This is a genomic window from Halobacillus salinus (genome assembly GCF_004684905.1).
Taxonomy (GTDB): domain Bacteria; phylum Bacillota; class Bacilli; order Bacillales; family Halobacillaceae; genus Halobacillus; species Halobacillus salinus.
In genome coordinates this window covers 1,377,395-1,434,317 of the sequence record NZ_SRJC01000001.1, presented here as the reverse complement: position 1 = coordinate 1,434,317, position 56,923 = coordinate 1,377,395, and the positions used below count along the sequence as shown (strand labels likewise).

The 56,923-nt window shown below is 43.5% G+C and carries 61 protein-coding genes (2 of these 61 cut by a window edge); 49 read left to right on the top strand and 12 right to left on the bottom strand.

Annotated features, from left to right (window positions below; translation table 11 throughout):
* From rsmB to spoVM, 7 genes are all read left to right on the top strand, one after another.
* A protein-coding gene (gene rsmB / locus E4663_RS07815; protein WP_135327173.1) for a 16S rRNA (cytosine(967)-C(5))-methyltransferase RsmB crosses the window boundary here: on the top strand, positions 1-818 show its 3' portion. It extends 532 nt beyond the left edge of the window; the window shows 818 of its 1,350 coding nt (coding positions 533-1,350); the start codon falls outside the window, past its left edge; the stop codon is at positions 816-818.
* Between the two features lie 16 nt (positions 819-834).
* A complete protein-coding gene (locus tag E4663_RS07810; RefSeq protein WP_079480273.1) occupies positions 835-1,596 on the top strand; it encodes a Stp1/IreP family PP2C-type Ser/Thr phosphatase in 762 nt (253 codons plus the stop codon).
* Positions 1,596-3,641: a Stk1 family PASTA domain-containing Ser/Thr kinase gene (gene pknB / locus E4663_RS07805; RefSeq protein WP_135327172.1), complete on the top strand. Its 2,046-nt coding sequence runs from the start codon at positions 1,596-1,598 to the stop codon at positions 3,639-3,641. The genes E4663_RS07810 and pknB overlap by 1 nt, the downstream gene beginning before the upstream one ends.
* Positions 3,638-4,519 (top strand): ribosome small subunit-dependent GTPase A, encoded by an 882-nt coding sequence (gene rsgA, locus E4663_RS07800; protein WP_079480271.1) that lies wholly within the window; start codon positions 3,638-3,640, stop codon positions 4,517-4,519. Before pknB ends, rsgA begins: the two co-directional genes overlap by 4 nt.
* A gap of 1 nt (position 4,520) precedes the next feature.
* Complete coding sequence (gene rpe, locus E4663_RS07795) at positions 4,521-5,171, top strand: ribulose-phosphate 3-epimerase (protein WP_135327171.1); 651 nt, start codon at positions 4,521-4,523, stop codon at positions 5,169-5,171.
* Between the two features lie 193 nt (positions 5,172-5,364).
* Positions 5,365-6,021: a thiamine diphosphokinase gene (locus E4663_RS07790; protein WP_135327170.1), complete on the top strand. Its 657-nt coding sequence runs from the start codon at positions 5,365-5,367 to the stop codon at positions 6,019-6,021.
* Positions 6,022-6,064: 43 nt separating this feature from the next.
* Positions 6,065-6,145, top strand: coding sequence for a stage V sporulation protein SpoVM (gene spoVM / locus E4663_RS07785; protein ID WP_135327589.1), 81 nt, complete (start codon positions 6,065-6,067; stop codon positions 6,143-6,145).
* A 196-nt stretch (positions 6,146-6,341) separates the two neighbouring features.
* On the opposite strand, the gene rpmB is transcribed toward spoVM, so the two are convergent.
* A complete protein-coding gene (gene rpmB / locus E4663_RS07780; protein WP_079480267.1) occupies positions 6,342-6,530 on the bottom strand; it encodes a 50S ribosomal protein L28 in 189 nt (62 codons plus the stop codon).
* A 242-nt stretch (positions 6,531-6,772) separates the two neighbouring features.
* On the opposite strand from rpmB, the gene E4663_RS07775 reads away from it, so the two are divergent.
* From E4663_RS07775 to E4663_RS07715, 15 genes are all read left to right on the top strand, one after another.
* On the top strand, positions 6,773-7,135 hold the full coding sequence (locus tag E4663_RS07775) for an Asp23/Gls24 family envelope stress response protein (RefSeq protein ID WP_079480266.1): 363 nt from the start codon (positions 6,773-6,775) through the stop codon (positions 7,133-7,135).
* Positions 7,136-7,166: 31 nt separating this feature from the next.
* Entirely contained in the window at positions 7,167-8,834 is a 1,668-nt protein-coding gene (locus E4663_RS07770) for a DAK2 domain-containing protein (protein ID WP_135327169.1), read from the top strand.
* A 158-nt stretch (positions 8,835-8,992) separates the two neighbouring features.
* A complete protein-coding gene (locus tag E4663_RS07765) occupies positions 8,993-9,181 on the top strand; it encodes a hypothetical protein (protein ID WP_135327168.1) in 189 nt (62 codons plus the stop codon).
* A gap of 357 nt (positions 9,182-9,538) precedes the next feature.
* Positions 9,539-9,661, top strand: coding sequence for a hypothetical protein (locus tag E4663_RS20245; RefSeq protein ID WP_277752103.1), 123 nt, complete (start codon positions 9,539-9,541; stop codon positions 9,659-9,661).
* Between the two features lie 11 nt (positions 9,662-9,672).
* Entirely contained in the window at positions 9,673-9,855 is a 183-nt protein-coding gene (locus E4663_RS07760; protein WP_079480263.1) for a PspC domain-containing protein, read from the top strand.
* Positions 9,856-9,880: 25 nt separating this feature from the next.
* Positions 9,881-10,036, top strand: coding sequence for a hypothetical protein (locus tag E4663_RS19755; RefSeq protein WP_158290449.1), 156 nt, complete (start codon positions 9,881-9,883; stop codon positions 10,034-10,036).
* Positions 10,033-10,830, top strand: a complete 798-nt coding sequence (locus E4663_RS07755) for an MBL fold metallo-hydrolase (protein WP_135327167.1) — start codon at positions 10,033-10,035, stop codon at positions 10,828-10,830. Before E4663_RS19755 ends, E4663_RS07755 begins: the two co-directional genes overlap by 4 nt.
* Before the next feature lie 36 nt (positions 10,831-10,866).
* Positions 10,867-11,364, top strand: a complete 498-nt coding sequence (locus E4663_RS07750) for a GNAT family N-acetyltransferase (protein ID WP_135327166.1) — start codon at positions 10,867-10,869, stop codon at positions 11,362-11,364.
* Positions 11,365-11,391: 27 nt separating this feature from the next.
* On the top strand, positions 11,392-12,195 hold the full coding sequence (locus E4663_RS07745; RefSeq protein ID WP_135327165.1) for a phosphotransferase: 804 nt from the start codon (positions 11,392-11,394) through the stop codon (positions 12,193-12,195).
* Positions 12,196-12,225: 30 nt separating this feature from the next.
* On the top strand, positions 12,226-12,897 hold the full coding sequence (locus E4663_RS07740; RefSeq protein WP_135327164.1) for an HAD family hydrolase: 672 nt from the start codon (positions 12,226-12,228) through the stop codon (positions 12,895-12,897).
* Positions 12,898-12,945: 48 nt separating this feature from the next.
* On the top strand, positions 12,946-13,332 hold the full coding sequence (locus tag E4663_RS07735; RefSeq protein WP_135327588.1) for an NUDIX hydrolase: 387 nt from the start codon (positions 12,946-12,948) through the stop codon (positions 13,330-13,332).
* A 27-nt stretch (positions 13,333-13,359) separates the two neighbouring features.
* Positions 13,360-13,863: an NUDIX hydrolase gene (locus tag E4663_RS07730; protein WP_135327163.1), complete on the top strand. Its 504-nt coding sequence runs from the start codon at positions 13,360-13,362 to the stop codon at positions 13,861-13,863.
* Entirely contained in the window at positions 13,863-14,423 is a 561-nt protein-coding gene (locus E4663_RS07725) for a DEAD/DEAH box helicase family protein (protein ID WP_135327162.1), read from the top strand. The genes E4663_RS07730 and E4663_RS07725 overlap by 1 nt, the downstream gene beginning before the upstream one ends.
* Positions 14,424-14,722: 299 nt before the next feature.
* Positions 14,723-15,163, top strand: coding sequence for a MarR family winged helix-turn-helix transcriptional regulator (locus E4663_RS07720; protein ID WP_135327161.1), 441 nt, complete (start codon positions 14,723-14,725; stop codon positions 15,161-15,163).
* Positions 15,164-15,186: 23 nt separating this feature from the next.
* Positions 15,187-18,360 carry a bifunctional cytochrome P450/NADPH--P450 reductase gene (locus tag E4663_RS07715; protein WP_135327160.1) on the top strand — a complete coding sequence of 1,058 codons (3,174 nt, stop codon included), beginning with the start codon at positions 15,187-15,189 and terminating at the stop codon, positions 18,358-18,360.
* Between the two features lie 82 nt (positions 18,361-18,442).
* Here the strand turns inward: E4663_RS07715 and E4663_RS07710 are convergent, their stop codons facing one another.
* From E4663_RS07710 to E4663_RS07700, 3 genes are all read right to left on the bottom strand, one after another.
* Positions 18,443-20,611 carry an FUSC family protein gene (locus E4663_RS07710; protein ID WP_135327159.1) on the bottom strand — a complete coding sequence of 723 codons (2,169 nt, stop codon included), beginning with the start codon at positions 20,609-20,611 and terminating at the stop codon, positions 18,443-18,445.
* Positions 20,612-20,728: 117 nt separating this feature from the next.
* A complete protein-coding gene (locus E4663_RS07705; RefSeq protein ID WP_135327158.1) occupies positions 20,729-21,610 on the bottom strand; it encodes a phosphotransferase in 882 nt (293 codons plus the stop codon).
* A gap of 333 nt (positions 21,611-21,943) precedes the next feature.
* A complete protein-coding gene (locus E4663_RS07700; RefSeq protein WP_079480254.1) occupies positions 21,944-22,600 on the bottom strand; it encodes a DUF4396 domain-containing protein in 657 nt (218 codons plus the stop codon).
* A gap of 132 nt (positions 22,601-22,732) precedes the next feature.
* On the opposite strand from E4663_RS07700, the gene E4663_RS07695 reads away from it, so the two are divergent.
* The 4 genes from E4663_RS07695 (at position 22,733) to E4663_RS07680 (ending at position 28,249) form a co-directional block, all read left to right on the top strand.
* Positions 22,733-23,050 carry a metal-sensing transcriptional repressor gene (locus E4663_RS07695; RefSeq protein WP_135327157.1) on the top strand — a complete coding sequence of 106 codons (318 nt, stop codon included), beginning with the start codon at positions 22,733-22,735 and terminating at the stop codon, positions 23,048-23,050.
* Positions 23,051-23,062: 12 nt separating this feature from the next.
* Positions 23,063-25,435: a heavy metal translocating P-type ATPase gene (locus E4663_RS07690; RefSeq protein ID WP_135327156.1), complete on the top strand. Its 2,373-nt coding sequence runs from the start codon at positions 23,063-23,065 to the stop codon at positions 25,433-25,435.
* A 14-nt stretch (positions 25,436-25,449) separates the two neighbouring features.
* Positions 25,450-25,653 (top strand): copper chaperone CopZ, encoded by a 204-nt coding sequence (gene copZ / locus E4663_RS07685; RefSeq protein WP_135327155.1) that lies wholly within the window; start codon positions 25,450-25,452, stop codon positions 25,651-25,653.
* A gap of 202 nt (positions 25,654-25,855) precedes the next feature.
* On the top strand, positions 25,856-28,249 hold the full coding sequence (locus tag E4663_RS07680) for a DEAD/DEAH box helicase (RefSeq protein WP_135327154.1): 2,394 nt from the start codon (positions 25,856-25,858) through the stop codon (positions 28,247-28,249).
* Positions 28,250-28,293: 44 nt separating this feature from the next.
* Here E4663_RS07680 and E4663_RS07675 read toward each other — a convergent pair whose 3' ends face one another.
* From E4663_RS07675 to E4663_RS07665, 3 genes are all read right to left on the bottom strand, one after another.
* Entirely contained in the window at positions 28,294-28,482 is a 189-nt protein-coding gene (locus E4663_RS07675) for a CsbD family protein (protein ID WP_135327153.1), read from the bottom strand.
* Between the two features lie 147 nt (positions 28,483-28,629).
* Positions 28,630-30,276 (bottom strand): peptide ABC transporter substrate-binding protein, encoded by a 1,647-nt coding sequence (locus E4663_RS07670; RefSeq protein WP_135327152.1) that lies wholly within the window; start codon positions 30,274-30,276, stop codon positions 28,630-28,632.
* A 244-nt stretch (positions 30,277-30,520) separates the two neighbouring features.
* On the bottom strand, positions 30,521-31,051 hold the full coding sequence (locus E4663_RS07665; RefSeq protein ID WP_135327151.1) for a 2'-5' RNA ligase family protein: 531 nt from the start codon (positions 31,049-31,051) through the stop codon (positions 30,521-30,523).
* A 99-nt stretch (positions 31,052-31,150) separates the two neighbouring features.
* Here E4663_RS07665 and fosB point away from each other — a divergent pair, with 99 nt between their 5' ends.
* The 9 genes from fosB to E4663_RS07620 all read left to right on the top strand — a co-directional run bounded on the left by fosB (position 31,151) and on the right by E4663_RS07620 (position 38,293).
* Entirely contained in the window at positions 31,151-31,564 is a 414-nt protein-coding gene (fosB, locus tag E4663_RS07660) for a metallothiol transferase FosB (RefSeq protein WP_135327150.1), read from the top strand.
* A gap of 14 nt (positions 31,565-31,578) precedes the next feature.
* Positions 31,579-32,328: a GNAT family N-acetyltransferase gene (locus E4663_RS07655; RefSeq protein ID WP_158290448.1), complete on the top strand. Its 750-nt coding sequence runs from the start codon at positions 31,579-31,581 to the stop codon at positions 32,326-32,328.
* 341 nt (positions 32,329-32,669) lie between these two features.
* The gene (locus E4663_RS07650; RefSeq protein WP_135327148.1) at positions 32,670-32,855 is read left to right on the top strand and encodes a hypothetical protein; all 186 of its coding nucleotides are present in this window, start codon (positions 32,670-32,672) and stop codon (positions 32,853-32,855) included.
* Between the two features lie 68 nt (positions 32,856-32,923).
* Positions 32,924-33,661: a phosphotransferase family protein gene (locus E4663_RS07645; protein WP_135327147.1), complete on the top strand. Its 738-nt coding sequence runs from the start codon at positions 32,924-32,926 to the stop codon at positions 33,659-33,661.
* 529 nt (positions 33,662-34,190) lie between these two features.
* The gene (gene qoxA / locus E4663_RS07640; RefSeq protein WP_079480243.1) at positions 34,191-35,129 is read left to right on the top strand and encodes a cytochrome aa3 quinol oxidase subunit II; all 939 of its coding nucleotides are present in this window, start codon (positions 34,191-34,193) and stop codon (positions 35,127-35,129) included.
* A gap of 17 nt (positions 35,130-35,146) precedes the next feature.
* A complete protein-coding gene (gene qoxB, locus E4663_RS07635) occupies positions 35,147-37,087 on the top strand; it encodes a cytochrome aa3 quinol oxidase subunit I (protein ID WP_135327146.1) in 1,941 nt (646 codons plus the stop codon).
* Position 37,088: 1 nt separating this feature from the next.
* Complete coding sequence (qoxC, locus tag E4663_RS07630; RefSeq protein WP_135327145.1) at positions 37,089-37,694, top strand: cytochrome aa3 quinol oxidase subunit III; 606 nt, start codon at positions 37,089-37,091, stop codon at positions 37,692-37,694.
* Between the two features lies 1 nt (position 37,695).
* Positions 37,696-38,058, top strand: coding sequence for a cytochrome aa3 quinol oxidase subunit IV (gene qoxD, locus E4663_RS07625; protein ID WP_079480240.1), 363 nt, complete (start codon positions 37,696-37,698; stop codon positions 38,056-38,058).
* 25 nt (positions 38,059-38,083) lie between these two features.
* A complete protein-coding gene (locus E4663_RS07620; RefSeq protein ID WP_079480239.1) occupies positions 38,084-38,293 on the top strand; it encodes a hypothetical protein in 210 nt (69 codons plus the stop codon).
* 46 nt (positions 38,294-38,339) lie between these two features.
* Here the strand turns inward: E4663_RS07620 and E4663_RS07615 are convergent, their stop codons facing one another.
* On the bottom strand, positions 38,340-38,624 hold the full coding sequence (locus E4663_RS07615) for a hypothetical protein (protein ID WP_079480238.1): 285 nt from the start codon (positions 38,622-38,624) through the stop codon (positions 38,340-38,342).
* A gap of 270 nt (positions 38,625-38,894) precedes the next feature.
* Positions 38,895-40,430, bottom strand: a complete 1,536-nt coding sequence (locus tag E4663_RS07610) for a histidine kinase N-terminal 7TM domain-containing diguanylate cyclase (protein WP_158290447.1) — start codon at positions 40,428-40,430, stop codon at positions 38,895-38,897.
* A 160-nt stretch (positions 40,431-40,590) separates the two neighbouring features.
* Between E4663_RS07610 and E4663_RS07605 the strand changes: the two genes are divergently transcribed.
* Positions 40,591-40,896: a hypothetical protein gene (locus E4663_RS07605; protein ID WP_079480236.1), complete on the top strand. Its 306-nt coding sequence runs from the start codon at positions 40,591-40,593 to the stop codon at positions 40,894-40,896.
* Positions 40,897-40,974: 78 nt separating this feature from the next.
* Here the strand turns inward: E4663_RS07605 and E4663_RS07600 are convergent, their stop codons facing one another.
* Positions 40,975-41,355, bottom strand: a complete 381-nt coding sequence (locus E4663_RS07600) for an SET domain-containing protein (RefSeq protein ID WP_079480235.1) — start codon at positions 41,353-41,355, stop codon at positions 40,975-40,977.
* A 146-nt stretch (positions 41,356-41,501) separates the two neighbouring features.
* Between E4663_RS07600 and E4663_RS07595 the strand changes: the two genes are divergently transcribed.
* Together E4663_RS07595 and E4663_RS07590 are read left to right on the top strand one after the other, a co-directional pair.
* Complete coding sequence (locus E4663_RS07595; RefSeq protein ID WP_158290446.1) at positions 41,502-41,933, top strand: Hsp20/alpha crystallin family protein; 432 nt, start codon at positions 41,502-41,504, stop codon at positions 41,931-41,933.
* Between the two features lie 45 nt (positions 41,934-41,978).
* The gene (locus E4663_RS07590) at positions 41,979-42,275 is read left to right on the top strand and encodes a YuzC family spore coat inner layer protein (RefSeq protein WP_079480233.1); all 297 of its coding nucleotides are present in this window, start codon (positions 41,979-41,981) and stop codon (positions 42,273-42,275) included.
* A gap of 101 nt (positions 42,276-42,376) precedes the next feature.
* Here the strand turns inward: E4663_RS07590 and E4663_RS07585 are convergent, their stop codons facing one another.
* Positions 42,377-43,645 carry an NCS2 family permease gene (locus tag E4663_RS07585; protein WP_079480232.1) on the bottom strand — a complete coding sequence of 423 codons (1,269 nt, stop codon included), beginning with the start codon at positions 43,643-43,645 and terminating at the stop codon, positions 42,377-42,379.
* A gap of 334 nt (positions 43,646-43,979) precedes the next feature.
* On the opposite strand from E4663_RS07585, the gene sdaAB reads away from it, so the two are divergent.
* From sdaAB to rnc, 10 genes are all read left to right on the top strand, one after another.
* Positions 43,980-44,642, top strand: a complete 663-nt coding sequence (gene sdaAB, locus E4663_RS07580; protein WP_135327143.1) for an L-serine ammonia-lyase, iron-sulfur-dependent subunit beta — start codon at positions 43,980-43,982, stop codon at positions 44,640-44,642.
* 12 nt (positions 44,643-44,654) lie between these two features.
* Positions 44,655-45,539 carry an L-serine ammonia-lyase, iron-sulfur-dependent, subunit alpha gene (gene sdaAA / locus E4663_RS07575; protein WP_135327142.1) on the top strand — a complete coding sequence of 295 codons (885 nt, stop codon included), beginning with the start codon at positions 44,655-44,657 and terminating at the stop codon, positions 45,537-45,539.
* Positions 45,540-45,544: 5 nt separating this feature from the next.
* Positions 45,545-47,581 (top strand): ATP-dependent DNA helicase RecG, encoded by a 2,037-nt coding sequence (gene recG, locus E4663_RS07570; protein WP_135327587.1) that lies wholly within the window; start codon positions 45,545-45,547, stop codon positions 47,579-47,581.
* A 210-nt stretch (positions 47,582-47,791) separates the two neighbouring features.
* A complete protein-coding gene (locus E4663_RS07565; RefSeq protein ID WP_241657125.1) occupies positions 47,792-48,682 on the top strand; it encodes a S66 peptidase family protein in 891 nt (296 codons plus the stop codon).
* A 90-nt stretch (positions 48,683-48,772) separates the two neighbouring features.
* A complete protein-coding gene (gene fapR, locus E4663_RS07560; protein ID WP_079480227.1) occupies positions 48,773-49,333 on the top strand; it encodes a transcription factor FapR in 561 nt (186 codons plus the stop codon).
* Between the two features lie 15 nt (positions 49,334-49,348).
* A complete protein-coding gene (gene plsX, locus E4663_RS07555; RefSeq protein WP_135327140.1) occupies positions 49,349-50,350 on the top strand; it encodes a phosphate acyltransferase PlsX in 1,002 nt (333 codons plus the stop codon).
* Positions 50,351-51,292 carry an ACP S-malonyltransferase gene (fabD, locus tag E4663_RS07550; RefSeq protein ID WP_079480225.1) on the top strand — a complete coding sequence of 314 codons (942 nt, stop codon included), beginning with the start codon at positions 50,351-50,353 and terminating at the stop codon, positions 51,290-51,292.
* Entirely contained in the window at positions 51,292-52,032 is a 741-nt protein-coding gene (gene fabG / locus E4663_RS07545) for a 3-oxoacyl-[acyl-carrier-protein] reductase (RefSeq protein ID WP_079480224.1), read from the top strand. Before fabD ends, fabG begins: the two co-directional genes overlap by 1 nt.
* Before the next feature lie 82 nt (positions 52,033-52,114).
* On the top strand, positions 52,115-52,348 hold the full coding sequence (gene acpP, locus E4663_RS07540; protein ID WP_079480223.1) for an acyl carrier protein: 234 nt from the start codon (positions 52,115-52,117) through the stop codon (positions 52,346-52,348).
* A gap of 80 nt (positions 52,349-52,428) precedes the next feature.
* Positions 52,429-53,115, top strand: coding sequence for a ribonuclease III (gene rnc / locus E4663_RS07535; protein WP_079480222.1), 687 nt, complete (start codon positions 52,429-52,431; stop codon positions 53,113-53,115).
* Between the two features lie 90 nt (positions 53,116-53,205).
* Here rnc and E4663_RS07530 read toward each other — a convergent pair whose 3' ends face one another.
* Positions 53,206-53,430 (bottom strand): DUF1128 domain-containing protein, encoded by a 225-nt coding sequence (locus E4663_RS07530; protein ID WP_079480221.1) that lies wholly within the window; start codon positions 53,428-53,430, stop codon positions 53,206-53,208.
* A 158-nt stretch (positions 53,431-53,588) separates the two neighbouring features.
* Between E4663_RS07530 and smc the strand changes: the two genes are divergently transcribed.
* Positions 53,589-56,923: the 5' portion of a chromosome segregation protein SMC gene (gene smc, locus E4663_RS07525; RefSeq protein WP_135327139.1), read on the top strand. 232 nt of this gene lie beyond the right edge of the window; only the first 3,335 of its 3,567 coding nucleotides appear in the window; its start codon is at positions 53,589-53,591; its stop codon lies beyond the right edge, outside the window.

Genomic DNA, 56,923 nt, shown 5'->3' with positions numbered 1-56,923 from the left:
TTCCAATGAGTGTTCGTGTTCAACCTTTGCAGATTTCGAGAGAAGAAGCGATGAATACGCTAATGGAAGATGGTTTCAGAGTAGAGGAGAGTATCTTTTCCACTCAAGGCTTCATCGTCCTAGAAGGCCAAATCTTGAAACACCCGCTTTTTACACAAGGAAAGCTTACCGTTCAGGATCAAAGCTCGATGCTTGTTGCTGAGATGATGGACCTAGAACCAGGCCAAAGGGTTTTAGACGCCTGCAGTGCTCCAGGAGGAAAGACGACTCACATTGCGGAGAAAATGCAGGACCAAGGTGAAGTGACGGCGTATGATTTGCACGAAAAAAAGGCTAAACTAGTGACGAAGAAGGCAGAACAGCTGCAATTGACTTCCATCACGGCAACGAAGGCCGACTCGAGAAAGCTTCAAGACATCCATGAGCAGGAAACCTTTGATCGAATTCTATTGGATGCACCATGCTCAGGGCTTGGAGTGCTTCGGGGGAAACCCGATATTAAATACCATAAGAGCGAAGAAGACATCTTTTCCCTTCGAAAGATCCAAGATGAATTGCTGGAGCATGTAGCGCCGCTTTTGAAAACAGGCGGCAAGATGGTGTACAGCACTTGTACGGTGGATCGACATGAAAACGAAGAAGCTGTTCAACTATTCTTAACGAACCACCCTGAGTTTGAAATTGATCCTACTTTTGAAGAGGGATTACCTAAAGAGTTACAAGGTTCTATAGGAAAAAGTGAGTATGGTCTGCAATTGTTCCCTCAAGAATGGGATACAGACGGTTTCTTCCTAGTGCGAATGGTGAAAAAAGGATAAAGAATGAGGTGAGTCCATGAGTAATTATTTTCTTACCGATCAAGGAAAAGTAAGAAACCATAATGAAGATGCAGGCGGCGTATTTACAAACAGCGCTGGACAAGTGCTGGCTGTCGTTGCAGATGGTATGGGCGGACACCGAGCAGGGGATGTAGCCAGTAATATGGCAGTATCCCACCTACATAAAGAGTGGCAAAAGGCAGATGTTCTGCAACAGCCAGAACAAGCTGAAGAGTGGCTCGGGAATATCATCAAGTCCGTAAATGAAGAGATTAGAACATATGCAAGTGAGCATGAGGAATGTTTTGGAATGGGAACAACGGTCGTGGCAGCGGTATGTACGGAATCATTCGTAACGGTTGGGCACATAGGCGACAGCCGTTGTTATTTCGCCAATGCATTCGGATTCAAACAGCTTACGGAGGATCATTCACTTGTTAATGAACTGGTTCGCTCCGGCCAAATAAGTCACGAAGAAGCGGAGAACCATCCGAGAAAAAATGTACTACTGAAAGCATTAGGGACGGAATATGATGTACTTGCTGATATAAAAACGATTGCATTCGAACCGGACAATCGCCTTCTGCTTTGTACAGATGGTTTAACTAACAAGGTGAATGACGACGAGCTTGAGTCCCTTTCAACTTTTGAAGGAAATTGGGAAGACTTTTGCCAAGATATGGTCGATACCGCCAATGAACGTGGTGGAGAGGACAATATTACATTAGCGATTGTGCATTACCCGAAGGAATCCGATGAGAAAGAGGGTGCACAGTAATGTTGCAAAACCGTTTGCTTAACGATCGCTATCGCATCAAGGATTTAATCGGTGGCGGTGGAATGGCTAACGTGTACCTCGGTCATGATATCATTCTAGAACGTGATGTAGCGGTTAAAGTCTTGCGATTGGAACACGGCAATGACGAAGAGTTCATTGCCCGTTTTCACCGTGAAGCCCAGTCCGCAACCAGCCTCTCGCACCCGAATATTGTTAATATTTTCGACGTCGGGGAAGAAGAAGAAATTTACTACATGGTCATGGAATATGTAGATGGGATGACGTTGAAGCAGTACATTCAACAGTACAGTCCTATACCTATTACGGATACTGTTGACATTATGAAACAAGTGACATCCGCTATCAGCCATGCTCATGAGAATGGAATCGTTCACCGAGATATTAAGCCACAGAATATTTTGATCGACCATTACGGTCATGTGAAAGTGACTGACTTCGGGATAGCAATGGCGCTCAGTGCTACGTCTTTGACGCAGACCAATTCAGTGCTTGGTTCCGTTCATTACTTATCTCCAGAACAAGCTAGAGGAGGTATGGCTACGCGGAAGTCCGATGTCTATGCGCTAGGCATTGTTTTCTTCGAACTGCTAACAGGAAGACTCCCTTTTTCAGGGGAATCCGCTGTATCTATTGCGCTGAAACATTTACAACATGATACACCATCTTTAAGAAGATGGATCAACGACCTGCCACAGAGTGTCGAAAATATCGTGTTGAAATCAACTGCAAAAGATCCATTCCACCGGTATGCTTCTGTTACAGCAATGGAAGAGGATCTTGAGACTTGTCTGGATGTGGAGCGGATGAATGAACCCGCGTTTGTCATTCCCGAAGAGGATGATGAGGAGAAGACAAAGGCGATTCCGGTCATTCCGAACAATGCTTATGATGAGCAAACGGGTGAACAAACCATCATCCATAATCAAACGAGACCGATGCAACCCGTTCAAGAACGTAAGACAGAAGAAAATGAATCGGAGCCAAAGCCTAAAAAGAAGCGAAAGAAGTGGCCTTGGGTGGTATCGATTCTAGCTCTGCTTATAATGGCTGGCATAGCGGCGGCTATCTTTTTGCCGGCAATGCTGCAACCTGATGATGTAGAGATTATCGATGTAACAGGTCTTGAATATGAAGAAGCCTATACCCAGCTCAGGGAATTGAATTTGGAAGTCAACCGCGAAGCGGCCTATTCCGATGACGTTGAAGAAGGACTTGTAATCAGGACCGACCCAGCTGCTGGAACGACAGTAAAGGAAGAAACATCTGTCACTGTTTATTACAGCCAGGGGAAAGAACGGGTGGAATTTGAAGATTTCACCGGTCGGGACTTTGAACTTGTAGCTACTGAGTTGCGGGAACAAGGATTCGTCAATGTCTCACCTGATTATGTGAATGATGACAGTCCGGAAGGGGAGATCCTTGAGCATGTATATCCAATGCCGGGGGAGAATGTGATACCTGAAGATGAACCTGTCTTATTTAAAGTCAGTCTTGGCCCTCCAACAGTGGAATTGTCACGTTTGACGAACATGACCAAAGAAGAGGCGATCCAAGAAATTGAGAGCGATGGCCTTCAAGCTGAAGTAGAGGAAGAATATTCAGACGACCGTTCGAAAGGACTTGTTATAAAACAAGATCCTGAGGCTGGTACGGAGCTGGAAGAGGGAGCTGTGGTTACCATTACCGTTTCTCTCGGAGCAGAACCTGAGCCAGAACCTGATCCGGAAGAGGAGATCCCTCCCCCAGAACCAGACCCTGAGCCGCGTAGTATAGAGGTAGAAGAAACCATCCCATTCAATCAAGATGGTGATAAAGAGGAACAGCGTGTGATGATCTATATCGGAGATGCGAACAACAAATTAGAGGAACTGTATGAAGAGATCACTATCACAGAGGATACGCCATACACAATTCCGCTAACGATAACACCAGACTCTGAAGCAACTTATCGTATTCAACGCGAAGGGGAAAATATAATTAACGAAACAATCCCATACGAAGAGGCAGGTGAAAGCAGTCCATGACAACAGGAAAGATCATTAAGGCGCTGAGCGGTTTCTACTACGTCCTAGCTGAAGGGGAAGTGTATCAGTGCCGTGGCAGAGGGAATTTCAGAAAGAAGAAGGTTACCCCTCTCGTCGGAGACATAGTGGAATTCAAAGCGGACAATAAAGAAGAGGGGTATATTCTCTCTATAGAAGATCGGAAGAATGAATTTGTCCGCCCTCCCATTTCGAACGTAGACCAGGCAATGATTGTGACTTCCGCTATCAAGCCGGATTTCAACGCCCTTCTTCTCGATCGTTTTCTCGTTTTAGTAGAGGCGAAGCGAATTGAACCATTCATTGTTATTTCCAAGATGGATCAGCTGAGTGATGGAGAAATAGAGGAAATGGAGCGTTATCGAGACTTGTACGAGGGGATTGGATATGGAGTCGTTCTCTCATCTGTCAGCGATGAAAGTTCCATTGACCAAATCCAGTCGCATTTGGCAGAACGTACGACAGTTATTGCCGGTCAGTCGGGAGTCGGAAAATCGTCCATACTGAATTCGATCGATCCACGCTTAGCTATCGATACAGACGATATTTCGGAAAGTTTAGGTCGAGGGAAGCACACGACAAGGCACGTAGAACTCTATGAGATTTCTGGAGGACTTGTTGCAGATACTCCAGGTTTCAGTTCTCTAGAGTTCGGCGACTTGGAATTGGAACAATTGCCGGAATGCTTTCCAGAATTTGTAGAGGTCCAAAATGACTGCAAGTTCCGAGGTTGCCTGCACAACAAAGAACCTAAATGTGCCGTCAAGACGTGCGTTGAAGAAGGAAGCATTTCCAAGCAACGCTATGATCATTACTTACAATTCTTAGATGAAATACAAAATAGAAAGCCGAGGTACTGACATGACTAAAATAGCCCCATCCATTCTTGCATCTAATTTTGCTAAACTCGGAGAGGAGATCCAGGACGTAGAACGCGGGGGAGCGGATTACATCCACGTAGACGTTATGGACGGTCACTATGTTCCGAATATCTCGATCGGGCCGATGATCGTAGAAGCAATCCGTCCCGTAACAGACTTGACACTGGATGTACATTTGATGATCGACAATCCGGATGATTACATCGAAGCATTCGCCAAAGCTGGTAGTGACATCATTACGGTTCACCAAGAGGCTTGTACCCACTTGCACCGCACGATTCAACTGATCAAAAGCCATGGTGTGAAGCCAGGTGTCGTCATCAACCCGGCGACCCCCGCAGAAATGATCAAGCCGATCCTAGCGGAAGTTGACCTTGTTTTACTGATGACGGTGAACCCTGGGTTTGGTGGACAATCGTTTATTTCATCAGTCGTTCCGAAAATCCGCCAGATTTCTGAGTGGCGCGAGGAAATGGGTCTTGATTTTGAAATCGAAATTGATGGTGGAGTAACAGCTGAAACCGCGAAGACTTGTACAGATGCAGGAGCAGATGTACTCGTGGCCGGAAGTGCCGTTTTCAAGAAAGAAGACCGCAAACAGGCTATAGAAGAAATTCGTAACTCCTTGTAAGGAGGATGAAAGCCTAGAGGCTAGTTGGCCTTTAGGCTTTTTTTGCATAGGAGGGCTTTGGTACACTAATAAAGATGTTTGGTACAACTTATGAGTATTTTAGTACAAGATTGGCGGGACTTGGTACATACCTTTGCATTTTTGGTACACAAATTCAAATTAATGGTACATATCTATTTTAGGAGGTTACGCTATGGCAAAGAAAATCGCCATCGTCGGTGGAAGTCCGAAAGCCTACATCCCTGACCTTGCTTCGTTTCAAGAGGAAGAGTTGCTTTGGATCGGCGCAGATCAAGGGGCGGAAGTACTGCTTGAACACGGGATTACACCGGACGTTGCCATCGGGGATTTCGATTCCGTTACAAAGGATTCTAAACGAAAAATCCGGGAGCATGCGAAAGTGTTTGATGAGTATCCCAATGAAAAAGATGAAACGGACCTTGAACTTGCTATTCGAGGTGCACTAAAACAGAATCCTTCGCATATTCTGTTATTCGGAGTCACTGGTGGACGTATGGATCACACGTTGGCTAACGTCCAAATCCTTTATCCCCTTTTGAAAGAAGGGATTAAAGCAACCGTGATCGACAAACAAAATCGGGTGTCATTAGTTGAGGCAGGCAAGCATACACTGAAAACGAATCGCGCTTATCCTTATGTTTCCTTTTTGCCTGTCACATTCGACGTCACTGGAATCACGCTTGAAGGATTTTATTACCCTCTAAATGAGGCAGATCTTCCTTATGGATCGACGTTATGTATCTCGAATCAATTGATTGAAGATCTAGGTACTTTTTCGTTCCGGTCAGGCATACTCTTAGTAATAAGGAGCAAGGATTTGACTCAATAGAGTATGATTCCGCATTAGCTTGATTATAGGAGGAGGGGGCTCTTTGAAGTTTTATACGATCAAACTCCCACGGTTTCTTGGGGGTATAGTGCGCGCAGTCATTAGTACTTTTAAAAAAGAGTAGCACCGGTTTCCTCGCCCAGCAAGCGGACGCCGGACTTGTTGTCTATTTCCGGTTAGACAAGCGGCAGACGCTTGGACTCCCCGCTAATAGAGGACCATTGAAAAAGCACCTGATCGAGGTGCTTTTTTCAATGGTTTTCTTTAATAGAAACAAAAAAAGCACCCGATGAAGGGTGCTTTTTTTGACGTCTATGGAATTAGACGCGCTCTACTTTACCAGATTTCAATTCACGAGCAGTTACGTAAGCTTTTTGTGGCTTACCATCTACCATGATGCGTACTTTTTGTACGTTGGCTTTGAATTTACGTTTATTAGCGTTCATTGCGTGTGAACGGTGGTTACCTGAACGGGTACCTTTGCCCGAAATTACACTACGACGTGCCATGTAAAAATCCCTCCTGTTACATACATAAATCATCAGATACTACGTTACTATATCATATCCAAAAACCCCTTGCAATAACTGCAACAGAATTATATCAAGAATTTTCTCTTGACAGACCGAAAGAATTGTTACAAAGTATATAAGGGGAATTATGCGTATGCCGAGCTCTGTATTCATAGGCTCGTATGAACTATTATGTGTTATAATGTAAGCAGTATGGAGTTATAAAAGGAGGATTCCCCATGTCCGTTGATTTGCATAACCAAAATGGTCATATCACCATTACCAATGAAGTGATTTCTACCGTCGCAGGAGGAGCAGCTGTTGAATGCTACGGCATTGTCGGTATGGCATCTAAAAACCAGATCCGCGATGGATTATCCGAAATGTTGAAAAAAGAGAACTTTTCGAAGGGTGTCGTCGTAAGACAAGAGGAAGACAACCTTCACATAGATATGTTTATTATCGTTAGTTACGGAACAAAGATTTCAGAAGTTGCACACAACGTACAGTCACAAGTGAAATACACATTGAATAAAACAGTCGGCTTGTCAGTGGACTCGGTGAATATTTACATCCAAGGAGTTCGCGTGACGAGCGAATAGGTCTTTGTTGTAGTCAAAGGAGGAAGTAAGCGTGACGTTACAAACTATAGACGGCCAAAAGTTAGCCGAAATGATTTTGCAAGGAGCTCATCATCTCACAAAGAATTCTCAGATGATTGATGCCTTAAACGTATTCCCTGTCCCAGATGGTGACACGGGTACTAACATGAATTTATCGATGACCTCAGGTGCAGAGGAAGTGAAAACGGTAAGTGAGAACCATGCCGGAACTGTCGCCCAAGCCTTTTCGAAAGGGTTATTGATGGGGGCGCGTGGAAACTCTGGTGTCATCTTGTCTCAAATCTTCCGTGGATTCGGAAAAGCGATGGAAGATAAGGGGACATTGACGACGAAAGATTTGTCTGAAGGATTCCAAGGTGGCGTGACAACAGCTTATAAAGCTGTCATGAAACCTGTTGAAGGGACAATTCTTACCGTTGCCAAAGATGCGGCAGAAGCTTCCGTGGAACTTGCTGAACAAAATGAAGACATCATTGCCTTCATGGAGGGAGTTGTCGCAGCTGCGAAAGAGTCGCTGAAGCGCACACCTGAATTGCTTCCTGTTCTGAAAGAGGTAGGTGTCGTCGATAGTGGAGGACAAGGTCTTCTAACGATCTATGAAGGCTTCTTAGCCAACTTAAAAGGCGAAGAGCTTCCAGACATCGATGAGACGGTATCCATGGATGACATGGTTAATGCTGAGCACCACAAGCTTGCTCAGGACTTCATGAACACAGAAGACATCGAGTTCGGTTATTGCACCGAGTTCATGGTGAAGTTTGAGGATGATAAATTACAAGAGAATCCATATAGTGATGAGCGATTCCGTGAAGAGTTGAGCCAACTAGGCGACTCCTTGCTTGTCGTTTCGGACGAAGAACTGGTCAAAGTACACGTCCACGCTGAAAAACCAGGTGAAGCCTTCAACCTTGGACAACAATACGGAAGCTTGATCAAGATGAAAGTGGAGAATATGCGCGAGCAGCACACATCGATCGTCGGACAAAAGAAAGATGTCAAAAAGAAGCCGGAAGCCAAAGCAGAATATGGCATCGTGACGGTTTCTATGGGCGATGGCATCAAGAAGCTGTTTGAAAGCCTTGGTGCAAATGTCGTGATCCAAGGTGGTCAGACGATGAACCCTAGTACTCAGGACTTATCAGAAGCGATCAAAGAAGCGCACGCAAACAAAGTGATCATCTTACCGAACAACAAAAACATCATCATGGCAGCTGATCAGGCAGCGGAAATCGCAGAAGTCGAGGTATCTGTCGTGAAAACGAAGACGATTCCTCAAGGTATGAGTGCGATGCTAGGTTTCAATCCTGAAGCAGACTTAGAGACGAACACAAATGAAATGACAAGTCTGATGCAGGAAGTGAAGACTGGTCAGATCACATACGCTGTTCGCGATACCCAAATTGAGGGTCTTACCATTGAGAAAGGCCACTATATGGGCATTGCCAATGGCAAAATCTCCGCTACGGATAAAGATCAGCTTTCTGCAGCTAAAGCGTTGCTGAACCAGCTGATTGACGAAGATGAGGATGAGATCATCACCATTCTTGTCGGGGAAGATGTGGAAGAAAAAGAAGTTGCAGAGTTAGAAGCATATATTGAAGAGACATTTGAAGATTTGGAAGTGGAAGTCCATCAAGGTGGGCAACCAATTTATTCTTATATTTTCTCTGTTGAATAATAGAGAGGGCGCGGTCTATGGAGACTCGCGCTCTTTTTTTGTATTGAAAAATATATATGTAGCGAGTGTTCGCTGGGCTTTTCTAGTTTTTATAATTATTGGAAAAGTGTGATAAACTGAAATGTAACTAGTTAATGATAAGGAAGGGGGATGTAAACGTGATTTTTCCTTTAATAGGGGTCAGTACGGCTGTCTGCGTCATTGTCTACTCTAAAGTGAAAGACTCCAAGAAAAAATATTCGGCCCCTATACGTCTCACAGAGGTCGAGAAAAGCAGTGAAAAGACCTATGAGAGAGCGAACGCTAAAGAATATGTTCGCGGTGGAGGTCATATGGGAGGCTTTTAGCACCTACTGCAATCTCAAGGAACATAAAATGTAGAAAGCAGGGATTTTCCCACTTTATAAAGAAAATAGTTAAGTAGGAAATAAGAAGGAGGAACTGATTCATTGAGTCAAGAAAAGCTATACTGGATACTCATGCCGCCTTTTCTACTCGTCGCGTTACTTACCTACTTTTTTCTGCCTACGGAACACCGCTATTTTTCGTTTATCATTTTAATTATGTTTTGGGTTCTTTATTATGGTTTGAAATACTTCTTTGCACAAAAGGCTAGTCGCAGATAGGACCAGAGTGTTCTAGTTGAAAGGCTATTCCACCGTATAGGGATAGCCTCTTTTCATGATGGAAGGTAGGTGTTTTATATGACTGCATCAGCCGTAATCATGATGGTTCTTGGCATGATGCTGGCTTGGGGGAGTCCGATTGGGGGAGTCTTACTAGTCGTTCATGTAATGAGGAGAAAGCGAGATGAATATTCAGGATAGGAGTCTGTAGGATGCAAAAAAAACTGAGGAAATCGCATCATGATCGTTCGATAGCAGGGGTTTGTGGTGGAATTGCAGAGTATTTGGGAGTCTCCTCCTTTATGGTCAGGCTTCTGTTTATATTTTTACCAGTCAGTCTATTGGTGTATGTGATTCTAGCGAACATGCTGTCTGATCATCCGCCATCATTATGATTATCTATTTAAAGGAGATGTTTACATGGTGAAATTGTGCTTTGGGCTCGGAAGTGTGTCTATCCCTGTGGCCATTTTCTTCAATCAAGATGCGGTTGGTTTATTAACAGCTATGTTCTTTATGGCCCTTGGTGCGTTCTTTACGAAACCAAGATTTCATAAAGGGAGTGGAAAGAGTTGATTCAATACAAGGATAAGTACCTACAAGTGTTTCAAAGTGCCCTATACAAAACGACCTCATCCGTCATTCAAACAGCGCAGTCCATCATAGCAGTAGACCCGAACTGGCTTCCAGAGGAAATCGACCGTATTCAGCGGTATGTTTACAGTGTTAAAGGGGATAGGCATCTCTATATCATCTATACACATAGCGATTTTGATCATATTATAGGTTCAGGAGCATTCCCTGATGCCACTGTTATTGCTACTGAGTCGTTGAAGAATCGGTCTGATAAAGAGAGGATAATGGAAGAAGTTTATCAATTTGATCAAGCTCATTACCTAGATAGAAGCTATGAACCACACTACCCAGCTGTTGATATCATCGTATGTGAAGATGGGCAGACTTTGGATGTCGGTGATGCTTCCTTGAAGTTTTACCTAGCTCCGGGGCATACAGAAGATGGTTTATTTACGTTAGTGGAACCTCACGGGATCTTCCTTTCGGGTGATTACTTGTCTGATGTTGAGTTTCCGTTTATTTATAGTAGTTTATCTGACTACCAGCATACCATCAACAAAGTAGAAGACATTTTACATAAGCATACTGTTCGAATACAAGTACCTGGTCATGGTACGACCACGAATGAGATAGAGGAAGTTCAAGAGAGAGTAGCTTTCTCAAACCTATATTTAGAGAAATTGAAGTCGCATGATAAGTCTCTGGAAAAGGTTCTGGAAGAAAAGTTCCCTTTTTATGATGGAATGAGAGGGGAGCATTTAGATAATAAGAAACTTGTGAACCATGACTCATAGAATACCATACAGCTTTGTAGAGGAAGGACTTTGGGGATGATCAGAACCGCAGACGGTAAAGATGTAGCTGCTATTTTACATATTAGGAAAATGCTTGTTCAGGAAGATGAATTCTTCCTCAGCGAACCGGACGAGTTTGATAGAAGCCTCGATAACCAGAGAAAAAGTTTGGAGGATGTAGAAGAGCGGGGAGGGGGAGTCTTCTTAGCGGAAATCAAAGGACAAGTAGTGGCTTATTTGATATTCAGGAGAGCGAATTTGAATCGTATGAAGCATACAGGCACTCTTGAGATGGGCGTTTTAAAAGGATACCGTAACACAAAGCTCGGCTCTCGCCTACTCGTACACTTAATGAAGTGGGCGAATCAACAAAATGGTTTAGAAAAGGTATGCCTGGGCGTCCTCTCGACGAACGAGAGGGCGATGCAGTTATATTTAAATCACGGCTTCGAAGAGGAAGGACGTGAGCGTGACCAAATTAGATGGAACGATGGAAGATATGCTGATAATGTACTGATGGCTCGCTTCGTTTGAGTTTTTTGCAAGGAGAGGAAGTAAGAAATGGAAGGTTACGAAAAAGAGGAGAAGTTGTCCGGAGGTAATGTATCGAATGTATTCCGAAAAGGAAATAAGGTCTTTCGTGAAATGAAACCAGACAGTGACAAGGTTCATCAACTATTACAACACCTAGAGAAAAAGCGCTTTCCTTTCGCTCCTAAGTTTCTAGGAATCGATGAGCATGGCAGAGAAGTCTTATCATATATTGAAGGCGTAGCAGGTAACTATCCGCTTCCGTCTTATATGTGGTCGGAAGATGCTCTACATAAGATTGCTGTGATTTTACGACAGTACCACGAAGCTGTTAGTGATTTCCCATTTGATGAAACCTGGGAGACGATCGACCTCACACCAGCTCCATACGAAGTAATCTGTCATAACGATTTTGCCATCTATAACCTTATCTTTCATAATCAAAGTCCTGTTGGAATTATTGATTTTGATTTGGCTGGACCTGGACCAAGGCTTTGGGACATTGCCTATGCCCTTTATACATGTGTACCTTTGAGCCGGCTTTATCACTCCGAAGATGGTCAAGCGATTTATTATGACTCAGAACGAGATGGCTCTGTTGTGAGAAAAAGAGTAAAGCTTTTCATGCAATCGTATGGTAGGAATCTGGGCTCGGATGTTATGGATATGGTCGTGCTTCGTTTAGAAGCTTTGTGTAGGACAATGGAACGAAAAGCGCTAGAAGGAGATTCTGCGTTTCAAAAGATGATCGAGGAAGGTCATAAAGAACATTATTTAGAAGATATTGAATTCGTACAGAAGCATCGCTCGGAATGGATGGATATAGAAGCTTAATTAGAAATGAAAAGTAAGAGGAGTGTCATAATGTCACAGGCTGTCATATTTGATATGGACGGGACGCTGTTCCAAACAGAGAAAATACTAGAATTAGCATTGGAAGATACATTTCAACTAATGAGGTCAAAAGGCGAATGGGAAGGAACGACACCAATCGAGCAGTATCGTGAAATCATGGGTGTTCCATTACCGGAAGTATGGGATACATTACTACCAGCACATTCTGATGAGTTAAAAAGAGTAGTGGATGCATATTTCTTGGAGAGGTTAGTGGAGAACATTCATGCTGGAAGCGGCGCATTGTATCCTGGTGTCGAGGATGCAATGGAATTCTTGGTTGAAAATCAATTTTCCATTTACATAGCTAGTAATGGACTAAGAAAATATTTGCATGCCATTGTCCAGCACTATAAGCTCGATCGGTGGGTGACAGAGACCTTTAGTATAGAACAGATTGCATCTCCACATAAGTCGGACTTAGTTTGCGAAATCTTGAAAAAACATGCCATCACGAGCGGTGCTGTTGTGGGAGATCGGTTGTCTGATATCAAGGCAGCGAAAGAGAATGCATTACTAGCAATCGGCTGCCATTTTGATTTTGCTAAGGAAGAGGAAATGGTACAAGCGGACTTCGTCGTTTACGATCTGCGAGATGTGAAACAAGTATTATTTGAAACTATGTCTATAGAGACTAGATGATGCAAGGAAGGAGAGGGAAAGTTGGATTATAAACCACCAAAGCATATTATGTCTGCTGCAACAGTTGTGTTGAATGAAAAGAGAGAAATATTGTTAATAAAGGGACCGAGAAGAGGCTGGGAAATGCCAGGTGGTCAGGTGGAAGAGGGAGAATCATTAACGAATGCTGCAATCAGGGAAACGAGGGAAGAGTCAGGGATTGAGATTGAAGTGCTTAAATTCTGCGGAATCTATCAAAATGTCGACGCATCCATTTGTAATACCCTCTTCTTAGCCAGACCGATAGGAGGAGAGTTGACCACTTCCCCTGAAAGTTTGGAGGTCGGTTTTTTTCCAGTTGATCAAGCCTTGGAAATGGTTACGTTTCACAATTTTAGAGACAGAATTGAACGGTGCTTAAGTGACCATACCCTTCCGTTCATAGAGGAGTTTTAAATAGATTAAGATGAGGAGGTTTGCCGAGTGTACAGCCAAACATTGTGTTTTCTAATGAAAGAAGACAAATTATTAATGTTGAACCGGAATCGTGCTCCCGGTCGTGGTTTGTGGAATGGAGTTGGCGGTAAAATGGAGGAAGAGGAAGACAGAACACAATGTGTTATCCGCGAGGTGGAAGAGGAAACAGGTATAACCATCGATCCATCGGAATTCATTTACAAAGGAATTGTAGAATGGGAAGTCGAAGAAAAATACGCTGATGGAATGTATATTTACTTCGTATGCCTCCCAGATGATTTTCATTATCCAACACCTCTGAAAGTTGACGAAGGAATCTTGGAATGGAAGAGGAAATCCTGGTTGTTGGAAGAGAGGAATCCTGGTGTTGGAGGGATGATTCCGTATTACTTGCCGAACGTATTACAAGAACCTTCAGTCATCAGGCACAAATTTATTGTACATAACGAACAAGTAACAAGGTATGAATACTTTAAAATGGAGGAGCAACTTTATAAGAGGGATCAGTAATGAAGCTCGTTTTATTATTCGGACCACAAGCAGTAGGAAAGATGACAGTAGGGCAAGCATTAGAAAAGACGACGGGATTAAAGCTCTTCCACAATCACATGACGATAGAGTTGTTGGCACCTTTATTCGGATTCAGTGATGAGATGTGGCGTCTATCAAATTCGATGAGAAAAGAAATATTCGAAGCTTTTTCAAAGTCGGAGAATGATGGAATGATTTTCACCTTTGTCTGGGCCTTCAATCAAAAGGAAGACTGGAAAATGGTAGATGACATTGCAGGCATTTTCGAATCGAACGGAGGAGAGGTGTATTTTGTAGAGCTTGAAGCGGAATTGGAGGAAAGACTTCGCCGCAATAAAACACCAAATCGCTTAGAGCAGAAACCCTCCAAAAGGAATGTAGAGCAGTCGGAGAAGCGACTGTTATCTTCTCTGGACGAATTACGGTTGAGTTCAGAAGATGGAGAAATAGAGCGTAAAAACTACCTTAAAATAGATAATACTCACCTAGAAGCTGATGAGGTTGCGGAAGCGATCAGAACAGAGTTTCAGTTGACGTGAATGTAGAAAAGCACCCGACCAGGGTGCTTTTCTATTTGTCATCCTATTCACTATTCTTCTTGATCCCCTTAGCATACTTTCCTTGACGCCCGTATTCTTTGTTGGTTTCCTCCGAACGGTTTTCGCCACTCTATCCTTGGTTGTTATCTGACATAAGTAATACCTCCTAATTTTTGTATTCTGTTCAGGTATTCTCAATGCTGGAATTGTTAAACTTTTCAAACATCCTAGTACATACGATTCTTGTACGAATAGTACATATCATGTACGATTAAACAAATAGTACAGGAGGTGTACTAATGTCTGAAGAATTGCGTACGTCATTCGCCAAGTTCAGGGAGGCAATGTGGGTCATCAATGATTACATTGTTAGAGTAATGGCAGAAGAAGAAGCGCTGAAAGGCTATTCCCAACAGCAATTAGAGACGCTTAGGATCATAAGAGAAAACCCCAATATCTCACAGAATACTATTGCATCGACACAAGGGGTATTCAAGACAGCGATCTCCAACCGGATAAAGAAACTAGAAGCGGACGGCTTGGTTGTAATCCAGCCTGGGGAAGATATGAGAAAAAAGTCGATATCCCTTACAGAAAAGGGTATGAACCTATTAGACAAAGCAGAAGACGTGGTCTACAGCAAGTTAGACCAGTTGCTTGAAAACCACTTTACGAAAGAAGAAGTCATATATTTTACAAAACAGCTTGATAAAACCGTACAGCTTTTAAAAGACGAATAAGGTTAACGAAAGGATGACGGAGTATGAGTGAAACAAAAAGTATCCCACAACCAAAAACATATGGGCCATTAGGAAACGTACCGTTGATCGACAAGGATAAACCGATCCTTTCCTTCATTGAAATGGCTGAAGAATATGGAGATATCTTCAAACTCCAAACACCTAGTGGGACCGCCACGATGGTTTCTGGTCATGAGTTAGTCCAGGAAGTATGTGATGAGTCACGCTTTGATAAAAGTATTGAAGGGGCCCTGCAGAAAGTTCGCGCCTTTGGTGGAGATGGACTCTTTACCAGTTGGACACATGAAAAGAACTGGCAGAAAGCCCACAATATCTTGATGCCTACTTTCAGCCAACGGGCGATGAAAGATTATCATGACATGATGGTTGATATTGGAAGTCAGCTTGTCCAGAAATGGGAGCGGCTGAACCCTAATGAGGTCGTTGATGTGCCGGAAGACATGACAAGACTGACATTAGACACCATTGGACTATGCGGTTTTAACTACCGTTTCAATAGTTATTACCGTGAAGTGCCGCACCCTTTCATTAAAAGCATGGTAAGGGCTTTGGATGAAGCGATGCATCAGCTGCAACGGTTAGATGTCCAGGATAAATTAATGATTCGAACGAAGAGACAGTTCAATCATGATATTCAAGTGATGTATAGTCTTGTCGACCGGATTATTGCTGAGCGAAAAGCGGAAGAAAAACCAGTGGATAATGACTTACTTGCCCGGATGTTAAACGTGAAGGATCCCGAAACAGGGGAGAAACTGGATGATGAGAATATTCGTTATCAAATTATTACATTCCTGATTGCAGGACATGAAACTACTAGTGGGTTACTATCATTCGCCTTGTATTACTTAATGAAAAATCCTGAAAAAATGCAAAAAGCTTATGAGGAGGTAGATGAAGTCTTCACGGGCTCAACACCTACTTATAAGGAAGTGTTGAACTTAAAATACGTTCGTATGATATTGAATGAAGCCTTGCGTCTATGGCCGACCGCTCCAGCGTTCAGTTTATACTCCAAAGAGGATACGATCATCGGAGGAGAGTATCCGGTTGAAAAAGGCGAAAAATTAACGGTCCTCATTCCACAACTCCATAGGGACAAAAATGCTTGGGGTGAAGATGCAGAAGAATTCCGTCCGGAGCGCTTTGAAGATCCGGATCAAGTGCCACATCATACTTATAAACCATTCGGAAATGGGCAGCGCGCATGTATAGGAATGCAGTTTGCTCTGCATGAGGCGACACTAGTACTCGGGATGTTGTTTAAGCACTTTGAATTCATTGACCACAAACAGTATGAGCTTGATGTGAAGCAGACTTTAACGCTTAAGCCAGGAGACTTTACGATTCAGGTGAAGCCTAGACAAAGCTTTCAGTTCACAACTTCCACTCCTGAAGAAAATCAACAAGGGGGAGTGGAAAAAGATGCACAACCTGCCTCAATACAAGGGTTGAATGATCGCCCGCTACTCGTATTGTATGGCTCAGATATGGGCACTGCGGAAGGCGTCGCTCGAGAACTAGCTGACACTGCGGCTCTCCACGGTGTTAAAACAAATGTAGCCGCTCTGAATGACCAGATTGGTACGCTTCCTAAAGAAGGAGCCGTTTTGATTGTAACGTCTTCCTACAACGGCAAGCCGCCAAGTAACGCAGGGCAATTCGTTCAGTGGCTGGAAGAATTGAAGGCGGATGAACTGGAGGGTGTCGAGTATGCCGTGTTCGGATGCGGGGATCACAACTGGGCAAGCACGTACCAGAACGTACCAAGGTGGATTGATGAGCAGCTCGAAGCAAAAGGAGCAACCCGCTTTACGAAACGAGGAGAAGGTGATGTGAGCGGTGATTTCGAGGAGAAGCTTGATCAATGGAAAGAAGCGATGTGGCACGATGCGATCGATCACTTCGGTTTGAAAGTGGATGAGAGCGTAGAAAAAGAGAAGAGTACACTGAGCCTTGAATTCGTCAAAGGGTTCGGAGGCTCTCCACTTGCGCGTTCCTATGAAGCGGTTCATGCGACAGTTATTGAGAACAAAGAATTGCAGTCATCTGATAGTGGAAGAAGTACTAGACATGTAGAAGTCTCACTGCCTGAAGGGGTCAGTTATCAAGAAGGAGATCATTTAGGGGTGCTTCCTGCGAACAGTAGGAATAATGTCGATCGGATCTTGAACCGATTCTCATTGAATGAGAATGATCATGTGATGCTGACAGCAAGCGGAAGAAGTACTCCTCACTTACCTATGGACCGGCCTGTCAGTTTAGGAGACTTGTTGACCTATAGTGTAGAGGTGCAAAACGCAGCTACCCGAGCTCAAATCAGAGAGCTTGCTGCTTATACGGTATGCCCACCGCATAAAGTGGAACTAGAAGCATTGCTGGAAGAAGGGGTGTATCAGGCAGAAGTGTTGAATAAGCGTCTATCCATGCTAGATTTACTAGAAAGATATGAAGCATGCGAAATGCCGTTTGAGAAATTCCTTGAATTACTACCAGCCCTTAAGCCGAGGTATTATTCCATTTCAAGTTCTCCTAAAGTGAGCCCAGATAAAGCAACGATTACCGTCGCTGTCGTCCAGGGACCTGCTTGGAGTGGTTTAGGAGACTATGAAGGGGTTGCATCCAATTATTTAGTTGACCAACAGCAGGGGCAGGAGATCTTGATGTTCATACGTACACCGGAAACGAACTTCCAGTTACCCGAAGACCCGCAAACTCCGATTGTTATGGTAGGTCCGGGGACAGGAATCGCTCCTTTCCGAGGTTTCTTACAAGCGCGTAGTGTAATGAAACAGAGCGGGGATACCGTAGGAGAAGCACACCTTTACTTCGGTTGCCGCAACGAGTGCGACTTCCTTTATCAAGAAGAAATGAAGCATTACGAACGAGAAGGGATTGTCACACTCCATACCGCTTTCTCGCGTAAAGATGGAACAGAGAAGACGTATGTTCAACAACTTATGCATCAAGAATCCGAATCTTTGATTGCATTATTAGACCAAGGTGGACATCTCTACATTTGTGGAGATGGAAGTAAGATGGCTCCAGAGGTGGAAGGCACGTTGAAACGTGCTTTTGCTGATCAGTACAATAAGAGTGAAGACGAGGCATCGCAATGGTTAGATGAATTGCAAGAACAAGGGCGCTTCGCGAAGGATGTTTGGGCAGGCATCTAAAGGTAGGAAGTCCTGAACTCAAGTTAATCCTAATAAAAAACAGACTCTAGAGGCGTTGGCTCCTCTAGAGTCTGTTTGTTTTTTAACGTAATTCCTGTCGTTCCTTCTCAACAAGTAGACGGAAGGCTTCGTTCATTTTCCAAATATAATAAAGGTGGTGGATAAGGTCCACTTGACTTTCATTTGGTTTTGGTGCCAAATATTCAATCTTTGAACGAATTTCCTTTAAACCCTTCCATTCCATCTCTTGATCATCGTGTTCAAGGATACTCTTTAAGACTTGGAGGTTGTGCGTAAACACCTGCTCCAGTTCTTCTAAAAGATCCTTCATTTCCTCTGATTCAATGACATGTTTTTGGTAAGACGAAGCGACAAGGTGCTTAGCGTAGTAGTTGATTGCTGTGAATACTGTCACTCGACGGGGTAGACCGGAATACTTCTTGCCACCTGGCCCCTGTAAAATGGGTTTGGCTGCTTCTTCGATCGATTGGAGCTTCTCATCCAAACGAAATCCATACTCCGCCAGATTTTTCACTTCTTCTTTTTGTTGGAAGCTGCTCAGATAGGCAGTTACATAACTTTCTAGTTCATTCAAATAATCGACGAAAGCATCCGAAACTTTGTCCATCGTTTTCGTAGGAAAGATGAATGCTGACACGCCGAGGGCAATTGCTGCTCCGGCAATGGTATCGATAACACGTGCTCCAAGCAGCTGATAGCTGATACCACCAAGCATGAGGTCGTACATAAACGCAATCAACATCGTGATGAACAAGCTCATAATCGTGTAGGATACCGTAAACAAATAGAATGCAAAAAAGATGAAAGTGAAGATGAGGGTCACTTCTAGAACAGGTTGACCTGAAACCATCTGTGCGAGGCCGAAGCCGATGATCGCACCGATTACCGTACCTAGGGATCGTTCAAATCCCTTTAAGTACGTTTTCCCGACTGTTTCTGTTCCGAGCTGAACAATGAATGTTGTCAAAACGACCCAGTACGGCTGAATGGGGGATATAATGTAGCCGACCACAATTGCGATAGCACCAGCAATGATAGATTGGATCGCTTTTTTTGTAGTAGGTTTCAATCCTGGTTGATTCTCTTCTTCATTTGCTTCGGAATTTTCCTCTTTTTCAGCTTCAGGTTCGACTTCTGCCTTCGATTGAAGAGACATCTGAATACCTAAGGCACCTTCTGTAACGTGGTCCGCCATCGCTTCGATACGGAGAATCAGATATTGCCATCCCTCCGGTGCTTCCTGTCTGTCAAAATAAGCACGAGTTCGCTTCTGTAAATCCTGTACTACAAGTTTCGCCTCTTCAAGGTCCTGTTTCGCATACTTCGGGTTCAGCACTTCAGATTGCTGTAGGATTCTTATTAACTTGACCAGGATAATTCGTATTTCCTTCATTTCAAATGCATGGTCTTGTTTCAACTGAGTTAAGCTGTCAGCAAGCGTTGCGACAAGCATGGATGTATCAAAGACATACAACTTGAGTTGACGTGGGCTAAGGCCCGGCCAAATTTCTCTTATATCATTGGCGTTTACATCTGTTGAAACGTGATTGGCGTACTCTCTCAATTTTTTCACATTATACAATACCGTTTTTCTTCGTGATTCTTTGTATTCTTGATCTTCAATCACTTCCATAAGAAGCTGGAAGGTCAGGTTCGCTTGTTTGTGGAAGGAATTCATGCTTCTTCTTAACGTTTGAACGGAATCTCGGAATAAAACGAAGTTGTATAGATAGGCTGAGGTGATACCGATCATGATCGTCAAATAAAACCAAGGAAACTGATCGGGAGATAGCTTGAGAAACGAGGACAAATATACAGTGAAAAAGCTGATCATCCCAAGAGAAAAGTAGCGGCTACCGAATCTAGAGAAGTAAAAGCTTGAGAAGATCACAAGCACCATGAGTGCCGAGACGAGTACTGCTTCTGATGCCAGTAATGAACCGACAGTGACTCCTGAAGCTGCGGCTAATCCCAGTAGAAGAGTAGTAATTTGCTTTTTCTTTTTTGTATCATCCATTACCACCATGATCCCCATCATGCCGGCCATTCCAGAAATAATAGAAGGAAGCAGGGCGGGTTGGCCTAGAAGGTTCAGAATCAATTGGCTTATGAAGACAGATGTAATTAAACTGAGTGTTGCTTTGCCGGACTGAAACAACCTTTTCCTTCCGGGGTCGGATGCAAGTACACGGCGTATGATATATGGCTGTTTGATTCTACCAGTGGCCATGGCTCATTCCTCTCTTCGTGCAAAATATAGACTCTTCCTATCATAAGATATATCGAGTCTCGAAACAAATGTTTTCTCTTGGTATGGAACGTAATGTTGGGAAGTTGGGGGAGGGTTTCATTCTAATGCATTCTCTATTCCAACTAATGCCCAACGTTTCACATTGTCATCATCCATGTCGGTGGCATATTGAAGCAGCATAACAGATGTGAACAAGGCTCGGAATCTAGCCATCTCTTCGGTTTGCTTATCAATAGCTCCATATTCATTAAAGAAATCTTCACGATTTTCACCTGGAATTGCCATAAATATAAAAGCAAGGTCAATGGCAGGGTGTCCGATGTGAGCATCTCCCCAATCAATTATTCCGGAAATGAATCCATTCTTTACCACGACGTTCTTAGGGTGAAAGTCACCGTGAACGAAGGTAGTCCCTTTAGGATTAGAAGATGTTGTTATATTGGTAAGGAAACAATTAAGTTGATTGGAAACAGCCTTCGGAAGGAACGATTGAACGTGTTGGAGAGCATGGATTAATTTCGGTTTTCTAACTTTAATAGAAAGTCGGTTTAGGTGGTCAGGGGGTGCTGTTACGTTGAGACTGTGTAAATGCTTCAGAAATTGGCCGAGTCGTTTTCCTTCTTTCGAAACTAATGCTGTGTCGTCTTCATCTGTTAGAACGTTGCCTTCAAGAAGGGTAAACCCAACAAATGGGAAGTCATCTTGTGAGGCTTGACCTGAATAGACAGGCTGTGGAATGGGGATAGGCAGATTGCAGTTGACAAGTTGATGCAAAACATTGCTTTCTGTAAGCATCGCTTCATATCCCATTTTCCTCCGAGGGAAGCGGAAAGCATATTGATGGTTTACTGCATAAACCGTATGATCGAATCCAGTTCCGATCAGTTCTATGTGGTGAGGTTCGAGGTCCTTGAATTGCTTGAGTTTCTCTTTTGCTTGGCTAATGGTGGTTGGGTGGGTGGCATCCCATGGATTCATCACCTTGCCTCCTTTTACAATGGTTGGTTACATTTCAGGCCATCTCATCAATTAAAAAGTCAGATAAGAACATCCTCTGTGACCATTCTCCTTATAAGAGCGTTCAATAGGTTAAAGAAGACGCTTCTCTCTGACATTTTCAACTATTGTATCCTGAAAAATGTAATAGATCGAGCTTGTAACGGTCATTTTCCTTTGTCATCCTCTCTGAAATGTCCGAGAGGCGTTCGTATTATTTATTTTAGAGAGTCCTTTGTATGAATTGCAAAGGCTTTGTTGTGTAACAGCAAAAGGGGTATAGCCTTGGCGAGACCAGACTATACCCTACATCACTTACATTTCCTCTTTTATACCTTTTCTCACTAGAAGCCAGTTTGCCGGATAACTTGTCAAGAAACCAAGGATCATGGCAATCTGCATCATGAACCAGTAGGTTGCTTCTGTCGGTTTAGGTGGCTCAGCGAAGAAAACAAAATGGACAAGTGCCATCCAACCGAACATCCCCACTTCAAATGCTATCAGTGATAGGGAATCAGCTTTGATTGCAGATTTAATGGCATTGGCTGCGCCTGCTTCTTTGTTCATTGGGTAAATCGCATAGAATTGAAACAATACCCCGAATACGTATGCTAGCACAAATTCTACTACATAATGAGCAAATAGAGTGGAACCTGCAATGGCAAGTCCTGTGATGGCAACAATCGGCACGCCGACAGCATCTCCGAAAGAACATCCTGCAGAGCAGTGGCTAGTAGATACGAACACTTTTTCAGGTCTTCCTCGTGTATCTTCTTTCTGGTTGTCTTTAGCTTTTAATCTTCCCCATTTGAAATAGGTCCATAAAGCGAATGGTCCGAAAAACCAACCGTTGATTGGCCAGACGATATTCATGATCGTCATCATCTGAGGATGTCTGATGACATCGATGGTAATGATAATAGATGAAAGGATTCCAATCGACAAAGCGATCCAAGCAATGATTTGTAACATAGTGACACCTCATTCGTAATTTTTAGAAATACTATACCCTAACATCTGTTTAGAATAAACATGTTGCAATCAAAGGGTTTGACTATATATACATAACGGGGGTATAGTAATTGTTAGAAGGAGTGATGATCGATGTGTGAACATCAATTGCCGGAAAGTAGCGGCAAGTCACCAGTAAAACCTAGAACGGATGATGAGAAGAAAGCCATTAACAATCGACTAAAGAGAATAGAGGGTCAAATCCGAGGCATTCAGAAGATGGTGGAAGATGACCGGTATTGTGTCGATACGTTAGTCCAGATATCTGCTGTCACAAAAGCTCTTAATAAAGTAGGCTATTCCCTGATGGAGCGTCACACACACCACTGCGTGTCGGATGCAATCAAAAAAGGGGAAGGCGAAGAAGCTATTGATGAATTGATGAAAGTCATTCAGCAATTCTCTAAGTAAGGAGGCGGAACGATGAGTCAGATGAATGTCACCATTACGGGAATGACCTGCTCTGCGTGCTCCACAAGAATTGAAAAAGTCCTCAACAAAATGGATGGTGTGGAAGCGAATGTGAATCTTACAATGGAACAGGCAAGTATCACATATGAGGAAGGAAAAGTGACGCCACAAGACATCGAAGCCCGTATTGAGAAACTGGGATATGGTGTTCAAAAAGAAAAAGTGGAATTCGATATACACGGCATGACCTGCGCGGCCTGTTCGACTCGAATTCAGAAAAGCCTTTCCCGCTTAGATGGTATTTCAGATGCGAGTGTTAATTTAACAACAGAAGCCGGAGTTATCGAATACGACCCGAATATCGTTTCCGTAGAAGATATTCTTTCAAAAGTGAAGAAGCTAGGTTATGAAGCGGTTGTGAAACAAGACCGTGAGGAGCAAAAAGCCTATAAGGAAGAGGAAATTAAGCATAAAAAGCAACAATTGCTGATTTCCATCCTCTTATCGCTTCCTCTCTTATATACGATGCTCGGTCACTTGCCAGGAAACATTCCAGTCCCAGGGTTCTTAATGAATCCATGGATCCAGTTTGCATTAGCGACGCCAGTTCAATTTTATATCGGAGCTCCTTTTTATGTGGGTGCGTACCGTGCTTTATCTAATAAGAGTGCCAATATGGACGTTCTAGTCGCGCTCGGGACATCAGCTGCTTATTTTTACAGTGTAGTAGAAGCTATCCGGTGGCAGCTTAATCCAAATCTAGAACCAGAACTTTACTTTGAGACTAGTGCTGTGCTTATTACATTAATTCTCGTAGGGAAGTTATTCGAAACGCTTGCGAAGGGACGAACGACACAAGCGCTGACGAAATTGCTAAGTTTGCAAGCAAAGGAAGCAAGAGTGCTGCGAAATGGCGATGAGATAAGCATTCCCGTCGAACAAGTACAAGTAGGGGACCGACTTCTTGTCAAGCCTGGTGAGAAGATCCCGGTCGACGGAAGGGTTGTAAAGGGAAGCTCTTCTGTTGATGAGTCGATGATCACGGGGGAATCCATTCCTGTGGAAAAAAGGGAAGAGGACCCAATCATTGGCTCTACCATAAATCAGAATGGAACCCTTCAAATGGTTGCAGAAAAAGTAGGAAAAGATACGGCACTCGCGGGAATCGTTAAAATTGTTGAAGAAGCCCAAGGCTCTAAGGCACCGATTCAACGAACCGCGGACCGCATTTCTGGCATATTCGTACCTGTCGTTGTGGCAATTGCTCTCGTTACCTTCTTCGTCTGGCTCATTTTCTTTGACTTTACGGGAGCGCTTGAAGCTGCTATTGCGGTGCTCGTCATCGCTTGCCCATGTGCGCTGGGTCTGGCAACGCCGACATCCATCATGGTCGGAACAGGTAAAGGAGCCGAGCAAGGCATCCTATTCAAAGGTGGAGAATACCTGGAAGGTACGCAAAGCCTTACAACAATCCTACTTGATAAAACAGGTACAGTGACACATGGAAAACCAGAAGTAACTGATTTTATAGCCTTTGAAGACGAAACGAGTCTTATTGATAAAGTAGTCGCTGCAGAGAAAGCTTCCGAGCATCCATTAGCGGAGGCAATCGTCCGTTATGGGGAAAGTTCCGTTACAAAAGAGGCAACTCATTTTGAAGCGAAGCCAGGGTACGGTATCGAAGCGGTTGTGGATGGTGAAACGGTCCTGATCGGGACACGACGTTTGATGCAAGCTCATCAGATTGCTTTTGAAGAATATGAAGATCCGTTTGCTAAATTAGAGAAGCAAGGGAAAACGGTTATGTTCATTGCTGTTGGCGGTGAATTGAAAGGCTACATTGCCGTAGCGGATACCGTGAAGGAAAGCTCTAAACGAGCGATTGCCGAAATGAAAGCACTCGGACTCAACGTCTACATGGTGACGGGAGACAACGAGCTCACCGCGAAGGCAATTGCGGAGGAAGTCGGCATCGACGGAGTGTTTGCAGAAGTATTACCAGAACAGAAAGCGGAGAAAGTGAAAGAACTCCAACTGCAGGGAGAAAAAGTGGCGATGGTTGGAGATGGAATCAATGATGCGCCTTCGCTTGCAATTGCGGATATTGGTATAGCGATCGGTACGGGCACGGACGTTGCTATAGAAACCGCGGACGTCACTTTAATGAGCGGAGACTTGCTGAACGTAAGTAAAGCGATACATTTAAGTGGCAAGACAATGAAAAATATTAAACAGAACATGTTCTGGGCGCTTGCTTATAACTCTGCTGGGATCCCGATAGCCGCTCTTGGCCTGCTAGCTCCTTGGGTGGCAGGTGCAGCGATGGCATTCAGCTCGGTATCCGTAGTAAGTAACAGTCTTCGTTTGAAAAGGTTGAAACTATAAAGGAGGGATTTACTATGAAAACGACAATTAAAGTAGAAGGAATGACATGTGGTCACTGTGAGAAAGCGGTGAATGAGGCTCTGAAAGAACTAGAAGGCGTGCAAAGCGTTCAAGTCAATCTCTCTTCAGGGGATGTAGAAGTAACATACGATGCGCCAGCTACAGTAGAGCAGATGGAAGAGGCAATTGAAGATCAGGGTTACGATGTAGGTGCATAAGATAAAAGGATGGGCAGAAGAGCCCGTCCTTTTTTTATGTGCATTCTCACATCATCTTATCTCAAGGTTGAATACATCATTGGACAGGTGGAGCTTGCACGAGAAGCGATGATTTGTCTCGTCTTAAGGTCAAATGCTGCTCTTATCAAGAGTTTATAGGGAAGGGGAGGTGGGTATTCTACGGGGGAAGGGATGATGTATTATGGATTTCACGAATTATTTTCGCACCAGTCTCATCGATGCGGAACGTTATGCAACTAAATTTAATGAGATTGAAGAATCAGCCTCTTTAGTCAGCCTTGATGAGCTTGCTGAAGGGAGACTTTCAGCTGATACGGTAAATGCTATTTTTGAAGATGAAGAAAAGAGTTCTGTGGATATTTTAATCAATCCTATTATCATCCAAAAAAAGAATGCTGGAAGGATTGCACCTCTTTGGATCCCCGCAACGCTCCATTCAACTGGAAACATTTCTCCGCATAAGCGCGATCTACCTTGGGTTTCTGTTTATTATCTTGCCCCGTCCCGCACAGGGGAAGTTTCTATTGGTTACTTGAAAGATTATGAAGAGGCATATCAGAATCATGATCTATCTTTTGAAGCGTGGTCAGATTGCTGGAATTTTGCTGAAGAACTTTTTGGAGATATTACAGGACACACGTTTGAGGCATATCGAAACGATCACTACGAGAAGTGGAAATATGCTGCAATTTCTAAGAAACAGCGAAACCTTAGAGAAAAAGAGGATTTGGTACATGTATTAGAAGATGTGTCTAAAAGAGAATCGCATGAACTTCCGCTTACTTATCGTCGATTTACTGCACTCGAGCCTACAAAAAAGGAAGAGTTCTCCTTTAAAGAATCTTTTACAAGCTCTCACGACAGGCACATAGGACATTTTACTGGAAGTGACGCTTTAACAAGTTCACAAAGGCAGGCACTCTACCATTTCTTCGAGGAAAAGAAAGGAAGTTTCCTTGCGGTGAACGGTCCTCCTGGTACAGGCAAATCCATGCTATTAACGTGTATTGCTGCGTCTTTATTTGTAGAAAGTGCCGTAGAGCAAAGAACAGCTCCTCCTACTATAGCCGTGACGGCTCATGATCAATTTACTACCCATGATTTGACTGATGACTTCCATAATGCCCCGGGGTCGCTACTAGAAAAAAGGTGGATTCCCCACTTCGGGAATTATGCGCTCTATTTGAGTTCATCGAAAGAAGAAGGTATGGAGTGTTTTTGTGAAGTCAATCGGACATTGAAGCAGCCAAACTTCTTAGATGAGGCTCGTTCTGTGTTTCTTGAAAAAGCAGGGAGCTATGCAGGCCATGACTTTACTTCAATTGAGGGTGTAGCAGAATTGTTGCATGAGAAGTTGTGTACAATCGTAAATGAAATGAGACAAGCTTTCCGTATTCTTGAGAACGGGTCAGACGAAGAGATAGTGAACTGGTTGAAGGAACGGAATGTTAATAGACACACTAGAGATGCTATGGCGAGCACATTGGACCTTCGTTACAGAAGGCAGGCGTTCTCCTTAGCCGCCCGTTACTGGGAGGCGAGGTGGTTGAATAGCGAACATGATTGGAGTAAGAATAGCTTATACGAGAAGGTGAAGTCACTTAATAAACTGTATCCGGTTGTAACTGCCCCGGTCTATCAACTACCGAAATACTTCAGTTCTTCCGAGAATGATATCGTACCTGTCTATGAATCCATGGATTTACTAATGATTGAAGAATCCGGACAGATGCTGCCTGAGATGGCGGCCGCCGTAATTCCTTTTTCAAAACAGGTCGTTGCGATTGGAGACATTCATCAGGTAAAGCCGCTGTGGAATAGTACAAAGACATTCGATGTGGCGAATATGGTGAATTATGGTTGGAATGAGGAGGAAGATCCTCGGGTGTTATTCGATAGTGGGCGAGCAGCGAGCAAAGGATCGATGTTACGAGTTTGTCAGCATTTAAGTAGGTATCAAGTGCACCCTGATGTGGATGGAATGTTTTTAACAGAGCACAGAAGATGTGTGCCGGAGGTTATTAACTATTGCAATGAGTTGATTTATCAAAGTTGGCTCAAGCCTATTCGCTCAAGTTACGAGTCCTACCCTTATCCTCATATAGGACTCAGCGATGTTAAAGGAGAAGTGACTCGTTATGAATCCGGAATGTCCAACCAGGAAGAAGCCGCTGCTGTTATTGAATGGATCAGGGAACATAGAGAAAAGCTTTTATCCTTCTATAATAAGGATGAGATTTCTGAGGTTGTCTCCATTGTTACACCTTTTTCCGAACAAATGGAATTGATTCAGGAATACCTAGAATTAGAGAAGATCAAAGACTTGACTGTAGGAACCATTCACATGATGCAAGGAGCGTCTAGTCCAGTCATTTTGTTCTCTAGTGTTTACCGGGAAGGTGAAGCAGAGAAATTGGATTTCGATGAAGATAAGACATTGCTTAACGTAGCTGTTTCACGAGCGAAGGATTGCTTTATGATTATAGGAGATGAGCGTTTATTTGATGAGGAGGGGAACTCTCCGTCTAGTCTATTGAAAAAGCACGTACTTATTCAGAGGAAAAGCTTCAATTAAAAAACCTTGTCTCCTATTGGAGACAAGGTTTCTTGTTTATGGATTCAATTGCGATGGTTCTCATCTTTCGCTTTGCCCACGTTCTCTTGGATGTTTCCTTTCGTTTTTTCCTTTTGTCCTTCTCTTTGCATTTGTGGGTCGTTCTTGGCATTACCGATCTGGTCCTTTGCCTCGCCCTTCACTTTATTGACGGCACCTTTTACTTTATCACTCATACCTTTTTGGTTTGCCATGTTTCCACTCCTTAGAATAAGAATTACTGGTTTGTTTCCCAGTTCTAAACATCTCAAAACCTTTCAATTATAAAAGGCTGGAGATAAGGCTATTATGTTTGATAAAAGAAAGAACGCTTGAGCATGGCTCAAGCGTTCTTAAAAATGCTATTTCTCAATATATGCGTACTTGTACGTGTATTCAGCACCCATTGGGTTAGACGTTACGTTTTTCAGATAAGACTTTCTTAGTTGGGCTACTCCTTCTTGGTAAAGAGGAGCAAGTACAGCGTCATCTTGGATCAATGTGCGTTCTGCTTCAAGCAGAGCCTCGAAGCGTTCGACAGGTTTAAGCGCAAGTTCGTCGGATGCTTCATTGATTAAACGATCGTATTTTTCACTTGAGTAGCCGGTTTTGTTATTACCGCCGTCAGTGACCCACATATTCAAGAAGCTGTAAGCATCTAAGTAATCAGGGCCCCAACCGTAATTCTGTAAATCATAGTTCATGTTTAAGTCACGTTGTAGGCGGACTTTGAATGGCACGGCTTCTAATTTAATGGTAAGACCCTCTAAGTTTTCAAGTTGGTCTTTCAAATAAGCATCCATGTTACTCGATACTTCCGTGTCCCCGCCAAGCAGGCGAAGCGTTGTTGTTTCGATGCCTAGTTCTTGTTTTGCTTCTGACCAGAGCTGCTGTGCTTTGTCTTCGTTGTATTCGATCAGTCCTTCATTTAATTCGCGGAAGTCTTCTCCAGACTCCGGATGAGCTACGAAGTCACCTGGTAATAGTCCACCCGCAGGTTTAGAACCATCATTTAAGATGACGTCAACCATGCTTTGACGATCGATAATTGTTTGAACCGCTTGTCTTGCTTTCGTATTTTGTAGGATTTCGTTCTCTTGATTCATCTTTAGGAAGAACGTGACAGGCGCTTGTTCTACGGTGAATTCTTCAGAAGTGCGGTATTCATCAACGAATTCCGCTGTTAAGCCGACCTGGTCAATCGCATCTGTTTGATACAAGTTAACCCCTGCAGCTGTATCTTTCACTACTTTGATGTTGATCGTTTCAAGTTTAACTTTATCTGCATCCCAGTAATCTTCGTTCTTAACAACTGTCCAGCCTTCTCCTTGATTCCATTCGGTCATTTTGAATGGACCGTTGGAGAGTAGGTTTTCTGCTTCCATTGCATATCGATCGCCTTGTTCGGTTACAAATGCTTCATTCATCGGAAGGAAAGTCGGGAATGCGACCATTGATTCGAAGTATGGAACTGGTTTTTCAAGCGTGACTTCGAACGTATAGTCATCAATCGCCTTAACGCCGAGTTCGCTCAACTTCTTATTTCCTTGGGATACGGCTTTAGCGTTCTTGATGACACCGTTCATCATGTATGGACCGTATTCCGAGCCTGTTGCCGGATCAACCGCACGCTGCCAAGCGAAAACGAAGTCGTGTGCTGTTACAGGCTTTCCATTTGACCAAACGGCATCCTCGCGCAGGTTAAATGTCCATGTAAGACCATCGTCACTGACGGTATGGTCTGTGGCAATACCAGGCTCAGGCTTACTGTCTGGACCTAGACGATATAATCCGTCTTTTGTAGATCCGAGCCATTGTGAAGCAATTTCATCGATTCCTAGTGACGAGTCCATTGACGGAATTTCCGCTCCAGCGACTAAATTTAATTCTTGTTTTGATTTATCAGAAGAGCTCTTCGCATCTGATGAATCCGATCCTCCATAACATGCCGCTAGAAAAACGGTAAGTAGTAGACCTAAGCTAAGTAATAATTTCTTGGATAGCTTCATTTCTTATCCCCCTGTATGTATCTAAAAGTATGAGAGCAATTATACAGAGGGCGACAATATTCGACAAAAGAAAGAGTAATCTGAATAACTGTTCAAATCAGGTCTAAGAGCAGGGGTGAAGGTGTGGGTGTATGGTTCTTATCCTTTATATTTATGTAATTTAATAGGTGGTAATTCGTTTTCAATTTTCACTAGATAAATTGTTAAAGGGTTAAAAAGGGTTCCAAAGAATCAGGTGATATCTTTAACCAAGCGGAACGTCCACGAGTTTTTTATAAACAGGGTCAGAAGGAAAGCGCTCGTAGATCCTTATGTACGTTACGTCAAAACTGTCGAACGGAGTAAGTTCCTTCCGTGCACTTTCTTCCATGTGCTGCAATTCTCTTTTTGTTAAACCAAACTGTTTCTTCCCTAGTGTTAGGTGGGGAACGAAATCATTCAACTCAAAGTACTGTTTAATAGAATTTGCAGGTGGGGATATGGCATGGACAAGTTTCTCGTGCAAGTCATGTAAAGAAGATGATTGGACACTTAAATACAAAATGTTGTCAGAGAAGTAGCTAGGTTCTTCTAGAGTAAGTGGGAAAGGGTCGAAATTACGACAAACTGACTTAACCTGTTCGATCCATTTCTTATCTGATGTTAAGCCACCTTGAGCCTTCAAGGTGATATGCGGTTCTGAGTTTATTTGTGTCAGCCATTTCTTCCTAAAGCGATCGATGTCGTTGAATATGTTTTCAGGTGGGACAATTCCGATGAAGTATTGGTTTTCCATGGCATTTCCTCCTCGCTCAATATGATATAATTTTACCAGAAAATTCATATTGGAACATCTGATAAAGAAAGGGAGAGTGCATTTGAGAGGGGAGATAAAATGATTAAGGGGATTAACCATTTGCTATTCTCTGTAGAAAGTTTGGAGCGATCGGTCCCATTTTATGAAAATATTCTGGAAGCTAAACTGCTTGTGAAAGGCCGTACGACGGCATACTTTGATTTACAGGGGACTTGGTTAGCATTGAATGAAGAGAAAGGTATAAGTCGCGATGTTTCATCTTACACGCACACAGCGCTTTCTGTAGATGAGCAAGATTTCATCGCTGCATGCGATAAGCTGAAAGCGCACAATGTACCTATTCTTGCAGGAAGAGAGCGGGACAATCGGGACCGGAACTCCATCTACTTTCTAGATCCTGACGGTTATAAATTCGAATTTCACACAGGTACACTTGCAGACCGTCTCAAGTATTACAAAGAAACGAAACCTCATATGGAGTTTTTTGAATGATGTACACGGAGCGAATGAGTAGAATTTTAAAGAGAGCTCAGAGAAACGATGCTGTCAGTTTGTTTCAATCGATTCTCAAGGAGGGGGCGGGGGTAGGTGCTGAATTAGCCTCCGTCCTAGACGGAAGGTTAGAGGGGGACTGGTGGCAAGGCATAGCAAATTCCGAATTGGATATTCTAAGAGATGCTCAGCAGTACATGCAACGCTTTAACCAGGTACAACTGCAGGAAGGCCACGTCATAGCGGCCATTTTAGATAGCGGCGAGTTGGATGAAGTGCTTTCGGGTTCCCTGCGTGAAAGAATAATACAAATTGCTTGTAGTCCCCGTGATCTAACTTGCGATTTAAATAAATTGAAATTAGATGTCGATAATCAACACTCGTACTTTGTCCGCAAAGTGGTACTACAAGATCAGGATAAACTTTTATCATGGGTTCAGTCCCAATTCGGTGAGAGGTGGGCCGTTCAAGTAGGACGTGCTTTTCAAGAACAAAAGGACCCAGCTGTATTTGTTGCTTGGTCAGGAAATGACATCGTTGGATTTGCGTGTTACGACGTCTTTGAAGGGGGGAAAGGATGGTTTGGTCCAATGGGAACCGTAAAGAACCAGCGCGGGAAAGGAGTCGGGCGCACTCTTCTGCACAGTACCTTATGTGACATGAGGAGAAATGGGTATCATAAAGCGACAATCAAACAGGCTGGCCCGATTGAGTTTTATGAAAAAGCATGCAAGGCGACAATCATTCCTTTAGACGAAGAGTAGTAGGTCTATAATGAAATCCTTGATGCGAAATGCCGAAATGATTAACTGCGTCTACAGAGATGTGGTCTTAACATAAGATGGTTTAATAAGTTAATTCAAGGAGTATCGATAATTGAAACAAGGATTAAGTGCTTCGTATGTTGAATTCTTCCAATAGACGTTTTTGACGGGGAGTTTACGTGAGGGGATTATTTCTAGCCTTCCCTCAATATTCTGATTTTGAAATAGGACACGTCGAAAAGTAGGTGGTGCGACGATCGACACAGTGGCACATGGGAACGAAACATTCTTCAGTTTAGGAGGTCTTAAGGTATCTCCGGACATAGATATAGAACAGGTAGATGTATCAGACTACGCAGCCATTGTTATTCCACCATTGTACATATACAGGAGACAATGTGATACCAGCAAAAGGATCTGCCTTTGCTTCATTTGCAACAGAAATAGGTGATGCATTAGCGATCTATAAAGAAGAAAGGCAGAGACAATATCTCATCAATCTAGTTCACGGCAAGGCTGGAATGTAGCTTATTGTTATTCTTTTGTTTATGGCAGTCTTAATAGCGAATAGAGCAAGGGATAGAGGAGCGGAGAAATGGTTGAAGGAGATATTCTTACAAAAGGGAATACGGCAAGCATTTACTTAGCAAATCAGAAAGTCTACAAGATATATGAGGAACGGTTACCTAATGAAGAGTCATCTAAAGAGGCAAGGAAGCAGGAGTTTGCTCGTTCTACAGGGTTGAACGTGCCTGAGGTATTAGATGTCACAGAGATCAATGGCAGACAAGCCTTAGTCATGGAGTACGTACAAGGCGAGTCATTCGGCGATTTGTTGTTAGAAGAGAAAATGCCAGTTTATGAATTAATGAAGGTTTCCGTCGAGATTCAAAGAGATATTCACAAACGAAAGGCTGAAGGTCTTGATAGAATGGATGAGAAGTTGTTATTTCAAATTTCAAATGCTCCTTATCTTCATGAGAAAAGAAAAACTATTCTCATTAACAGAATGAACAATATTATAGGTGCTTATCAATTGTGTCACGGAGACTTTCATTTATTCAATCTAATATGGACGAAGCATAACCCGGCGATTATCGACTGGGTTGATGCAAGTGCAGGGGACCCGTTAGCAGATGTATGCCGGTCCTATCTACTATACTTGCAATTTTCGAAAGAGTTGGCGGAGATCTATTTGGATCTTTTCACGCAGATTGTTGGTGTTAAGGTAGAATCGATACTTGCATGGATGCCTATTCTTGCAGCAGCACGTCTATCTGAGCATGTTTCTTCTGATAACAAAGAACATTTGATTCAACTCGCATATGAATGAGTGTACGTAACCGATAGAATAGACCTAAAGCCATTAATAGAGGTGCAACTTTCTATTGGTATATTACATTCTATGAATTGGAAGGGCATATCCCATTATTGGGGATATGTCTTTTTTGTATTGGAAGAGGAGAAGGGTGAAGAATAATGCGGAAGCTAGGAACACTTTTCTATCTTTAAGGGTGTGTTTTCAAATCTATTAGAAGGGTAAGGGATATCGGAAAGATTATTTAACGATCTTCTTCTTGCTTCCAAATAATACATTCATGAATTGGATTCAAAATTGGGACGATTCCGGTAACGACGGGTTTTTGGCAGCCCGAAATACCCACAAATGGAAAGTGTTAGGGGGAATTCGTATATTTTGTGGCTAAATCGTTAAACAAACGTGAATGTTTTTTGACAAAATAGTGAACACAACTTTGAAGACGACAAATTTTGATATAATCAATCAAGTCCAAGTGTGGGGTACCAGCATGGTTTACATCACTACTTAATTAAAAACTGTTTGTTAGGAGGGTTGAAACCCAATGAAATTTAAACCACTTCCGAAATGGTTAGGGTTACTTCCACTAAGTTTAATAATATTTTTAAGCGGATGTGGACAAATGACTGTTCTCAATCCGAAGGGGCCAGTTGCACAAAGTCAGTACGATCTGATTATGTACTCCCTCTGGTTCATGTTGGGAATTATCGTCGTAGTTTTTGGGTTGTTTCTATATATGGTTGTGAAGTATAGGGACCGTCCGGGACGCGATGAAAGTGACTACGACCCGAATCTTCATGGAAATACCATGATTGAGATTGTATGGACAGTCATTCCTTTAATTATTATCGTTCTATTGTCTGTACCGACTGTTACAACATTGTTCGACCTTGAAGAACCACCTGTTACAGAGAATCAGACGACAGAAGAACCACTCGTCATTCACGCAACGACTGCCGATTGGAAATGGTTCTTCAGCTATCCGGAACAAGGAATTGAAACTGTGAACTACTTACACATTCCGACAGATCGTCCGATAGAATTCAAGCTGACTTCTGCCGATGCGATGACAGCTCTATGGATTCCAGCTCTCGGGGGGCAAAAATACAATATGGCAGGTATGATGACCAAATTGTATCTTCAAGCGGATGAAGAGGGCGTCTACGATGGACGAAACTCGAACTTCAACGGTGAAGGATTCGCTGCCCAAACATTTAAAGTACATGCAGAGAGTGAGGACAACTTCAATGCATGGGTAGAAGACATAAAAAATGAATCTCCTGAGCTGACAATGGATCAGTACAACGAGCTACTGAAGCCAGGTCTAACGGAGAAAATGTCGTTCTCTTCTACGCACTTAGAATATGTTCAACACCATTCAAACGAAGGTATGGGATATACCGTTGAACGATTCCGTGAGCTATACGGTGAAAAATTACACTTAGATGCGGATGAAGTGGAACACCAAGAAACATTTGATTAAGAAAGCAGGTGAAAGAGATGGCTTTAGACGAATTTTTTGTCACAGGTGAACCCTTAATATACGCCGGTATGGTCTCCATCGCATTGGTTACCTCCGCTATTATTTTCCTTTTGACTTACTTCAAAAAATGGGGTTGGCTATGGCGTGAATGGTTGACGACCGTCGACCATAAGAAAATTGGTATTATGTACATCTTAAGTGCATTAGTCATGTTGTTCCGTGGTGGAGCAGATGCCTTAATGATGAGAACACAGCTTGCATTTCCAGGACTTGAGTTCCTAGATTCGCAGCACTATAACGAGATCTTTACAACACACGGGACGGTTATGATCATTTTCATGGCAATGCCGTTCTTAATTGGACTTATGAACATTATTGTACCGCTTCAAATCGGAGCGCGGGACTTCGCTTTCCCATTTGTCAACGCGGTTAGTTTCTGGGCATTCTTCCTAGGGGCGATGCTATTTAACATCTCCTTCGTAATCGGAGGATCTCCGGATGCTGGTTGGACAAGCTACACGCCGCTTGCCGGAGCAGCCATGAGTCCAGGTCCAGGACAGAACTTCTACCTTATGGGCTTACAGCTATCAGGTATTGGTACATTAGCCACAGGTATTAACTTAATGGTTACGATTCTGAAGATGCGTGCTCCTGGAATGAAATTGTTCCATATGCCGATCTTCACATGGTCTACACTCGTGACATGTTTCATTATTGTGTTTGCGTTCCCGATCCTTACAGTAGCGCTGGCACTTATGACGATTGACCGTATCTTCGGAGCTCAGTTCTTTACATTAACCGGAGAAGGATTACCTATGATGTGGGCAAACCTCTTCTGGATGTGGGGCCACCCTGAAGTATATATCGTAATATTACCTGCCTTTGGAATATTCTCTGAAGTAATCGCAACATTTGCTAAGAAACGCTTGTTCGGTTACAACGCAATGGTCTGGTCTATGATCATCATTGCTTTGTTAAGCTTCCTAGTATGGGTTCACCACTTCTTCACAATGGGAGCAGGTGCCTTCGTCAACTCCGTATTCTCTGTGTCTACGATGTTGATCGCAGTTCCAACTGGGGTGAAGATATTCAACTGGCTCGCGACCTTGTACAAATCGAGAATCGAGTTCACCGTACCTATGCTTTGGTCCCTTGCCTTCATCCCTAGTTTCATTCTAGGCGGGGTAACAGGAGTTATGCTTGGTATGGCAGCAGCGGACTATCAGTTCCACAACTCTTATTTCTTGATCGCACACTTCCACTACGTTCTGATTGCTGGTACAGTATTTGCCTGCTTCGCAGGTCTTGTGTACTGGTATCCTAAGATGTTCGGTCATAAGATGAACGAACGTATTGGTAAATGGGCATTCTGGTTATTCTTGATCGGATTCCATATCTGTTTCTTCCCGCAATATTTCTTGGGATTAGATGGAATGCCGCGTCGCTTGTTCATTACGAACATCGCAGAGTGGTTGCCATTGAACGTTATCTCTACAGTCGGAGCATTCGGAATGGGTGCTGGATTCGCTGTATTTGTCTTTAATATCTATTACAGCTATCGTTACAGTGAGCGTGAGAAGACTGGCGACGCATGGGGCCATGGCCGTACGCTTGAATGGTCTACTACAACTCCAGTTCCTTTCTATAACTTTGCAACTGTACCGTATGTAGATGAAATTGATCCTTATGTACGTATGAAAGAAGAAGGCAAAACGACCTTTGATGAGAAGAAACTCAAACCGATTCATATGCCGAGTTATTCTGGCCAACCGATCATCATGATGAGTTTCTTTGCACTTGCAAGTTTTGCTCTTGTCTTTGAGTGGATTCCTCTGGCAATTGCCGGGTTACTCGGTGGAGTAGCTTGCATGGCCTTTAGATCCTTCGATTATGACGACGGCTATTATGTACAAGTAGACGAAATCAAGCGCACTGAGCGTAAAGCAAGGGGGTTATAAGATGTCTGCAGAAGAACGAACAACTGGACCGTTAGAGTATCGAACAGAAGCGGGGAGGATGAGTATCCTTGGATTTTGGATCTTCCTAGGTGCCGAGGTCGTCTTGTTCGCGACATTATTTGCGACTTACGCGGTCTTATTCGGTCGAACAGCCGATGCACCACACCCGGCTGAATTATTCGAGCCAAGCATGACTCTTATCATGACCTTCTTGCTTTTAACCAGTAGTTTCACTTGTGGTATTGCCATTCATGAAATGAGAAGAGGCAATGCGAAAGGGCTTGCTACATGGCTCATTATTACACTTCTACTAGGTTTAGGTTTCCTTGGAGCTGAGATTTACGAGTTTGTTCACTACGTACACGAAGGAGCGACATTGCCGTCAAGTGCTTATTGGTCTTCCTTCTTTGTACTGGCTGGTACCCACGGACTGCACGTTACCTTGGGTATCGGGTGGGCAACGTTACTACTCATTCAATTAGCTAGACGTGGTCTAACAAATGTAACGAGTCGTAAATTCTTCATCGTCAGCCTTTACTGGCACTTCTTGGATGTCGTTTGGATCTTTATCTTCACAGGTATCTACTTGATAGGGATGGTGATCTAACATGGCAAATACGAAGAAGAGAATACCGACACAACACGTTATCGGGTTCTTGCTGTCGCTTGTGATGACACTTGTAGCAGCGTGGGCTGTAATTGGATCAGACCTGCCGAAAATGTGGGTAATAATCAGTATTTTGATTCTTGCACTATTACAAGCAGGGGTGCAATTGTTCATGTTCATGCACATTACGGAAGAATCCAGTGATGGTGGTCACGTACCTTGGAATATGATGTTTCACGGATTTGCGTTAGCTGCTATACTAGTAGCTGGGTCATTATTCACGATGTCTTTCGGATTCGATCACGGAGATATGGACATGGACGATGGTCATAAACAAGAACAACACAGTGAGCATAGCGAATAGAGAAAACGGTAGAGGGGGAATGAATATGGAACAGAAACAACTTCAGAATAACCAACCACCTGTGTGGCCATGGAAACATCTTTTAGGGTTCGTGCTTTGTATTGCGCTAACCGCGTTCTCCCTTACTGGTTATCTTTATTCTGCCTATGAACCGAAAATATTACTCATCATCATTTCAGTTCTTGCTTTTTCGCAAGCGCTCATTCAACTATTTCGCTTGCAACCGCAGGATTAGATAAAAAAGCCCTCTCCGAGTCGGAGAGGGCTTTTTTTATGTTTGATTATTCGACGATTTCTTTAAGGGTTTCTTTGAAACCAGGGCTTTCTTTTACCATTGCGATGATGAACATCACCCAAGCTACCTCAGCACCTACAAGGCCTAGATAGAACATGCCCCAAGTTGGTGAGAAAGCGGCAGGTGTAGTATAGAACAGCACTTGGAAGTAATAAACCCACATTCCTACTAAAAGCACTGTCTGTGCTACAGCGAAAGATGGTTTTTTTAGTTGTAAAAATAAGAATGGAGCAACCGTTGACAAAAGCATGAACATTAACATAATACCCATGAGTAACAACTCCTTTATAGCTTCAAAATGTAAGCGTTATCTTATGATATCTCTATTGTAACAAAAAAATCACGATTTGGACACAAATTGTTCATATTTAATTCAAAAACAGGCTTGTTTCCCAATAACTGGCTGAATTGCTATCTAGTCTAATGCTTGAAGCTCCGGATAAGTTACTTACATCAGAAGTATTATCTATAGGTTATTCAAAAAAGAACCGATCATCAGTCAAGATGATCGGTTCTTTGGCTTACGGAGTATTGGAATTGCTTAAGACCTTTGTCCAGAGGATTGCTTTATACAAATACGATCTCGTCCCTCTTGTTTAGCTTCGTACATCGCTTCATCTGCCAGTTGATATGCCTTTTCAAACGAATCACCTGGCTGTACTTCGTAAATTCCCACACTAACGGATACTTCTTCTTCGATTAGAGAGTCGATAATGGAGCTGTCTTCTTTTAATTCCCGTTGGAACTTTTCGATCTGACAAACGGCATCTACAGTTTTTTCATAAGACAGAATACCGAACTCTTCTCCTCCCAAACGAGTCAAGGTAGCTACAGGAAAATGAAGTTTCATCAACTGAGATAGATAAATAAGAACTTTGTCTCCGACTATGTGGCCGTACCGGTCATTGAAGCGTTTGAAGTGATCGATGTCGAGTAAAATAAAACAGGCGGAATGGTTGTTCACATTGTGATATTGCTCGATGAATGCTCTTCTGTTCGTTAACTTGGTCAAAGCATCCATTTCGGCCATTTTCGTTAGCTGATGTTCTATTTCTTTCTTATAGGTAATATCTTTCCAAACGACAAGTCGGATATAGTTAGACTTCTTACCGAGTTTCGTCACCGTAACATCGTAATATTGATCGTCTTTGGAGAATTCAAAAGTGGTGTTCGCATCTTTATTTAATGCTTCAAGCAAAGGAGTGGCACCTTCGAAAACGGTACTTGCGGAGTGGTGGAGGATTTCTTTTTCGCAGTCTCCTGCTCCGTATAAACGCTTCATCATGTCATACCCGGCATGATTTATTTCTATCACTTTCTCTTGTTGGTCGATCAGGAAGATGCATTCTGAAAGGTTTTCAATCACTTCCTGACGAGATACGGGCCAGACTGCATTAAAATCCATGCGCTTATTGACCAATATCAAAAAGAGTGCCATTGAACTGTAAGAAAGTGCATATGTTCCAGGGATCTCAATGCCGAGTGTCGGAATCGTAATGATTGATATGATAGGTATAGCTATGATGGCAGCTGATAACCAATGGGTTCTTCTGTAGTTCTTAGGTACGTCAAACATATTACGAACCAACATGGAGATGGTGATGATGGAAAGTACGAATGGGTATGTTCCAAAGAAGGCATTTAGAAACGTAGAATCAACAGATACTTCCGTGTAATTCCAAACCTTTTCTATGGTAACACCTTTTCTCATCAAGCCGTGATACGAGTCAGTAAGGATAAGAACGATATCAATGAAAGAAGGGATTAGAAGTACCCCTATTAACTTTAGCGTCTGCTTAGGTGCCTCTTGATGCAATTCTTTAGCATACCCTAAGAGGAATACAGGGGTAAGGACCAACGCGATTTGTTGAACGTTGCGGAGCTCGATCATGAGGGTAGGGGAATCTATGACTAATTCGAGAACAGTCAAAATTATAAACATACCGGATAGACCTGCAGTAATGGAAAGTAGAGTCCTGGATAATTTTCTAGGTGGTTTTAACAGGGCTATGGATAGATAAATGCCGCTTATCCCTATAAATGTTAATAAAAATGTATATGGGTCGAACCAGTTCATATTCATCCTCCGTCTGACTCAGTATTCTCTTTATCGTAACACAGCCTTTAGAATTATGAATGAAAATTATTTCTTAATAGACCTGTTACATTTTTACTGTTCTCACACTAATTAGACTCATGTTATTATGGTTACTTCCGTTCAAAAAGGAGGGGAAGTGATGGTTAGTGGGATTATACATAATGCACTTATTATTATTCATGCTTTGATGTCTATATTTGGTTTACTTGCAGCTAATGCTTCAGAGAAATCTATTATTACTGACAGGGTGAATAAGTATCTGTTTATGATCATCAGTTTGTTATATAGCTTTTTTGGTGTTGGAATTGTTTATGGATTGATCATCAGCACAAATTGGTCAGATAAGATGAAGAATGTGCAAGTTTTCGGCATGGTGTTAAGCTTTCTTTTTATACAGATATTGGTTTATCGTGTGCTCAATCACTTTGACATCACAGAGGAATAGTAATAGTTGATTTCACACAACTTAACTAAAAGAAAAGAAAGCAATTTAAAAAAGATCCGTCCATATGGACGGATCTTTTTAATCTTCTTTATCAAACCAAAGCGGATCGTCGATATCGACATCCCCATTATAGTTAATAAAGATTTGCTCATCTTTTTCAATATCGCGATATGCGTAAAAATCGAAAGTGTGCGTTTCGAAATTAATCCGGTATTCAGCATTAGGCTCATAAGAGTGGTTGAACATCATACCATACCCTAGTACAAAAGCGCTATGATTCTCGCCGTATTCAAATGCATAATCGGCAAGCATCGTCTTTTCGATATGCTGATGCTCCTCATTCGGATAAGGAATTACTGGAGCTTGATGAATCAGTTCGCCTTTTGGTATCTCTTTGGTTGCGAAGACACCACGAGCCAAATCATCATTTTCTAAAGATGAAGATCTTAATTCGATCACGTTGCATCACCTGCGCTTTCTTGATAGTTCTCATCCTGTAACAGTGTGACAGGAATAGACAAAGAACGCAACTTAAATTGTAACTTACGACTAACGAATCGCCATTCTTTACATATAGTAATAAAAAAACATCACGGGGGATGAACATGAAGTCAAGAAAAGATTTGCAACTGTTTGATGATGCATTCTACGATATTGTTCGAGCTATGGATTCTTACATGAACCAATCGATTGGAAAACTTCGTGACTACTTTGCGGAAATCGACGTGAATATGTATGAAACCGAAACAGATGTTGTTGTAGAAGCTTATCTGCCTGGGTACGACCGTAGCCAAATACAAATTGAAATATTAGGACACCAACTTCGAATTGCGGCTGAAAAATCGACCTCGCAGGAAATACGGAACGACCAATACGGCTCATTCAATAAAGAACAGTCTAGGAAGAAAGTGGAGCGTTATATCAGCTTTCCTTTTACCATTTCAGAGCCACATACTAAAGCATCTATAGAAGGTGACATTCTCAAAATAACAACGCCGAGGATGAAGCAGGAAACCCGTTACTTAGATATCGAATAAGGGGTCACCCCCCTTTTTTTACATAAAGGAGAGAGGTGTAAGGTTATGTATCCATATTACCGGCCATTACCACCTGTAAACCCTGATCAGTTCGCTTCGTCTGCAAAAGAAATGGAACAGGTGCTGAAAGAAGGAAGGACGATCACAAAAAAAGTGGAGGATTCGACGTCTTTTGCCTCTTCCCTAATGACTGCTGCTCAACAATCCAATTATGAGGAAGTCAAGCGATTAATAAAGACGCTAGCTGTTTCTTCAAAAGTCGATGTCACTTTCACTCCGGATTCTCTTAAGGTGAAACTGAACAGACAGGATTCTAAGCTGACACTGACCTATAGGTGGTAACTATTCTCTAAAGGGATCTATTGAGGGAGTAAAACAATCAACCGAGTGGAGTTTCCATGAAATAGAAAAAACCTTCTCCAGCCAGGAGAAGGTTTTTTTCATTAGTGCCCGAGCGAGCGCATGATAAATTCAATGAGAAAGACCATGGCGATGAGTACGACAGGCGTCGAGAGCTCTCGTTGTTTTCCAATCGCGAACTTTACGATCGGATAGGCGATGAACCCGAAGGCCATCCCATCTGCAATCGAGTACGTGAACGGAATCATTACGATGATCAAGAATGCTGGCATCGCTTCTGTCAAATCATGAAGCGGAATTTCTTTGATGTTCTGCACCATTAGCGCCCCGACAATAATTAGAATCGGTGCAATGGCAGTCGATGGTACCATCGAAATCCACGGAATGAACAATAGTGTACCAAGGAAAAGTACCCCCATTGTCAAAGCAGCGCGACCAGATTTACCTCCAGATGCAATGACAGCTGCACTCTCTGCGGAGGATACGGTCGGGGAAGTCCCGAAGAAACCGCTCATGATCGATGCGAATGCCGTTGCTTGATAGGAACGCTTGAATTTGTTTTCCTGTTCAAGCATGTTGAGCTGACCATGAATCAGCCCCATGTTCTCGAAAATCAGGACAATCGCTAGCGGAAAGACAGCCATCCAAAAGCCAAAGCTTGTAATGGCACTGAAGTCCGGCATGAATACCCACGATTGTTCTTCAAGCGAAATCATATTGCCTCGGTCGTTAAGAACACCCGTGAACGCAGCAATAATCGTTCCTGCAATCATGGTGACGAGAAAGTTGCCTGGAACATTTCTTGTGAAAAGAAAAATTCCAATGAACAACGTCAGTAAGCTCGTGATCACGATTGCGGAGGATGGATTACCTAGTGTAATCAAAGAATGCTCGCCACGTACGACGAGTCCTCCTTTTTCCAACCCGATCAATGTAAGGAATAGACCGAGACCAACCGTGATAGCATGCTTCAATGAATCAGGTATAGCGACTTTTAACCAGTCACCGAGTCTAGTAAAGGCAGTCACAATGAATAATAGACCTGCTACAATTACGACGGCAAGACCTTGACTGAAGTCTAGTCCTGTCCCTTCTACGATTGAATAAGCAAATAGAGCATTCACACCCATTCCAGGAATGAGAACCATCGGCGCGTTCGCGTACATGGCCATGATCAAACAGCCTACAGCGCTGGCAAGGATTGTGGCGACCATCCCGCTCTCAAGCGGAAGGCCTGCGCTTTCAAGGATCTGACTGTTGACAGCAACGATGTAAACCGTTGTGAAATAGCCGATCAAGCCAGCCATAAATTCCTTTTTCCAGCTGAGGTTGTTGTTATGCTGATTGAGCATTTGAATCTCCTCTATGAAATTATCCCTCTCCCGCCCGGTTACCGAGTAACCCACAAGATTCTATTTTACATACCGACTATAAAAATAGCAACCGGTGCAGACGATCATTTCATGGATTGTCCACTCATCGCGCACAACTAACTCCTTCCTATAAACTCAAGGGACACCCTATTTGGAACTTTATCAATCCCACTATAATACAGTGGTTGATTATCCTTCATTCCTTTACAGAAAAACAACACAAATTACTAATCTTTATGTTAGAATAAATCAGGAACCAACACACACGTAAACGCTTTCTTGTTTGATTAGTAGAAAAGGGAAGGTGAAGGTTATGAAATATCGTTCAGTTTTCGATATTATCGGACCGGTCATGATTGGACCGTCCAGTTCACATACAGCTGGCGCAGCCCGTATCGGAAGAGCGGCACGTCACTTATTCGGAAGAGAACCGAAGTATGCACACGTTCATTTGTATGGATCGTTTGCAAAAACATATAAAGGTCACGGTACCGATGTTGCCATTATCGGAGGGCTGTTAGACTATGAGACGGATGATACAAGAATCAGCCAAGCTCTAGTAACCGCTCGTAAAAACGGCATGAAGGTACGCTTTCACGAAGAAGATGCCATTACCGATCATCCTAACACCGCTCGTTTAAAAATCGGAGATGACGATGGGGAACTTGAACTTGTCGGCATTTCAATCGGTGGTGGGAAAGCTGAAATAACAGAGCTTAACGGTTTTGAACTCAATTTATCTGGAGAACACCCGGCCATTTTGTTGATCCACAACGATCGTTTTGGGGCTATCGCTTCTTCTACAACGATTTTAGCAAAGCACGAAATCAATATCGGTCGGATGGAAGTGTCTCGTAAAGCGCAAGGAGAACAGGCATTAATGGTTATAGAAGTAGACCAGAATGTCGATGATGCCGTCTTAAATGAACTTGAACGCGCGGATCACATCATCCAAGTTGCAAAAATTTCTGAGTAAGGGGGACTAGGAATGTTTCGTAATGTAGCAGAATTAGTAGAACTCGCTGAGAGCGAGGACATTCAAATTTCCGAAGTCATGATTCGGCAAGAAATGGAAGTCAAACAACTGACGCGTGAACAAGTCGTCGGTCAAATGGAGAAGAACCTTGACGTTATGGAGAAAGCGATTGAAGATGGTTTGAAAGGGGTCAAGTCTCACAGTGGATTGACTGGTGGAGATGCGGTTCTCATCCAAGAATATATGAAGAACCATACGCCACTTTCCGGCAACCTTTTGATGGATGCTGTAAGTAAGGCGGTCGCAACCAACGAAGTAAATGCCGCGATGGGTACCATTTGTGCAACGCCAACGGCAGGAAGTGCCGGATGTGTGCCGGGAACGCTTTTTGCTGTGAAAAATCAATTGAACCCGACACGTGAACAAATGGTCCGCTACTTGTTCACATCCGGAGCATTCGGCTTCGTCGTAGCGAACAATGCTTCGATCTCAGGAGCTGCTGGTGGATGCCAGGCAGAGGTTGGTTCAGCTGCAGGGATGGCGGCAGCTGCAATTGTCGAAATGGCAGGTGGGACACCATCTCAGTCCGCTGAAGCTATGGCGATCACCTTGAAGAATATGCTTGGGCTGATCTGTGACCCTGTTGCTGGACTAGTGGAAGTACCATGCGTAAAACGAAATGCCATGGGAGCATCCAACGCCATTACAGCTGCTGACATGGCTCTTGCAGGAGTGACAAGCCGTATTCCGTGTGATGAAGTCATTGACGCAATGTATAAAGTCGGCCAGCGCATGCCATCTGCTTTCCGTGAAACGGCACAAGGTGGTTTAGCAGCGACACCAACGGGTAGAGAACTAGAAGCAAAAGTGTACGGAATTTCATTAGAGAAAGAGTGAATCACGTGTTACGTCAGCCAATCAGTGAAATCAAAGGTGTGGGTGCGAAGTTTCAAGAACAATTGAATGAACTCGGACTCTTCACAATCGAAGACTTACTATTCTATTTCCCATTTCGATACGACACCTATGAAACGAAAGAGTTGACCGAGTTGGCACATGATGAAAAAGCAACCATTGAAGGGCAGGTCGCCTCAGAGCCTGTCCTTAGCTTTTTTGGAAGAAAAAAATCTCGGTTGACTTTCACCCTACAGGTGGGGCAATTTGCCGTCAAAGCGGTGATGTTCAACCGCGCTTTCGCTAAGAAACAGTTGAATCCAGGGGACACAGTCACCCTCACTGGTAAATGGGATCAGCATCGACTCCAAATTACGGTCAGTCAATTCAAGAAAGGCGAAGCGAAGAGTCAAGAACCGATACAACCTGTTTATACATTGAAAGAAGGGGTGACCTTGCAGAGACTTCGTAAGGTCATCAAATCGGCAATCGATGAATATGTCGAGGAAGTTCCTGAGCTTCTGCCAGAAGAAATGCAGCTCTCCTATAAATTGCCGGAACGCCCTAAGGCGGTGCAGCAGATGCATTATCCGGAATGTAGAGTGCTTCTTAAGCATGCCAAGCGAAGATTCATCTATGAAGAATTCCTGATTTTTCAATTGAAAATGCAGCTCTTGAGAAAGCATCACCGGGAATCAACGACAGGTAATGCTCAAGGGTACAATAACGAGAAGTTGACAGATTTCGTTCAATCGCTTCCGTTTGAATTGACCGGGGCACAGAAGCGGTCCCTTGCAGACATTCTAAAAGATATGAAACAGCCGCATCGCATGAACCGCCTCCTGCAAGGGGACGTAGGTTCCGGGAAGACAGCCGTTGCTGCGATTGCGTTATACGCATCCATCACTGCTGGAAAACAAGGTTCTCTCATGGTACCGACAGAAATTTTGGCAGAACAGCATTACCAATCGCTTTCCGGTATGTTTGAAGGTATTGCGAATGTCGCCTTATTGACTGGGTCTATCAAGGGAAAAAGACGCCAAGAGATACTTCATTCTGTAGAGAATGGGGAAGTGGATATCTTGATTGGTACGCACGCCTTGATTCAGGATGAAGTCCTCTTTCAGGATCTCGGCTTCGTCATTGTAGATGAACAGCACCGTTTCGGTGTGAAACAGCGACGAGCTTTGCGAGATAAAGGGCTACATCCGGACGTACTGTTTATGACTGCTACTCCGATTCCTAGGACTCTTGCAATTACAGCATTCGGTGACATGGATGTATCAGTCATTGACGAAATGCCCGCTGGTAGAAAGCCTGTTGAAACCTACTGGGTCAAAGGGGAAATGACAAATCGAGTTCTATCTTTTATACAAAAAGAGATCGACGCCGGTCACCAAGCGTATGTAATCTGCCCATTGATAGAAGAATCGGACAAGCTTGATATTCAGAATGCTGTCGACTTGTACCACCAGCTCGCTTCCGTGTTTGAACCGAAAGTCCCTGTAGGACTCATGCACGGACGTCTACACAATGATGAAAAAGACGAAGTTATGCAGCAATTTGCAAAAAATGAAACGAAAATCCTTGTATCTACGACCGTCGTAGAGGTAGGGGTGAATGTGCCAAACGCTACGGTTATGGTTATTTATGACGCGGAGCGCTTCGGACTTTCACAACTCCACCAATTACGCGGTCGTGTAGGGCGTGGATCAGACCAAGCCTATTGTATTTTGCTAGCTGACCCTAAAGGGGATGTCGGCAAAGAGCGGATGCGGATCATGACAGAAACAACAGATGGTTTTGAGTTGTCTGAGCAAGACTTGAAGCTTCGTGGCCCAGGTGATTTTTTCGGTAAAAAGCAGAGTGGTATGCCGGAATTTAAAGTTGGAGATATGGTGCACGACTACCGGGCCCTTGAAACAGCCCGTAAAGACGCAGCAGAAATTATCCTTGAGGAGAAGCTAGAACAAGACAGAAAGTATCGTGTGCTCAAGGAAGAAGTGTACAAGGATAAATCTTTACTCGGGGATGTACTGGACTAGCGGTAAGGAACAACAGGTAGTTCCAAGGCCAGCTTAATGATTATTGTATTAGAATATCTTTAAGGAAAGAGCCCGTTTTTTATACGGGTTCTTTTTTTGTTGGGTGACCAATATTCTCGGTTTCAGCATCCTTGCATAAAGATGTACAAAACGCATGAGTGTCAAATGCGCATCTGAAGAGTGGGTGAGGATATGATTATTCCCGAAAGGTTGAAAAAGGGAGATACGATTGCAGTCATCGCACCGGCAGGACCACCGGACCCCGTGAAGTTGAGAGAAGGGTTAGAGTATTTCAAAGAAGTAGGTCTTTGTGTACAGTTTGGGCGTTTCTTATTTGATCAAGAAGGCTACTTAGCGGCCTCTGACCCAAAGCGTCTGGATGATTTTCATCAGGCCTTTGCTGATCCCTCCATTAAAGGCGTTATTTGTGTGAGAGGCGGGTATGGTACAGCAAGGATGGCTCCTTTTATCAACTACTCGCTAATCCGAAATAACCCAAAGGTGTTTTGGGGGTACAGCGACATCACTTATTTGCACGGAGCCATTCAGAAATTCAGTCGACTCTCAACATTTCATGGACCGATGATTGCGAGCGATTTGTTGGAGGAAAAACAAGTCAGTGACACAATCCGTTCATTCAATCAATTATTCGAACCTACAGAAGTTTGTTTTGACAACTCTCCCCAAACATTGAGCGTGCTGCAACATGGGATAGGGAGAGGCAGGCTTGTGGGTGGGAACCTGACGCTTGTTGCGGATTCGGTCGGCACACCTTACCAATGGGAGACGGAGAATTCTATTCTTTTACTAGAAGAAGTCTCAGAGCCCGTTTATCGTATTGATGCGATGCTGCAACAGTTGAAACAGGCAGGTGTATTCAGACATATACAGGGAGTGGTGCTGGGGGATTTCAACATGGGGGAAGAAGAGCCCACTGGATTAGAGAGGTTGTTCCGTGAGTTTTTCAGAAACTGCCCGTTCCCTGTATTGAAAGGGATCAAAGTCGGTCACTGCACCCCCAATTACGGGGTTCCACTGGGGGTGGAAGCATTCTTGTCTACTGCAAAACCTTGTTTCCGCATACAGCCTGGCGTATGTTAATCCTTGCGTAAATCGTTCAGGTATTATATATTACTATTAGTACCTAGTCATAAGGCGCGTGCTGGTTGGCTAACACGGACGGTGGAAGAAATGAAGAAGTCGAAAAGAGAGAGACAAGAAGAACTCAAGAAAACAATAGAAGCTTCCCCGTTCACAACGGATGAAGATTTGGCGAAACATTTTGATGTGAGTATTCAAACCATTCGACTCGATCGCATGGAGCTATCTATTCCGGAATTACGTGAACGGATCAAGTCTGTTGCGACCCAGGAGTGGAACGAAACAGTCAAAGCATTGCCGATTGAGGAAGTGATCGGGGAGGTAGTGGATCTTGAACTTGACATGCGTGCTATATCTATCTTTGATGTGAAGCCTGAGCATGTGTTCTCACGCAATCACATAGCGCGTGGTCACCACTTGTTTGCTCAGGCTAACTCGCTTGCTGTTGCGGTAATAAACGATGATTTGGCACTAACGGCTAAATCATCGATAGAATTTACACGACAGGTAAAGCTCGGGGAGCGAGTTGTCGCTAAAGCGAACGTTCTCGGAGAAGATGAAAAAGGGCGGACGATTGTAAAGGTCCAAAGTCTAGTTGGCCAGGAAGAAGTGTTCTCTGGCACGTTCGAGATGTATCGCTCGAATTTATAAAAGGAGATGGATGACATGAAGCTCGCAATAGATGCAATGGGTGGCGACAATGCGCCAGAGGCCATTGTCAAAGGAGCTGTCCTTGCGGCGAAAGAAATAAAAGGTCTTGAACTAACGCTTATTGGAGACCAAGATCAAATCAACCCTTATCTCAATGGAGAAGCTAATATTGAGGTCATACATACGACTGAGATGATTACAGGTGAGGATGAACCGGTGCGTGCAGTCAGAAGAAAGAAAAACGCCTCCATGGTTTTAATGGCGAAAGAAGTCCAAGAAGGTCGTGCGGATGGGTGCATCTCTGCTGGGAATACAGGAGCTCTCATGAGTGCTGGTTTATTTGTAGTGGGTCGAATGAACGGTGTGGATCGCCCTGCACTGAGCCCGACGTTACCTACACAGGACGGAAAAGGATTCTTGATGTTGGATGTTGGTGCGAACGTGGACGCAAAACCAAGCCATTTACTGCAATACGCAGTGATCGGTTCGATTTATGCAGAACAGGTACGTGGCATTAAGAAGCCTCGAGTAGGCCTTTTGAATGTTGGTACCGAAGAGGGGAAAGGAAGCGACTTAACAAAGAAAGCTTTCCAACTGATGCAGGACGCCCCTATCCATTTTGTTGGTAACGTAGAATCTCGCGACCTTCTGGAAGGTGTAGCGGATGTCGTTGTAACGGATGGATTCACAGGGAATGTCACCTTGAAAACGATAGAAGGAACAGCAATGACGATGTTCTCTATGATCAAGAAAACGTTCATGAGCAATTTCAAAACGAAGCTTGCAGCAGGGCTAGTTAAGAATGACCTTCGTACTTTGCGCGATCAACTTGATTATTCCGAGTATGGTGGTGCGGGCTTGTTCGGACTTTCCGCTCCAGTCATCAAGGCACATGGTTCTTCCAATGATCGTGCCGTTTTCAATGCCATTAAGCAAGCATGCCAAATGGTTGAACTGAACGTGACTTCAACGATTCAAGATACTTTAAATGATTTACAGAACAAGGAGGACGAATAAATGAAACGACTCGCTTTCGTATTCCCTGGACAAGGTTCCCAGGAAGTCGGTATGGGAAAAGCGATGTATGACGCTTATCCTTCTGTTAAGCAATTATTCGATGACGCAGATGAAGCCTTAGGGTATTCGCTTACGACCCTTATGTTTGAAGGACCGGCTGAAGAACTGACAAAAACAGAGAATGCACAACCGGCCCTTCTGTTAAACAGTGTGGCTATCCAAGAAGTGTTGAAACAGGAAGGTATATCCCCTCAAATGACAGCAGGACACAGTCTCGGGGAATACAGTGCACTTGTCGCAAGTGGAGCACTGGAACCACTCGAAGCTGTGAAACTTGTGCATCTGCGTGGAAAGTTGATGGAAGAAGCTTACCCGACCGGAAAAGGTACTATGGCTGCTGTACTTGGTCTTTCTCAAGAAGAGATCGCTTCCGTTATTGAAGGTTATGACAATGAGCTTGCGGTGGATCTCGCTAATATCAACTGTCCAGGACAGATTGTCATCTCAGGTACAAAAGCAGGTGTAGAACAGGCATCGGAGAAGCTATCAGAAGCAGGAGCGAAACGGGTGCTTCCGCTGAATGTAAGTGGACCATTCCATTCTCGTCTTATGAAGCCTGCAAGTGAGGACTTTGCGAATCATTTGTCTGACGTAAACGTAAAACAAGCTGATGTTCCAGTTTATGCCAATGTCACCGCAGAACCTGTAGAAGAAGCAGCGCTAATAGAAAAGCTGCTTGTCGAACAGCTATATTCTCCGGTTCGTTTCCAAGAAATATTGGAAGCTTTCGTCGAAAAAGATGTGGATGCGATTGTAGAAGTAGGACACGGCAAAGTGTTGAGCGGGCTCGTGCGTAAGGTGAAACGCCGCATGAAAACCTTCAACGTTCAAGATCCGGAATCCGTAGACGCTTTCACGAAATGGATTAAGGAGGAATCGTAATGTTGAATGAACAAGTAGCACTTGTTACAGGCGCTTCTCGCGGAATCGGACGCGCTATTGCCCTTGAGCTTGCTTCTAAGGGTGCTAAAGTAGCAGTCAACTATGCAGGAAGTGAAGACAAAGCAGAAGCTGTTGTTCAAGAAATCCTTGAACAAGGCGGACAAGCAATGAAAATACAGGCGAATGTCTCCTCTGAAGAAGATGTGAAGCGTATGGTGAAGTCAGTAGTCGATGAGTTCGGTCGTCTTGACATTCTCGTTAATAACGCTGGCATTACAAAGGACAACCTGCTGATGCGTATGAAAGAAGAAGAGTTCGACTCTGTCATTGATACGAACTTGAAAGGCGTATTCTTGTGTACGAAGGGCGTCACTCGTCAAATGATGAAGCAGAAATATGGACGGATCATTAACGTCGCTTCCATTGTCGGCGTGTCAGGTAACCCTGGTCAGGCTAACTACGTTGCTGCGAAAGCAGGCGTAATCGGCATGACGAAATCGAATGCAAAAGAGCTTGCGTCCCGTAATATCCAAGTCAATGCAGTAGCACCTGGTTACATTGCGACGGACATGACCGATGCGTTGACGGATGAGCAGCGTGAACAGATGCTAAGCCTAATCCCGTTAAGTCGCCTCGGTGAAGGGAAGGACGTGGCGAATGTCGTACGTTTCCTTGCTTCAGAGGATGCTGCTTATATGACTGGGCAGACGCTTCACGTTGATGGCGGAATGGTGATGTAAGATTCGCTGAAAACTGTCAAAATGCGTGCTTGCGCTCAAGCATAAAGTACTACTATAATTATTGAAGGGAGGTGAAGTTCCAATGGCAGAAACATTTGATCGCGTCAAGAAGATCATTGTAGATCGACTTGATGTTGAAGAATCTAAAGTAACTATGGAAGCTTCCTTCAAAGAAGATTTAGAAGCAGACTCTTTAGACGTAGTAGAGCTTGTAATGGAGCTTGAAGACGAGTTTGATATGGAAATCTCTGATGAAGAAGCTGAAAAGATTAATACAGTAGGCGACGCTGTGAATTACATAAGCAGCGTATCGTAATGGACAAGCTGTCTGCGAATTCGCGGGCAGCCTTTCCTGTATCTACTCGTTAAAATTTTGAGCAAAGGACAAGGTGATTTATGGATGGATTTTCAGGCTTTCAAAACAAAATAAATATCCAATTCAACGATGTTTCGTTGCTGGAACAGGCATTTACCCATTCATCTTATGTGAATGAGCATCGAAAAACGGATCGCCAGGATAATGAGCGCCTTGAGTTTCTTGGGGATGCTGTATTAGAACTAGGCGTTTCTCAGTATTTGTATCGTGAGTTTCCCGATATGGCTGAAGGGGAACTGACTAAGTTCCGTGCTTCCATCGTGTGCGAAATCTCACTCGTTCAATTTGCGAACGAACTGAACTTTCAGGATCTGATTTTACTAGGTAAAGGAGAAGAGCTGACAGGTGGTCGCAACCGTCCTGCATTGCTTGCAGACGTATTTGAGGCCTTCATTGGTGCTCTTTATTTGGACCAAGGGTTTGATGCCGTTGTCCGTTTTCTTGAAACCTATGTATATCCGAAAGTGAAAAAAGGTGCTTTTTCTCATGCGATGGATTTTAAGAGTCAGCTTCAAGAATACATTCAACGAGATAGAAACAGCAAAATTGAATACGAAATTGTGGAGGAACGTGGACCAGCGCATAGCCGTGAATTCATTGCCCACGTTCGCATTCAAGGTGAAACCGGAGGCATTGGAATCGGTCGGACAAAAAAAGAAGCCGAACAAAAAGCCGCTCAGCAAGCGCTTGAAAATCATGGCGCTTAACCGGAAGCAAAAAGGACCGTCCTGCATCAGGGCGGTCCTTTTTGTCCATAAAAAAACTCCAAGGCTTACAACCTCGGAGTTTTTAGGGGACTATGATTTACGATATTGGCCTAACTCTTGGACGAATGCCTGAATCTCAGACACACTGAGTTGACCTTTCATTTCCACTATATCGTGTAGGGATTTGATTTCCTCGTAATGATTGATGTCGTAGTCCTCTGGGTCCATGAGAGAGCGGTTGACGACTTGCAACTTCTCTGCCATGTCCTTAATGATGTAGGCAAGGTTTTCTTCGGTAGCTTGTTCTAAACTCAAAGACGGTTCCTCCTAACGAAACGAAACTATTACATATGATAGGATACTTTGGGTGATATGAAAAGACTTGATGAGAAAAAAGACCACTGAATTGTGCGTCATTGTATGATAAAATAAACAAGTTATGAGAAAGACGTGAATAGTACAGGAGGATAGGTATGTTCCTCAAGCAATTAGACACCGTAGGATTTAAATCATTTGCCGAGCGGGTGACCGTCGATTTTGTCGAAGGCGTCACATCCGTTGTCGGCCCGAATGGTAGCGGGAAAAGTAATATTACCGATGCCATCCGCTGGGTTTTAGGAGAGCAGTCTGCTAAATCCCTGCGAGGAACCAAAATGGAAGACATTATTTTCGCTGGAAGTGAATCTCGTAAAGCATTGAATATGGCTGAGGTGACACTGACATTGGACAACTCCGATCACACGCTTCCGCTTGATTATGAGGAAGTGAGTGTGACTAGAAGAGTATATCGGTCTGGCGAAAGCGAATTTTATATGAACAATCAGACTTGCAGATTGAAAGACATCGTCGATCTCTTTATGGACTCTGGTCTTGGCAGGGAAGCGTTCTCGATTATCAGCCAAGGCAAAGTGGAAGAGATCCTTAGTTCGAAAGCGGAAGATAGACGGTCTATCTTCGAAGAGGCTGCAGGTGTATTGAAGTATAAACAACGAAAGAAAAAAGCGGAATATAAGCTTGCAGAAACCCAAGAAAACTTGAACCGAGTCGAAGATATCATCTACGAAATCGACGGGCAGCTTGAACCGCTCAAAGAACAGGCAGCAATAGCCAAAGACTACTTACAGAAGAAAGATGAGTTGAAACAGATTGAAATCTCCCTTTTGATCACTCAAATCGAACAGTTGCATGAAGATTGGCAGCAACTGCTTTCCCAACTGGAAGAAGTGAAGGAGAAAGAATCGTCTCTAGCTGGGCAAGTGGAAAGTCAGGAAGCTTCTGTAGCTGAGCAACGCTCGGAAATGCAAGTTCTGGATCAATCCATTGATGAGTTGCAAGAGACGCTGCTCATTCTTACGAAAGAACTCGAAGGACTTGAAGGTAAAAAAGAGTTAATGAAAGAACGCCACAAGCATTTTGAGGAAAATAAAGAGAAGAATGAGCAAGAACAGCAAGAGCTTCATGAAAAAGTGGAGGAGCTTTCAAGCATTGCGAAGGAAGAAACGGATAAGCTCACAGCGGACAAACAGGCTAGATCAGAAACAAAGCAAGCGCTGAAGCAAACAGAGGATGCTCTATCACAAGACCTTGCCGCGTTAGAAGATCAAATTGAAGACTTAAAAAGTGACTATATTGACCTTCTGAATGATCAAGCAGCGAAGCGCAATGAAAAACAAAATTTAGAGAAGCAGATTTCTCAAATCAGTTACAAGAAAGATGGGCAGCAAGATAAATTCAAGGACTTGCTAGAGGAAAGAGAACTTCTTGAGGGGAAACTCCAAGAAGTAGAAGTTGAACTCAATAAAGTAAGTGAACAAAGGGCAAGCCTTGAGCAAGAGCATGAAGAATTAACTGGAAAGCTCAAAGTGAACAAGCAGTCTTATAATGAGTGGCAAGAGAAGCTGTACAAAGGCTATCAATACTTAGAAAAGCTTCGCTCCAAGAAAGAAATGCTTGAAGATATGAAAGAAGATTTCTCGGGTTACTTCCAGGGTGTTAGAGAAGTGTTGAAAGCACGAGAGAGTGGAAAACTTTCGGGTATTGAAGGAGCAGTGCTAGAGCTGATCGATATACCGAACCACCTGATGACGGCCATCGAGACGGCACTCGGTGCACAAGCCCAGCATATTGTCGTCAGAGACGAACAGGCTGGCCGCCAAGCGATTCACTGGTTGAAGCAGAACAACAAGGGACGAGCTACTTTCCTGCCGTTGACCGCAATCCAGCCAAGGCAAATATACGGCCAAGCTCAGAACCAGTTACCGGAGCAGGCTGGGTTTGTCGGTGTAGCTGGTGATCTCGTCTCTTTTGATTCGGCTTACCAAAAAGCTATAGCTCATTTGTTAGGTCACATTGTCATTGCTGATAATCTGGAGAATGCGAATAGTATTGCGCGTTTTCTTAATCGTAAATACCGGATTGTTACCTTGGAAGGAGATGTCGTAAATCCGGGTGGTTCGATGTCTGGTGGTGCACAGAAGAAATCCAATCAATCATTGTTCACTCGTGAAAAAGAGTTGCAAGACTTAACAGTGAAGATTGACGACTTTTCTAAGAAGACAACCGATGTCGAAGGAAAAGTTCAGCAATTGAAAGGGTCGATTGAGACTTCTGAGCAAGAGGTAGTAAAGCTTGAGGAAGCGGTAGCAAAGCTCAAGACTCAAGAATATGAGCAGCAGTCCGATGTCCGTGAATGGAAGATGCGCAAGAAGCACGTCAATGATCAACTTCAACTCTTCGACCAGGATCAAAAGCAGTTCGATCAGGACCATGTTCAAGCTAAGCAACAGATAGAAGAGCTGGACGCAGCCCTCATGGAGTTAGAGAAGAGATTGAAGTCCATACAATCTACTATTGATCAACTTACAGAGACAAAGGCGCAGCAACAGCAGGACGAAGAGAAGCTGCGTGAGAAGAAGCAGCAGTTACACATCAAGCTTGCTGAGCAGGACTCTTCTGTGAAGAATCAACAAGAGAAGGCCGACCGCTACAACAAAGAACTCACGCTTGCTAAGCAGCAGTTGCAGGAGAGTAAGGCGGCATTCAATCAACTGATGGAAGTCGTAGATTCGAACCTCACTGAGGAAGAAATGGTACAAGAAATCAAAGAAATGCAGGAACGGAAAGAGCGTACGGAGCAATTGATTCAAGAGCGCAAAGAAAGCCGTTCCAAGTCCGTGAAAAAGGTGGAGCGTATTGAGGCCGATCTTAAAGAGCAGAAGCGGTTGCTTCAGAACTTCACCCATGATATACAAGCCAAAGAAGTCAAGGCAAACCGTCTTGATGTAGAGCTTGAGAACCTACTTGATTACTTGCAGAAAGAGTATGTGATGACCTTTGAAAGGGCGAAACGTGAGTACCCAGCAGTAGAAGACGTGCAACAGTCCTCACGTGAAGTCAAGCTGATCAAACGAGCCATTGAAGAGCTTGGCACAGTCAATCTTGGTGCGATTGATGAGTACGACAGAATCCAAGAACGTTATACGTTCCTAAAAGGGCAGCAAGAGGATCTTTTAGAAGCAAAAGGTACATTGCACAACGTCATTGGTGAAATGGACGGAGAAATGCAGCGCCGTTTCGAAGAGACCTTTACGAGCATTAAGAATGAGTTCAACGACGTGTTCCGTGAACTATTCGGAGGAGGTTCAGCTGATCTGAGGTTGACCAATCCTGATGATCTACTAGAGTCAGGTGTCGACATAGTCGCTCAACCACCAGGTAAAAAACTGCAAAACTTGAATCTGATGAGTGGTGGAGAGCGCGCTTTGACTGCTATCGCTCTATTATTCTCTATACTCCGAGTCAGGCCGGT

What these genes read in the sequence shown, in the direction of transcription:
- E4663_RS07810 (WP_079480273.1), top strand. Translation starts at nt 835, where the DNA reads ATGAGTAATTATTTTCTTACCGATCAAGGAAAAGTAAGAAACCATAAT.
- pknB (WP_135327172.1), top strand. Translation starts at nt 1,596, where the DNA reads ATGTTGCAAAACCGTTTGCTTAACGATCGCTATCGCATCAAGGATTTA.
- rsgA (WP_079480271.1), top strand. Translation starts at nt 3,638, where the DNA reads ATGACAACAGGAAAGATCATTAAGGCGCTGAGCGGTTTCTACTACGTC.
- rpe (WP_135327171.1), top strand. Translation starts at nt 4,521, where the DNA reads ATGACTAAAATAGCCCCATCCATTCTTGCATCTAATTTTGCTAAACTC.
- E4663_RS07790 (WP_135327170.1), top strand. Translation starts at nt 5,365, where the DNA reads ATGGCAAAGAAAATCGCCATCGTCGGTGGAAGTCCGAAAGCCTACATC.
- rpmB (WP_079480267.1), bottom strand. Translation starts at nt 6,530, where the DNA reads ATGGCACGTCGTAGTGTAATTTCGGGCAAAGGTACCCGTTCAGGTAAC.
- E4663_RS07775 (WP_079480266.1), top strand. Translation starts at nt 6,773, where the DNA reads ATGTCCGTTGATTTGCATAACCAAAATGGTCATATCACCATTACCAAT.
- E4663_RS20245 (WP_277752103.1), top strand. Translation starts at nt 9,539, where the DNA reads ATGACTGCATCAGCCGTAATCATGATGGTTCTTGGCATGATGCTGGCT.
- E4663_RS07760 (WP_079480263.1), top strand. Translation starts at nt 9,673, where the DNA reads ATGCAAAAAAAACTGAGGAAATCGCATCATGATCGTTCGATAGCAGGG.
- E4663_RS19755 (WP_158290449.1), top strand. Translation starts at nt 9,881, where the DNA reads ATGGTGAAATTGTGCTTTGGGCTCGGAAGTGTGTCTATCCCTGTGGCC.
- E4663_RS07750 (WP_135327166.1), top strand. Translation starts at nt 10,867, where the DNA reads ATGATCAGAACCGCAGACGGTAAAGATGTAGCTGCTATTTTACATATT.
- E4663_RS07745 (WP_135327165.1), top strand. Translation starts at nt 11,392, where the DNA reads ATGGAAGGTTACGAAAAAGAGGAGAAGTTGTCCGGAGGTAATGTATCG.
- E4663_RS07740 (WP_135327164.1), top strand. Translation starts at nt 12,226, where the DNA reads ATGTCACAGGCTGTCATATTTGATATGGACGGGACGCTGTTCCAAACA.
- E4663_RS07735 (WP_135327588.1), top strand. Translation starts at nt 12,946, where the DNA reads ATGTCTGCTGCAACAGTTGTGTTGAATGAAAAGAGAGAAATATTGTTA.
- E4663_RS07725 (WP_135327162.1), top strand. Translation starts at nt 13,863, where the DNA reads ATGAAGCTCGTTTTATTATTCGGACCACAAGCAGTAGGAAAGATGACA.
- E4663_RS07720 (WP_135327161.1), top strand. Translation starts at nt 14,723, where the DNA reads ATGTCTGAAGAATTGCGTACGTCATTCGCCAAGTTCAGGGAGGCAATG.
- E4663_RS07715 (WP_135327160.1), top strand. Translation starts at nt 15,187, where the DNA reads ATGAGTGAAACAAAAAGTATCCCACAACCAAAAACATATGGGCCATTA.
- E4663_RS07710 (WP_135327159.1), bottom strand. Translation starts at nt 20,611, where the DNA reads ATGGCCACTGGTAGAATCAAACAGCCATATATCATACGCCGTGTACTT.
- E4663_RS07705 (WP_135327158.1), bottom strand. Translation starts at nt 21,610, where the DNA reads ATGAATCCATGGGATGCCACCCACCCAACCACCATTAGCCAAGCAAAA.
- E4663_RS07700 (WP_079480254.1), bottom strand. Translation starts at nt 22,600, where the DNA reads ATGTTACAAATCATTGCTTGGATCGCTTTGTCGATTGGAATCCTTTCA.
- E4663_RS07695 (WP_135327157.1), top strand. Translation starts at nt 22,733, where the DNA reads ATGTGTGAACATCAATTGCCGGAAAGTAGCGGCAAGTCACCAGTAAAA.
- E4663_RS07690 (WP_135327156.1), top strand. Translation starts at nt 23,063, where the DNA reads ATGAGTCAGATGAATGTCACCATTACGGGAATGACCTGCTCTGCGTGC.
- copZ (WP_135327155.1), top strand. Translation starts at nt 25,450, where the DNA reads ATGAAAACGACAATTAAAGTAGAAGGAATGACATGTGGTCACTGTGAG.
- E4663_RS07680 (WP_135327154.1), top strand. Translation starts at nt 25,856, where the DNA reads ATGGATTTCACGAATTATTTTCGCACCAGTCTCATCGATGCGGAACGT.
- E4663_RS07675 (WP_135327153.1), bottom strand. Translation starts at nt 28,482, where the DNA reads ATGGCAAACCAAAAAGGTATGAGTGATAAAGTAAAAGGTGCCGTCAAT.
- E4663_RS07670 (WP_135327152.1), bottom strand. Translation starts at nt 30,276, where the DNA reads ATGAAGCTATCCAAGAAATTATTACTTAGCTTAGGTCTACTACTTACC.
- E4663_RS07665 (WP_135327151.1), bottom strand. Translation starts at nt 31,051, where the DNA reads ATGGAAAACCAATACTTCATCGGAATTGTCCCACCTGAAAACATATTC.
- fosB (WP_135327150.1), top strand. Translation starts at nt 31,151, where the DNA reads ATGATTAAGGGGATTAACCATTTGCTATTCTCTGTAGAAAGTTTGGAG.
- E4663_RS07655 (WP_158290448.1), top strand. Translation starts at nt 31,579, where the DNA reads ATGAGTAGAATTTTAAAGAGAGCTCAGAGAAACGATGCTGTCAGTTTG.
- E4663_RS07650 (WP_135327148.1), top strand. Translation starts at nt 32,670, where the DNA reads ATGTATCAGACTACGCAGCCATTGTTATTCCACCATTGTACATATACA.
- E4663_RS07645 (WP_135327147.1), top strand. Translation starts at nt 32,924, where the DNA reads ATGGTTGAAGGAGATATTCTTACAAAAGGGAATACGGCAAGCATTTAC.
- qoxA (WP_079480243.1), top strand. Translation starts at nt 34,191, where the DNA reads ATGAAATTTAAACCACTTCCGAAATGGTTAGGGTTACTTCCACTAAGT.
- qoxB (WP_135327146.1), top strand. Translation starts at nt 35,147, where the DNA reads ATGGCTTTAGACGAATTTTTTGTCACAGGTGAACCCTTAATATACGCC.
- qoxC (WP_135327145.1), top strand. Translation starts at nt 37,089, where the DNA reads ATGTCTGCAGAAGAACGAACAACTGGACCGTTAGAGTATCGAACAGAA.
- qoxD (WP_079480240.1), top strand. Translation starts at nt 37,696, where the DNA reads ATGGCAAATACGAAGAAGAGAATACCGACACAACACGTTATCGGGTTC.
- E4663_RS07620 (WP_079480239.1), top strand. Translation starts at nt 38,084, where the DNA reads ATGGAACAGAAACAACTTCAGAATAACCAACCACCTGTGTGGCCATGG.
- E4663_RS07615 (WP_079480238.1), bottom strand. Translation starts at nt 38,624, where the DNA reads ATGGGTATTATGTTAATGTTCATGCTTTTGTCAACGGTTGCTCCATTC.
- E4663_RS07610 (WP_158290447.1), bottom strand. Translation starts at nt 40,430, where the DNA reads ATGAACTGGTTCGACCCATATACATTTTTATTAACATTTATAGGGATA.
- E4663_RS07605 (WP_079480236.1), top strand. Translation starts at nt 40,591, where the DNA reads ATGGTTAGTGGGATTATACATAATGCACTTATTATTATTCATGCTTTG.
- E4663_RS07595 (WP_158290446.1), top strand. Translation starts at nt 41,502, where the DNA reads ATGAAGTCAAGAAAAGATTTGCAACTGTTTGATGATGCATTCTACGAT.
- E4663_RS07590 (WP_079480233.1), top strand. Translation starts at nt 41,979, where the DNA reads ATGTATCCATATTACCGGCCATTACCACCTGTAAACCCTGATCAGTTC.
- E4663_RS07585 (WP_079480232.1), bottom strand. Translation starts at nt 43,645, where the DNA reads ATGCTCAATCAGCATAACAACAACCTCAGCTGGAAAAAGGAATTTATG.
- sdaAB (WP_135327143.1), top strand. Translation starts at nt 43,980, where the DNA reads ATGAAATATCGTTCAGTTTTCGATATTATCGGACCGGTCATGATTGGA.
- sdaAA (WP_135327142.1), top strand. Translation starts at nt 44,655, where the DNA reads ATGTTTCGTAATGTAGCAGAATTAGTAGAACTCGCTGAGAGCGAGGAC.
- fapR (WP_079480227.1), top strand. Translation starts at nt 48,773, where the DNA reads ATGAAGAAGTCGAAAAGAGAGAGACAAGAAGAACTCAAGAAAACAATA.
- plsX (WP_135327140.1), top strand. Translation starts at nt 49,349, where the DNA reads ATGAAGCTCGCAATAGATGCAATGGGTGGCGACAATGCGCCAGAGGCC.
- fabD (WP_079480225.1), top strand. Translation starts at nt 50,351, where the DNA reads ATGAAACGACTCGCTTTCGTATTCCCTGGACAAGGTTCCCAGGAAGTC.
- fabG (WP_079480224.1), top strand. Translation starts at nt 51,292, where the DNA reads ATGTTGAATGAACAAGTAGCACTTGTTACAGGCGCTTCTCGCGGAATC.
- acpP (WP_079480223.1), top strand. Translation starts at nt 52,115, where the DNA reads ATGGCAGAAACATTTGATCGCGTCAAGAAGATCATTGTAGATCGACTT.
- rnc (WP_079480222.1), top strand. Translation starts at nt 52,429, where the DNA reads ATGGATGGATTTTCAGGCTTTCAAAACAAAATAAATATCCAATTCAAC.